The 56,725-nt window shown below is 72.7% G+C and carries 54 protein-coding genes (1 of these 54 cut by a window edge); 35 read left to right on the plus strand and 19 right to left on the minus strand.

The window, feature by feature from the left end:
• Positions 1-516 (minus strand): hypothetical protein, encoded by a 516-nt coding sequence (locus tag IE317_RS22850; RefSeq protein ID WP_229902861.1) that lies wholly within the window; start codon positions 514-516, stop codon positions 1-3.
• A 116-nt stretch (positions 517-632) separates the two neighbouring features.
• On the opposite strand from IE317_RS22850, the gene IE317_RS22855 reads away from it, so the two are divergent.
• The 3 genes from IE317_RS22855 to IE317_RS22865 all read left to right on the plus strand — a co-directional run bounded on the left by IE317_RS22855 (position 633) and on the right by IE317_RS22865 (position 2,613).
• Complete coding sequence (locus tag IE317_RS22855; protein WP_191313294.1) at positions 633-1,631, plus strand: SDR family oxidoreductase; 999 nt, start codon at positions 633-635, stop codon at positions 1,629-1,631.
• A gap of 29 nt (positions 1,632-1,660) precedes the next feature.
• The gene (locus IE317_RS22860; protein WP_191313296.1) at positions 1,661-2,269 is read left to right on the plus strand and encodes a DUF2231 domain-containing protein; all 609 of its coding nucleotides are present in this window, start codon (positions 1,661-1,663) and stop codon (positions 2,267-2,269) included.
• 179 nt (positions 2,270-2,448) lie between these two features.
• Positions 2,449-2,613 (plus strand): hypothetical protein, encoded by a 165-nt coding sequence (locus tag IE317_RS22865; RefSeq protein WP_191313298.1) that lies wholly within the window; start codon positions 2,449-2,451, stop codon positions 2,611-2,613.
• Here the strand turns inward: IE317_RS22865 and IE317_RS22870 are convergent.
• Positions 2,568-5,963 carry a TM0106 family RecB-like putative nuclease gene (locus IE317_RS22870; protein WP_191313300.1) on the minus strand — a complete coding sequence of 1,132 codons (3,396 nt, stop codon included), beginning with the start codon at positions 5,961-5,963 and terminating at the stop codon, positions 2,568-2,570. The genes IE317_RS22865 and IE317_RS22870 overlap by 46 nt on opposite strands.
• 166 nt (positions 5,964-6,129) lie before the next feature.
• Here IE317_RS22870 and IE317_RS22875 point away from each other — a divergent pair, with 166 nt between their 5' ends.
• The 7 genes from IE317_RS22875 to IE317_RS22905 all read left to right on the plus strand — a co-directional run bounded on the left by IE317_RS22875 (position 6,130) and on the right by IE317_RS22905 (position 14,225).
• Positions 6,130-8,721 (plus strand): alpha-glucuronidase family glycosyl hydrolase, encoded by a 2,592-nt coding sequence (locus IE317_RS22875; RefSeq protein WP_191313302.1) that lies wholly within the window; start codon positions 6,130-6,132, stop codon positions 8,719-8,721.
• A gap of 91 nt (positions 8,722-8,812) precedes the next feature.
• Complete coding sequence (locus IE317_RS22880) at positions 8,813-9,754, plus strand: acyl-ACP desaturase (RefSeq protein WP_191313304.1); 942 nt, start codon at positions 8,813-8,815, stop codon at positions 9,752-9,754.
• A 24-nt stretch (positions 9,755-9,778) separates the two neighbouring features.
• A complete protein-coding gene (locus IE317_RS22885) occupies positions 9,779-10,543 on the plus strand; it encodes an IclR family transcriptional regulator (RefSeq protein ID WP_191313307.1) in 765 nt (254 codons plus the stop codon).
• Between the two features lie 69 nt (positions 10,544-10,612).
• Complete coding sequence (locus tag IE317_RS22890; protein WP_191313309.1) at positions 10,613-11,644, plus strand: aromatic ring-hydroxylating dioxygenase subunit alpha; 1,032 nt, start codon at positions 10,613-10,615, stop codon at positions 11,642-11,644.
• A complete protein-coding gene (locus IE317_RS22895; RefSeq protein WP_191313489.1) occupies positions 11,641-11,802 on the plus strand; it encodes a hypothetical protein in 162 nt (53 codons plus the stop codon). The genes IE317_RS22890 and IE317_RS22895 overlap by 4 nt, the downstream gene beginning before the upstream one ends.
• Positions 11,799-12,716 (plus strand): PDR/VanB family oxidoreductase, encoded by a 918-nt coding sequence (locus IE317_RS22900; protein WP_191313311.1) that lies wholly within the window; start codon positions 11,799-11,801, stop codon positions 12,714-12,716. The genes IE317_RS22895 and IE317_RS22900 overlap by 4 nt, the downstream gene beginning before the upstream one ends.
• 51 nt (positions 12,717-12,767) lie before the next feature.
• The gene (locus IE317_RS22905) at positions 12,768-14,225 is read left to right on the plus strand and encodes a phospholipase D-like domain-containing protein (protein ID WP_191313313.1); all 1,458 of its coding nucleotides are present in this window, start codon (positions 12,768-12,770) and stop codon (positions 14,223-14,225) included.
• A 3-nt stretch (positions 14,226-14,228) separates the two neighbouring features.
• Here the strand turns inward: IE317_RS22905 and IE317_RS22910 are convergent, their stop codons facing one another.
• The 4 genes from IE317_RS22910 to IE317_RS22925 all read right to left on the minus strand — a co-directional run bounded on the left by IE317_RS22910 (position 14,229) and on the right by IE317_RS22925 (position 18,772).
• Positions 14,229-15,803 (minus strand): succinic semialdehyde dehydrogenase, encoded by a 1,575-nt coding sequence (locus tag IE317_RS22910; RefSeq protein WP_191313315.1) that lies wholly within the window; start codon positions 15,801-15,803, stop codon positions 14,229-14,231.
• Entirely contained in the window at positions 15,800-17,428 is a 1,629-nt protein-coding gene (locus tag IE317_RS22915; RefSeq protein ID WP_191313317.1) for a GMC family oxidoreductase, read from the minus strand. The genes IE317_RS22910 and IE317_RS22915 overlap by 4 nt, the downstream gene beginning before the upstream one ends.
• 91 nt (positions 17,429-17,519) lie before the next feature.
• A complete protein-coding gene (locus IE317_RS22920) occupies positions 17,520-17,978 on the minus strand; it encodes a dihydrofolate reductase (protein ID WP_191313319.1) in 459 nt (152 codons plus the stop codon).
• A complete protein-coding gene (locus IE317_RS22925) occupies positions 17,975-18,772 on the minus strand; it encodes a thymidylate synthase (protein WP_191313321.1) in 798 nt (265 codons plus the stop codon). Before IE317_RS22925 ends, IE317_RS22920 begins: the two co-directional genes overlap by 4 nt.
• 108 nt (positions 18,773-18,880) lie before the next feature.
• Here IE317_RS22925 and IE317_RS22930 point away from each other — a divergent pair, with 108 nt between their 5' ends.
• From IE317_RS22930 to IE317_RS22940, 3 genes are all read left to right on the plus strand, one after another.
• Complete coding sequence (locus IE317_RS22930) at positions 18,881-19,333, plus strand: Fur family transcriptional regulator (RefSeq protein ID WP_191313323.1); 453 nt, start codon at positions 18,881-18,883, stop codon at positions 19,331-19,333.
• Complete coding sequence (katG, locus tag IE317_RS22935) at positions 19,330-21,603, plus strand: catalase/peroxidase HPI (protein ID WP_191313325.1); 2,274 nt, start codon at positions 19,330-19,332, stop codon at positions 21,601-21,603. Before IE317_RS22930 ends, katG begins: the two co-directional genes overlap by 4 nt.
• A 140-nt stretch (positions 21,604-21,743) precedes the next feature.
• Entirely contained in the window at positions 21,744-22,511 is a 768-nt protein-coding gene (locus IE317_RS22940) for a polysaccharide lyase family 7 protein (RefSeq protein ID WP_229902863.1), read from the plus strand.
• 37 nt (positions 22,512-22,548) lie between these two features.
• On the opposite strand, the gene IE317_RS22945 is transcribed toward IE317_RS22940, so the two are convergent.
• A complete protein-coding gene (locus tag IE317_RS22945) occupies positions 22,549-23,571 on the minus strand; it encodes an LLM class flavin-dependent oxidoreductase (RefSeq protein WP_191313328.1) in 1,023 nt (340 codons plus the stop codon).
• A 129-nt stretch (positions 23,572-23,700) separates the two neighbouring features.
• On the opposite strand from IE317_RS22945, the gene IE317_RS22950 reads away from it, so the two are divergent.
• Together IE317_RS22950 and IE317_RS22955 are read left to right on the plus strand one after the other, a co-directional pair.
• Entirely contained in the window at positions 23,701-24,222 is a 522-nt protein-coding gene (locus tag IE317_RS22950) for a hypothetical protein (RefSeq protein WP_191313330.1), read from the plus strand.
• Between the two features lie 139 nt (positions 24,223-24,361).
• Positions 24,362-26,029 carry an alpha/beta fold hydrolase gene (locus IE317_RS22955; protein ID WP_191313478.1) on the plus strand — a complete coding sequence of 556 codons (1,668 nt, stop codon included), beginning with the start codon at positions 24,362-24,364 and terminating at the stop codon, positions 26,027-26,029.
• Here the strand turns inward: IE317_RS22955 and IE317_RS22960 are convergent.
• Positions 26,013-27,635 (minus strand): DUF6461 domain-containing protein, encoded by a 1,623-nt coding sequence (locus IE317_RS22960; RefSeq protein ID WP_191313332.1) that lies wholly within the window; start codon positions 27,633-27,635, stop codon positions 26,013-26,015. The two genes, IE317_RS22955 and IE317_RS22960, sit on opposite strands and share 17 nt — an antisense overlap.
• Positions 27,636-27,970: 335 nt before the next feature.
• On the opposite strand from IE317_RS22960, the gene IE317_RS22965 reads away from it, so the two are divergent.
• Positions 27,971-28,369, plus strand: a complete 399-nt coding sequence (locus IE317_RS22965; RefSeq protein ID WP_191313333.1) for a helix-turn-helix domain-containing protein — start codon at positions 27,971-27,973, stop codon at positions 28,367-28,369.
• A 424-nt stretch (positions 28,370-28,793) separates the two neighbouring features.
• Here IE317_RS22965 and IE317_RS22970 read toward each other — a convergent pair whose 3' ends face one another.
• Positions 28,794-31,820 (minus strand): AfsR/SARP family transcriptional regulator, encoded by a 3,027-nt coding sequence (locus IE317_RS22970; protein WP_191313336.1) that lies wholly within the window; start codon positions 31,818-31,820, stop codon positions 28,794-28,796.
• Positions 31,821-32,088: 268 nt separating this feature from the next.
• Here IE317_RS22970 and IE317_RS22975 point away from each other — a divergent pair, with 268 nt between their 5' ends.
• From IE317_RS22975 to IE317_RS23005, 7 genes are all read left to right on the plus strand, one after another.
• Positions 32,089-33,318: a hypothetical protein gene (locus tag IE317_RS22975; RefSeq protein ID WP_191313338.1), complete on the plus strand. Its 1,230-nt coding sequence runs from the start codon at positions 32,089-32,091 to the stop codon at positions 33,316-33,318.
• Positions 33,315-33,833, plus strand: a complete 519-nt coding sequence (locus IE317_RS22980; RefSeq protein WP_191313340.1) for a hypothetical protein — start codon at positions 33,315-33,317, stop codon at positions 33,831-33,833. The genes IE317_RS22975 and IE317_RS22980 overlap by 4 nt, the downstream gene beginning before the upstream one ends.
• A 294-nt stretch (positions 33,834-34,127) precedes the next feature.
• A complete protein-coding gene (locus IE317_RS22985) occupies positions 34,128-34,457 on the plus strand; it encodes a MerR family transcriptional regulator (protein ID WP_191313342.1) in 330 nt (109 codons plus the stop codon).
• Between the two features lie 206 nt (positions 34,458-34,663).
• Positions 34,664-36,097 (plus strand): cellulase family glycosylhydrolase, encoded by a 1,434-nt coding sequence (locus IE317_RS22990; RefSeq protein ID WP_229902865.1) that lies wholly within the window; start codon positions 34,664-34,666, stop codon positions 36,095-36,097.
• 111 nt (positions 36,098-36,208) lie between these two features.
• Entirely contained in the window at positions 36,209-36,583 is a 375-nt protein-coding gene (locus IE317_RS22995; protein ID WP_191313345.1) for an ArsR/SmtB family transcription factor, read from the plus strand.
• Entirely contained in the window at positions 36,580-37,068 is a 489-nt protein-coding gene (locus IE317_RS23000; RefSeq protein ID WP_191313347.1) for an SRPBCC family protein, read from the plus strand. The genes IE317_RS22995 and IE317_RS23000 overlap by 4 nt, the downstream gene beginning before the upstream one ends.
• A 1-nt stretch (position 37,069) precedes the next feature.
• Positions 37,070-37,636, plus strand: a complete 567-nt coding sequence (locus IE317_RS23005) for a TIGR03086 family metal-binding protein (RefSeq protein ID WP_191313349.1) — start codon at positions 37,070-37,072, stop codon at positions 37,634-37,636.
• A gap of 7 nt (positions 37,637-37,643) precedes the next feature.
• Here IE317_RS23005 and IE317_RS23010 read toward each other — a convergent pair whose 3' ends face one another.
• Positions 37,644-38,024, minus strand: coding sequence for a VOC family protein (locus IE317_RS23010; protein ID WP_191313351.1), 381 nt, complete (start codon positions 38,022-38,024; stop codon positions 37,644-37,646).
• A 122-nt stretch (positions 38,025-38,146) separates the two neighbouring features.
• Here IE317_RS23010 and IE317_RS44655 point away from each other — a divergent pair, with 122 nt between their 5' ends.
• Together IE317_RS44655 and IE317_RS44660 are read left to right on the plus strand one after the other, a co-directional pair.
• A complete protein-coding gene (locus IE317_RS44655; protein WP_229902866.1) occupies positions 38,147-38,752 on the plus strand; it encodes a hypothetical protein in 606 nt (201 codons plus the stop codon).
• Entirely contained in the window at positions 38,753-39,439 is a 687-nt protein-coding gene (locus IE317_RS44660) for a cellulose binding domain-containing protein (protein WP_229902867.1), read from the plus strand.
• 3 nt (positions 39,440-39,442) lie between these two features.
• On the opposite strand, the gene IE317_RS45600 is transcribed toward IE317_RS44660, so the two are convergent.
• From IE317_RS45600 to IE317_RS23025, 3 genes are read right to left on the minus strand one after another with little or no spacing between them, the layout of a single operon-like run.
• Positions 39,443-39,829 (minus strand): hypothetical protein, encoded by a 387-nt coding sequence (locus tag IE317_RS45600; RefSeq protein WP_415306542.1) that lies wholly within the window; start codon positions 39,827-39,829, stop codon positions 39,443-39,445.
• Positions 39,822-40,046 (minus strand): alpha/beta fold hydrolase, encoded by a 225-nt coding sequence (locus tag IE317_RS45605; protein WP_415306543.1) that lies wholly within the window; start codon positions 40,044-40,046, stop codon positions 39,822-39,824. Before IE317_RS45605 ends, IE317_RS45600 begins: the two co-directional genes overlap by 8 nt.
• A complete protein-coding gene (locus IE317_RS23025; RefSeq protein WP_191313353.1) occupies positions 40,046-40,414 on the minus strand; it encodes a DUF1330 domain-containing protein in 369 nt (122 codons plus the stop codon). The genes IE317_RS45605 and IE317_RS23025 overlap by 1 nt, the downstream gene beginning before the upstream one ends.
• A gap of 72 nt (positions 40,415-40,486) precedes the next feature.
• Between IE317_RS23025 and IE317_RS23030 the strand changes: the two genes are divergently transcribed.
• The 5 genes from IE317_RS23030 (at position 40,487) to IE317_RS23050 (ending at position 45,382) form a co-directional block, all read left to right on the plus strand.
• Positions 40,487-41,077 carry a TetR/AcrR family transcriptional regulator gene (locus IE317_RS23030; protein ID WP_191313355.1) on the plus strand — a complete coding sequence of 197 codons (591 nt, stop codon included), beginning with the start codon at positions 40,487-40,489 and terminating at the stop codon, positions 41,075-41,077.
• A gap of 32 nt (positions 41,078-41,109) precedes the next feature.
• Entirely contained in the window at positions 41,110-42,108 is a 999-nt protein-coding gene (locus IE317_RS23035; protein ID WP_191313357.1) for a LacI family DNA-binding transcriptional regulator, read from the plus strand.
• 141 nt (positions 42,109-42,249) lie between these two features.
• On the plus strand, positions 42,250-43,596 hold the full coding sequence (locus tag IE317_RS23040) for an ABC transporter substrate-binding protein (protein ID WP_191313366.1): 1,347 nt from the start codon (positions 42,250-42,252) through the stop codon (positions 43,594-43,596).
• Positions 43,597-43,604: 8 nt separating this feature from the next.
• Positions 43,605-44,549: a carbohydrate ABC transporter permease gene (locus tag IE317_RS23045; protein ID WP_191313368.1), complete on the plus strand. Its 945-nt coding sequence runs from the start codon at positions 43,605-43,607 to the stop codon at positions 44,547-44,549.
• Between the two features lie 17 nt (positions 44,550-44,566).
• The gene (locus tag IE317_RS23050; RefSeq protein ID WP_191313479.1) at positions 44,567-45,382 is read left to right on the plus strand and encodes a carbohydrate ABC transporter permease; all 816 of its coding nucleotides are present in this window, start codon (positions 44,567-44,569) and stop codon (positions 45,380-45,382) included.
• Between the two features lie 16 nt (positions 45,383-45,398).
• Here IE317_RS23050 and IE317_RS23055 read toward each other — a convergent pair whose 3' ends face one another.
• The 3 genes from IE317_RS23055 to IE317_RS23065 all read right to left on the minus strand — a co-directional run bounded on the left by IE317_RS23055 (position 45,399) and on the right by IE317_RS23065 (position 48,481).
• Positions 45,399-46,409 (minus strand): DUF5914 domain-containing protein, encoded by a 1,011-nt coding sequence (locus IE317_RS23055; protein WP_191313480.1) that lies wholly within the window; start codon positions 46,407-46,409, stop codon positions 45,399-45,401.
• Positions 46,410-46,515: 106 nt separating this feature from the next.
• Positions 46,516-47,406: a MerR family transcriptional regulator gene (locus IE317_RS23060; protein ID WP_191313370.1), complete on the minus strand. Its 891-nt coding sequence runs from the start codon at positions 47,404-47,406 to the stop codon at positions 46,516-46,518.
• A 202-nt stretch (positions 47,407-47,608) separates the two neighbouring features.
• Positions 47,609-48,481, minus strand: a complete 873-nt coding sequence (locus IE317_RS23065) for a YhjD/YihY/BrkB family envelope integrity protein (protein ID WP_229902868.1) — start codon at positions 48,479-48,481, stop codon at positions 47,609-47,611.
• Between the two features lie 33 nt (positions 48,482-48,514).
• On the opposite strand from IE317_RS23065, the gene IE317_RS23070 reads away from it, so the two are divergent.
• Positions 48,515-49,168 (plus strand): CDP-alcohol phosphatidyltransferase family protein, encoded by a 654-nt coding sequence (locus IE317_RS23070; protein WP_191313375.1) that lies wholly within the window; start codon positions 48,515-48,517, stop codon positions 49,166-49,168.
• Here the strand turns inward: IE317_RS23070 and IE317_RS23075 are convergent.
• The 3 genes from IE317_RS23075 to IE317_RS23085 all read right to left on the minus strand — a co-directional run bounded on the left by IE317_RS23075 (position 49,097) and on the right by IE317_RS23085 (position 52,699).
• Positions 49,097-50,749 carry a phytoene desaturase family protein gene (locus IE317_RS23075; protein WP_229902869.1) on the minus strand — a complete coding sequence of 551 codons (1,653 nt, stop codon included), beginning with the start codon at positions 50,747-50,749 and terminating at the stop codon, positions 49,097-49,099. The two genes, IE317_RS23070 and IE317_RS23075, sit on opposite strands and share 72 nt — an antisense overlap.
• An 85-nt stretch (positions 50,750-50,834) precedes the next feature.
• Positions 50,835-51,953, minus strand: coding sequence for a glycosyltransferase (locus IE317_RS23080; RefSeq protein WP_191313377.1), 1,119 nt, complete (start codon positions 51,951-51,953; stop codon positions 50,835-50,837).
• Positions 51,932-52,699, minus strand: coding sequence for a carotenoid biosynthesis protein (locus tag IE317_RS23085; protein WP_229902870.1), 768 nt, complete (start codon positions 52,697-52,699; stop codon positions 51,932-51,934). Before IE317_RS23085 ends, IE317_RS23080 begins: the two co-directional genes overlap by 22 nt.
• Before the next feature lie 443 nt (positions 52,700-53,142).
• On the opposite strand from IE317_RS23085, the gene IE317_RS23090 reads away from it, so the two are divergent.
• The 4 genes in view from IE317_RS23090 to IE317_RS23105 are tightly spaced (at most 1 nt apart) and all read left to right on the plus strand, a layout consistent with a single transcriptional unit that may run on beyond the window.
• Entirely contained in the window at positions 53,143-54,246 is a 1,104-nt protein-coding gene (locus IE317_RS23090) for a polyprenyl synthetase family protein (RefSeq protein WP_191313381.1), read from the plus strand.
• Positions 54,243-55,718 (plus strand): phytoene desaturase family protein, encoded by a 1,476-nt coding sequence (crtI, locus tag IE317_RS23095; RefSeq protein ID WP_191313383.1) that lies wholly within the window; start codon positions 54,243-54,245, stop codon positions 55,716-55,718. The genes IE317_RS23090 and crtI overlap by 4 nt, the downstream gene beginning before the upstream one ends.
• Positions 55,715-56,677: a phytoene/squalene synthase family protein gene (locus tag IE317_RS23100; RefSeq protein WP_191313385.1), complete on the plus strand. Its 963-nt coding sequence runs from the start codon at positions 55,715-55,717 to the stop codon at positions 56,675-56,677. Before crtI ends, IE317_RS23100 begins: the two co-directional genes overlap by 4 nt.
• Before the next feature lies 1 nt (position 56,678).
• Positions 56,679-56,725 carry the start of a lycopene cyclase domain-containing protein gene (locus tag IE317_RS23105; RefSeq protein ID WP_191313387.1) on the plus strand. The gene runs 307 nt beyond the window's last position, so the window shows 47 of its 354 coding nt (coding positions 1-47); the start codon lies at positions 56,679-56,681; the stop codon falls past the right edge of the window.

Below are 56,725 nucleotides of genomic sequence, written 5' to 3' on the forward strand. Positions count from 1 at the left end.
CTACACCGATGAGGCCAGGGCGCCCCGGGGGCCGCGCTCGACCCGGCTGGCCGCCGCGACCAGGCCCACCGCCAGCAGCACCGCGCCGGCGACCGCGAACCAGGGCGGCAGCCGGTCGCCGGTGCCGGCGGCCGGGCGGGCCGCGACCAGGAAGACGGCCAGGCCACCACAGGTGAGGACGGCCCCGATCCCGTCGAGGCGGGACGGCAGGCACCGGTCGCGCACCGACCGGATCGCCAGCGCGACGACCAGGCCGCCGGCGAGCACCGGCTGCACGATGGCGACCGGCGCCAGGGCCAGCGCGACCACCTGCAGCACGGTCCCCAGCACCGTCGCGCTCTGCCCCACCATCCACTTCGGGCGGGTCACGAGCAGGCGCAGTTCGACGCCCCGCGCGTGCGCGCTGCTCGAAGCGGCCTCGTGCTGCAGCACCGATCCGACGGCGAACAGGACGGCCGCGCCCGCGGCGACCGACGTCCCGGGGAGAAAGGCGGAGATTCCGGCAGGAAGGGACACCTGGAGCTGGTACCCGCGGCCGGCGCCGGTTATCCGTGCGGCCCGGGATCGGCGTTTGTGCGGCGGTCCCGGCGGTATCCGGGGCCTTCCGGGTCCCCGAACCACGAGGAGGCGTCATGCCCAGACCGGTGTCCGATCAGGTGGTCGTGCTGATGGGCGCGTCGAGCGGGATCGGGCGCGCCGCCGCGCTCGCCTTCGCCGCGCAAGGGGCGCGCGTCGTGTGCGCCGGCCGCACCGAGCGGGCTCTCGGCACGCTGGTCGAAGAGATCACGGCCGCGGGCGGGACGGCACTGGCCGTGCCCACCGACATCGCCGACCCGGACGCCGTCCGCGCGCTGGTCCGGACGGCCGAAACGCAGTTCGGGCGGATCGACACCTGGGTGAACCTGGCCGGTGTGTCGGTCTTCGGCCGCGTCGAGGACATCACCGACGAAGAGTTCGACCGCGTCCTGCGGGTGAACTTCCTCGGGCACGTCCACGGCGTGCGCGCGGTGCTGCCCGCCCTGCGCCGCGCGGGCGGCGGCTCGGTGATCGGCGTGGCGTCGGTCGAGGGCGTGCGGGCGGTGCCGCTGCACGCGCCCTACACCGCCAGCAAGTTCGCGCTGCGCGGCTTCTACGACTGCCTGCGCATCGAACTCGCGCAGGAGGGCGCGCCGATCGCCGTCACCACGATCCTCCCCGCAGCCATCGACACGCCGTTCTTCGAGCACGCGCGCAGCAAGCTCGGCGCGCTGCCGAAGCCCCCGCCGCCGGTGTACGCCCCGGAGACGGTCGCCGACGCCATCGTGTTCGCCTCGACGCACCCCCGCCGCGAGATCCCCGTCGGCGGGGCCTCGATCGGCTTCTTCCTCGGGCAGCGGCTGTCCCCGGCGATGACCGACGCCCTGCTTTCGCTGCGCCGGATCGGCTCGCGCAGCTTCCACAACACGCTGCCCGACAACGGAACCGACAACGTCGACTCCACTGTGGACGAACCGGGGCAGGTCCACGGCAGTCACCCCGGCAAGGTGCTCCGGCGCAGCGCGTTCACCAGGCTCATCGGCACGCTCCCCCGGCCGGGTGACTTGCTCACGGCGGCGGTCTCGCGACGCCACCGCGCGAGGGCCGAGGGTTGAGGGCCGCGCAACCGGGTAGCCACGGCGGTATGGATCCCACGCGCGATGGTCATGGCCGGTCGAAGCCCGCCTGGGCCCACCGGGTGCTGCAGAAAGCCGAAGACGCCGAGGCGCTCGACGGCCCGGCCACCGGGCTCGGGCGGGTGCTGAACGGCGAGAGCGGCGTGACGCGCCAGCTGCGCGGCCACGCGCTGGGGCACCCGCTGCACCCGATCGCGGTGACGGTGCCGATCGGCGCTTGGGTGTGCTCGGCGGTGTTCGACCTGCTCCCGGACGGCCGCGACACAGCACGCCGCCTGATCGCGACCGGCCTGCTGGCCGCCCCGGCGGCGGTGGTGCTCGGCCTGGCCGACTACGCGAACCTGGACGTGCGGCAACGCCGGGTCGGCCTGATCCACGCGGCCGCCAACGCGACGGCGACGGCGCTGTTCGGCGCGTCCTACCTGGCCCGCCGCAGTGGCCGCGGCGGACGGCTCCTGGCGGCGCTGGGCCTGGCGGCGACGAGTGCCGGCGGCGCGCTCGGCGGGCACCTGGCCTACGCGCAGGGTGCGGGGGTGTTCCGCTGGCAGACCCTGGACGACCTGGCCCCGGCCGAACTCGCGGGCGAGCACCCGGCCGCACCCCGGAACCCCGCCTGACCCCGACGGCCGGGATTTGCGCCCGGCACCTCGCTCCCCGGCCCGAACCTGCCGACCGGCCGAAACCCGCCCGAACCCGGCCACCGGACAGCCGCCGCCGACCCGGCCGCACCCCAGCGTCGAACCCGGCCTGACCGGCCCGACGCTTTGATCACCGGCGCCCGGGGTAACCGCCCCCCATGAGCGAATCCGAGAACCGCCCCCTGACCCCCGACGCGCCGGCCCCGCCCGGCACACCCGAACTCGACCTCGACGTGGAAATCCCCGAAGCCGACCGGGAGCGCAAGCAGCCCGGCTCTCAGGACGTCGACGAGGACGCCGGCGAGATCGAACCACCCAGCTGACCCGCCGGCCACGGCCGCGCCGCCGTCATCAGGCCGATCATGCCCGCGACCAGGCGCAGCTGGTCCACCGTCCGGATGTCCGCCTCGACGAGCCGGGGCGAGCACACCAGGACGGCGAGCGCCTGCGCCCGCGACAACGCCACGTTCAGCCGGTTGCGCGACAACAGGAAGTCGAGCCCGCGCGGCAGGTCGACCGCCGACGAGGACGTCATCGTCGCGATCACCACCGGGGCCTCCTGGCCCTGGAACCGGTCGACCGTCCCCACCCGGACGCCCGGGTAGCCCGCCTCCTCAAGGGCCCGGGTCACCGTGCGCGCCTGGAGGTTGTACGGCGCGACGACCAGAACGTCCTTGTCGCCCAGCGGCCGCGGCGCACCGTGGTCCGTCCACAGGCGACCGTGCACTTCGGACACCAGCCGCACGACCTCGACGGCTTCCTCCACCGATCGGGTCGTGTTGCCCTGGTGGTCCACCTCGCTCAGGTACAGCCCCGCGTCGACGCCTTCCAGCGCGCGGTCCGCGGCCGACGGGTGGGCGTGCAGCCGCCCGGCGTAGGACAGGTTCGACACCGGTTCGCACACCGCGGGGTGCATGCGCCGGGTCTCGTCGAGGAAGTAGCCCAGGGACGCCGGCATGATGTCGGCCTCGCCGATCAGGTGGCCCAGTGCCGAGGCCTCCGCTCCGGCCGGGTGCGTGCCCTGCACCACCTGGGGCAGCTGCTGCGGGTCGCCCAGCAGCAGGACGTTGCGCGCGCACATCGACACCGCGAGCGCGTCGGCCAGCGCGAACTGGCCGGCTTCGTCGATGATCAGCAGGTCGAACGGCTCCTCGCGGACCGCCGCGTTCGCGAACGTCCACGCCGTCCCGCCGACCAGGTGCCCCGCGTCGTGCTCCTCGCGCCACTTCACCAGCGCGGGGTTGCTCTTCGGCTGGTCCCACGGCGCGGCCGGGTCCGGCGTCTTCTTCGCGCGCTTGGCGCACGGCAGCTCCGGCGCGCTCTTCTTGGCCGCGCTCAGCACGTTCTCCACGGCCTTGTGGCTGGTCGAGGTGACCGCAACCGTCCGCCCCGCCCGCACCAGCCGGGCGATCAGCCGGCCGGCCAGGTAGGTCTTGCCCGCTCCCGGCGGCCCCTGCACGGCCAGCGCCGACCCGTCGAGCGCCTCGACCGCCTCGATCACGGTGGCCACCAGGTCCTCGCCCGGCGAGGGCAGCGACGCGCCGCCCCGCAGCCGTGGCGGGGTGCGCCGGAGCAGGTCGACGCCGGGGTGGCGCGGCAGCTCCGGGAGCGCGTCGACGACCAGGCGGGCGAGGTCGGCGACCGCCTCGTCCTTGGGTGACGGCCGCACCGGGCTGCCCGGCAGCACCGCGCTGGGCCGGTCGTTCGTGGTCGCGTCCGGCGGGCAGCTCTCCTCCAGGGTCAGCTCCACGGCCGACGCGGCGACGACCTTCGCCTCCCGGGCGGTGTCGCCGTAGCGCAGCCGCACGTCGTCGCCCGGGGCGAACGGGTGCGGCCGGTCGGGGTCGCACGCCAGCTGCAGCGTCCGCTTCGCGGTGCGTGCCCGCCCGGCCGGGGGCACCCACTCCCCCGCTTCCAGCGAGACCGGCACCGCGCAGGCGGTGTCGACCTCGAGATCCCCGAGCGGGGCAGCGAGCTGGCGGAAGTACTCCCACCAGGCCGGGTTCGTCTCACGCCGGTGGTAGCCGACGGACGCGGCCAGCAGCGCGCGGGCCCGCTCGTCGGCGGTGAAGTGGCCGGGGTCGTCCGGCAGGCCGTCCAGCAGCGGGTCGACCAGCGCCGCCAGCTGCGCGGCCCGTTCGGCGCGCCGCTCGGCGGCGACGTCCTCCTCGGCCGCCCGCAGCAGCGCGTCCTCGGCGGATTCCTCGGCCGGCTCCGGGACCTCGATGCCGGCGTCGGCGCGGACCCGGTGCAGGAATTCGAACAGCCGTTGCGCGGAGACGCAGTCGTCCTCGGTGTTCTCGCCGATGCGGCGCAGGACCTCGTCGGCGCGTTCCGGCTCGCCGGACTGCGCGAGCGCCAGGTACTCCTCGTAGGCCTCGACGTCGGACATCGCGGTCTTCCCGCGAGCGCCGGGCTGGTAGAGCGGCTCGAGGTGCCGGATCGAGTACGACCGCTGCGACACGCGCAGCGCCTTGCGCACGACCGCGTGCAGGTCCACGACCGCGCCGCTGCGCAGCAGGTGGTCGACGGTCTCCTCGCGGGTGCCGTGCACCGCCGCCAGCCGCTTGATCGCGGTGACCTCGTAGGGCGCGTAGTGGTAGACGTGCGAGCCCGGGTGCTCGGCGACGCGCGCCGCGGCGAAGTCGACGAACTCCTCGAACGCCCGCCGCTCCTGGGCGCGGCTGTGCGCCCAGAACGGCGTGAACTGCCGGTCGCCGAACGCGCCGAAGAGGTATTCCAGGCCTTCACCGGCGAGAGCGTGCGGGTCGCCGGCCAGGTCGACGAACACGTCACCCGGGGCCGGCGCGGGCAGGGCGGCCAGCTCGGCGGGGTCGACGACCTCGTAGGCGATCTCGCCGGTGGTGTCCTGCCGGACCTGTAGCGCGGCCTGGGCGCGCAGAGTGGCGAACGCCGTCGCGGAGAGGTCCCGTGGCCGGTCGTCCGGGCCGGCGGCGGCGAGCGCGTCGATCGAGCCGAGCCCGGCGGCGACCAGCTTGCGGCGCTGGTCGCCGCGCATCCCGGCGACCAGGGAGAGGTCCCGGTCGGCCTCCCGGGCCGACGCGCAGTGCTGCGCGAACCTGCAGCCGGCGCAGGCCGGGCGTTCGTCGGCCCACAGCGGGACCGGCAGCCGCGGCGGGCGGCTCGCCAGCCGGGTCCGCAGCCGGGCCACCAGCGGCCGGAAGTCCTCGACGCGCAGCGTCCGGGTGCCGCCGCCGGTCAGCCGCAGGTGCAGCTGCGGCCCGGCCGGCCACCCGGCGCGGTCCAGTGCGTCGGCGCACGCCGTCAGCCGGACCACCACGGCGGGCGTCGCCTGGCGGACCGGCTTCGCGTCGTGGACCTCGTAACGGCCGTCGCCGTCCCGGACCAGGAAGTCCGCCTGCGCCGAGAACTCGCCGTCGAGCAGGACGGCCCGGTGGATCACCGGTGTCCCGGCGCGCAACGCCTCCTCCGTCGCCTTCGCGGCGAGCGCGGTGTCCTCGACGTCGATCTCGGCGACCACGCGCCCGGCGGCGCGGAACCCGGCGAGCATCGCTGTCGTGTGTCCGCGCCGCGAATCCGGTTCGGCGGGTGCGGGCCGCGGCGCTCCCGGCAGGCCCGCGGCCAGTGCCTGGTTCAGGATGCTGCGGTGCTCGCAGTCGAGCAGGTCGGCGAGATCGGCTGGCGTGAGCATCGCCGCGAAGTCTGGCACGGCCGATCATCCGGGCCGGAACACGGCGTCCCGACACGCCGAAACTTTCGAGGATTCCCTGCTATATCGCCAATTCTTGACAGCGCGGCCGCACGCCCGGAATAGTGCGGGAACCGAACTAAATACTCGTGAACACGATGGGGGCACGGTGTCTTCCAGCGACGAGAACGAGCAGAGCCGGCTGCGCCGGCGTTCCTTCCTGATCGGCAGCGGAGCTGCCGTGGCCACCTCGGTGTTCGGTGCCGTTCCGGCGCGAGCGACCCCTCCGGGCGCCTTCCCCGCCGACTACGACGGCTCCGACCTGTGGCTGCGCTACGAGCGGGTCGCCGACCCCGGCCTCCTCGCCCGCTACCGGGCCGCACTCGGCGCGATCGTCGTGGAGAACGCCGGCCGGACCAAGGTCCACCGGCACACCGCCAACCTGAGCATGGCCCCCGGTTCCCGCGAGCACCTGGTGGAGAGCACCCTGGAGGCGGCGCGGGACGAGCTCGTCCGGGGCCTCGGCGGGCTGCTGGGGCGGCCCGTGCCGGTGCAGGGCGGGTTCCCCGACCGCGCGGTGATCGTCGGCACCCCGGACAGCTCACCGCTGGTCCGCATGCTCGTTCCCGCGCGCGACCTGGCGCCGCTGGGTGACGACGGCTACCTCGTCCGCTCGCTGTCCCGGGGCGGACACCGGTCGATCGTGATCGCCGGCAACACCGACCTCGCCGCGCTGTACGGGACATTCGCGTTCCTCCGGCGTCTCCAGGCGCAGCAACCCCTCACCGAACTGAAAGTTTCCTCGGTGCCCCGGATCAACCACCGGTACCTGAACTACTGGGAGACCGAGCGCCTCTACGCCGGGAACAACCCCGCGGGCACCGGCGGGCTGGACGGCGAGAACGGCGCGATCTTCGACTTCACCGCCACCGGCGCGTCCGCCGCGCTGAACCTGCCGGTGATCCTCGACCGGTACCTGGTGGCGGCACGGGCGATGGCCTCGGTCGGCATCAACGGCATCACGATCAACAACGTCAACGCCAACAGCTTCTACCTCACCCCGGCCGCCATCGAGCAGGAGGCCGCGCTGGCGGACGCGCTGCGCCCGTACGGGATCAAGCTGGCGGTGTCCATCAACTACGCGGCCCCGACGGACGCCCGGTTCGCACCCGACACCCTCACCCGGGAGGAACTCGATCCCTACAGCGCCAAGTTCCGGGACTGGTGGACGCGCCGGGCCCGGCAGCTGCAGGCCGCCATCCCCGACTTCCTGGGCTTCACCGTCAAGGCGAACTCCGAGGGCCAGCCGGGTCCTCAGGACCTGGGCTACGACCACGGTGACGGCGCCAACGGCATGGCGGCGGCGGTGGCGCCGCTCGGGATGCGGATCTTCTGGCGCACCTTCGTCTACAACGCCGACGTCGACGCCGACCGGCTCAAGCGCGCGTACCTGGAATTCGGCCCCATCGACGAGGAGCGCCAGCCCGACGGCACGATCGGCCGGTTCGCGAAGAACGTCTTCCTGCAGACCAAGAACGGCCCGCTCGACTACCAGGCCCGGGAGCCGGCCAACCCGCTCTTCGGCCGGATGGAGCACACCAACCAGGCCATCGAACTGCAGATCACCCAGGAGTACACCGGCCAGAACACGATGCTGTGCTACCTCGGCCCGCTGTGGGAGGAGGTGCTGAAGTCCGACACGTACGCCACCGACGCGCACGGCAAGCTGCTGGAGAAGCGCCTGGTCGGCCACGTCGTGGACGGCACCGCCCAGTGCCACCCGGACAGCGCCATCGTCGGCGTGGCCAACTTCGGCAACGCGGACAACCTGACCGGGCACCACTTCGCGCAGGCGAACCTGTACGCCTTCGGCAGGCTGGCGTGGGACTGGACCCTCGACGCCCGCGGCATCGCCGAAGACTGGGTCCGGCTGACGTGGAGCAACCGCGACTTCGTCGTCCGGACCATCGTGGCCATGATGATGGGCTCCCGGGAGGCGCTGGTCAGCTACCAGACTCCGCTCGGCGTCGCGCACCAGTTCCGGTCCAGCGACCACTACGGCCCCAACCCCGCCGAACGGCTCGCGCGGGACGACTGGAGCCCGGTCTACTACAACAAGGCCGACGCCGCCGGGCTGGGCTACGACCGCTCTCCCACCGGCAGCGGCTTCACCGCGCAGTACTTCCCGGTGCTCGCGGCCCGGTACGCCGACATCGACACCGTCCCCGAGAACCTGCTGATGTGGTTCCACCACGTGCCGTGGGACCGGCGGCTGCGCTCCGGCCGGATCTTCTGGGACGAACTGGTGTACCGCTACCAGACCGGCGTCCACTACGTGTCGTGGCTGCGCCGGGCCTGGGATGCCCTCGAACCGCACGTCGACGCCCGGCGCTTCGCCGAGGTCAAGGCCAAGCTCGCCGCCCACGAGGCCGACGCGGGCAGCTGGCGCGACACCTGCGTGCGGTACTGGCAGGGGTTCAACGGCCGGCCCATCCCGACCGACGGGCCGTTGTCGATCAAGATCATGGTCGGCGGCCGGACGTTCGGCGGCTTCGACGCCGGGGCGCCGTCGTCCACCGTTCCGGTCGCGGCCGGCTCGTCGCCGAAGATCACGAGGGTCGTGCCGGCCGATCCGGCCGCGAGGTGCGAAGTCCTTTCGCAGGCTCGCGGCGTTCCCGGGCAGGCTGTGGTGCGGGTCACCTCGATGAGCTTTTTCGGCCCCATCCTCAAGGATTACGTCTTCGAGCTGGTGCCCGGCTGAGGCACCCGGGAACCCGCGGGTGCCCGCGTCCGTTGTCGTTTCCTACGGCACCGTAAGTTACGGTCGCGTAGGTACGGAAGGACGTTGCCCGATGCCGGTCCCCGAAACCACCCGCCTGCTGCACGAACTGGAAGGCACGGTCGAAGAGAACCTCAACCGGCACCTCGCCGCCGCCCAGGACTGGATGCCGCACGAGTACGTCCCGTGGAGCCAGGGGCGCGACTTCGCCGACCTGGGCGGGGAGGCGTGGGATCCGGAGCAGTCCCGGGTGAGCCCGATCGCGCGGACGGCCCTCGAGGTCAACCTGCTCACCGAGGACAACCTGCCCAGCTACCACCGCGAGATCGAGCGCGCGTTCGGCCGCGACGGGGCCTGGGGCACCTGGGTACACCGGTGGACGGCCGAGGAGGGCCGCCACGGCATCTGCATCCGCGACTACCTGCTGGTCACCCGCGCCGTCGACCCGGTCGAGCTGGAACGGATGCGGATGGAGACCATGCAGGCGGGCTACGACACGGGTGACAAGCCGCTGCTCAACGTCTGCGCGTACGTCTCCTTCCAGGAGCTGGCGACCCGGCTCTCGCACCGCAACACCGGCCGCTACACCCAGGATCCCCTGGCCGAGAAGCTGCTGGCCCGGGTGTCCACGGACGAGAACCTGCACATGGTCTTCTACCGCAACCTCGTCAAGGCGGCGCTGGAGATCTCGCCGGACGCGATGATGCGCGCGATCACCGACGAGGTGCTGAACTTCGCGATGCCGGGCGCGGTGATCCCGAGCTTCCAGCGCAAGGCGGCGCTGATGGCCAAGGCCGGCATCTACGACCTGCGCATCCACCACGACGACGTCGTCCAGCCGCTGCTGCGGTACTGGAAGGTCTTCGACCTGACCGGCCTCGGCGCGGCCGGGGAAGCCGCGCGGGAAGAACTGGCGACGTTCGTCAAGGGGCTCGACACGCAGGCGTCCCGGTTCGAGGAACGCCGGGACGCCGCCGCGGCGCGCCGGGCCGCGCGGGGCATAGTGGACCTCTAGCCCGCGCATCCGCCGGAGGTCGCCGTGCCGCACCGAGGTCGCGTTCCCGGCGCCACCGGGCCGGTGCTGGGCCGCGCGCTGCGGGTACTGGAAGCTTTCTCGCCGGACCGGCCGGCGCTGCGGCTGACCGAGGTCGCGCGCCGGGCCGGGCTGCCGGCCGCGACGGCGCACCGGCTGCTGCGCGAGTTCTGCGACTGGGGCGCGCTGGAGCGTGACGAGGCCGGCGTCTACCGGGTCGGCCTGCGGCTGTGGGAGCTGGGCTCGCTCGCGCCGCGGGGCCTCGGCCTGCGGGAACTCGCCCTGCCGTTCCTCGAGGACCTCTCGCAGATCACCCGCGAGAACGTCCAGCTCGCCGTCCGCGAAGGCACCGAGGTCGTGTACATCGAGCGGATCGCGGGCTCCGGGGCGGTCCCGGTCCTCACCCGCGTCGGCGGCCGGTTCGCCCTGACCGCGACGGGCGTCGGGCTGGTCCTGCTCGCCCACGCGCCCTCGGCGGTGCAGGAGGAGGTGCTGGGCGGTCCGATCGAGCGGTACACGAGTTCGACGGTGACCGACCCGGACCGCCTGCGGCACATGCTCGCCGACGTCCGGACGCACGGGTTCTCCATCAGCGAGCGCCAGGTGACCCTGGACGCGCTCTCGGTCGGCGCACCGATCCACGACGCGCGGGGGCAGGTGGTCGCAGCGGTGTCACTCGTGGTCCGGTACGGCAGCGTGGCGCCGCACGCGCTCGCCCCGCTGGTGATGACCAGCGCCCGCGCGATTTCCCGAGCGCTTTCCATCTTATGAAATAGCCCTTCGTGGCACCCGGTTCGCTGCCCCACGCTGTGACCCGGCCCACCACGAAAGGACGACCCGATGAGCGCCATTCCCCGCGACCAGTGGTACGTCGCCGCCTACGGCTCCGAGATCGGCACCGAACTGTTCGGCCGCACCATCTGCGGGGAACCGATCCTGTTCTGGCGGACCCGGGACGGAAGCGTCACCGCGATGGCCGACCGGTGCGTGCACCGGCGCTTCCCGCTGTCGCAGGCGCCGTCCCGGCTGGTCGACGACCGGGTCGTCTGCGGCTACCACGGCTTCACCTACGGCGTGGACGGCAAGTGCGTGGCCGTGCCCGGGCAGACGCGGGTGCCGCGGACCGCGCGGCTGACGCGCTACCCGCTGGTGGAGCAGGACTCCTTCGTCTGGGTGTTCATCGGCGATCCGGCGAAGGCGGACGCGGCGCAGATCCCGCGGGCGCCCTGGCTCGACTCGCCGGGCTACACCACCGTCCGCGGGATGGAACCGCTCAAGGCGCGGTACTCGCTGCTGGTGGACAACCTGCTGGACCTGTCCCACGAGACCTACCTGCACGGCGGCTACATCGGCACCCCGGAGGTCGCCGAAACGCCGATCACCACCGAGGTCGACGAAGAGGCCGGCGTCGTCTACGTCTCGCGGCACATGGCCGACGCGGCGTGCCCGCCCTTCTACGCGAAGTCGACCGGCCTCGAAGGCCGCATCACGCGCTGGCAGGACATCGAGTACACGCCGCCGTGCCTGTACAAGCTGCACAGCCGCATCGCGCCGGTCGGGTCCGTGCCGAACCCGGACGGCAGCGACCCGGACGCCTTCCACGTCGAGGTCGTGTACGCGATCACGCCCGAGACCGAGCACTCGACGCACGACTTCTGGGCGGTGGCCCGCGACTTCGCGTTGGACGACGAAGGGGTTTCGGCGTTCCTCGCGGAGAACAACCGCACGGTCGTGCTGCAGGACGTCGAAGCCCTCGACGTCCTCGAGCGGGTCATCGCCACCGAACCGGACGGATACCAGGAGCTGTCGATCAACATCGACACCGGCGGCCTGGCGGCCCGCCGCATGCTGCAGCGGATGGCGGCATCGTGAACCGGCCGATGCTCGCGGGAGACCGCGTCTACCGCATCCACTGGGTGCTCGGCACCGACCGGCTGCGCGCGGTCTGCCACTGCGGCGCCGAGCGTGAGTTCGAAGACCCCGTGCAGCTGTGGGACTGGCTGCTCGCCCACCCCGAAGGACACCGATGACGTTCGAACTCGTGGTGGACCGCAAGGAAAAGCCGGCGGACGGCGTGGTCCGGCTGACGCTCCGCGCTCCCGGCAGCGGTTCGCTCCCGCCGTGGGAGCCGGGTGCGCACATCGACCTGCTCCTGCCCGGCTTCGTGCGGCAGTACTCGCTGTGCGGCGACCCCGCGGACAGGTCGGCGTACGTCGTGGCGGTGCTGCGCGAGCCCGAGGGCCGCGGCGGCTCCGCGTACGTGCACGACTCGCTGGCCGAGGGCGACCGGGTTCAGGCCGAGGGCCCGCGCAACCACTTTCCGCTGGTGGACGCCGAGCGGTACCTGTTCATCGCGGGCGGCATCGGCATCACGCCGATCCTGCCCATGCTCGACCAGGTGGCCCGCTCCGGCCGCGAATGGCAGCTGGTCTACGGCGGCCGGACGCGTGCGTCGATGGCGTTCGCCTCCGAGCTTTCCGTGCACGGCGACCGGGTGACGTTCCGCCCACAGGACGAACACGGCCTGCTGGACCTCCCGACGCTGCTGACGGCGGCCCGCCCGGGCACGGCGGTGTACTGCTGCGGCCCGGAGCCGCTGCTGGCGGCACTGGAGGCGCTCGGCCCGCAGGACCTGCACGTCGAGCGCTTCAAGCCGCTTCCGGAGCTTGGTGAGCGGGCGGCGTTCGAGGTCGAGCTGGCCGGGTCGGGGCGGGTGCTGCCGGTGCCGGCGGACCGGTCGATCCTCGAGGTGGTCGAGGAAGCCGGGGTGCCGGTGCTGTCGTCGTGCCGCGAGGGGACGTGCGGGACGTGCGAGACCGGCGTGCTGGGCGGTGAGCCGGACCACCGGGATTCGGTGCTGACGGCGGAGGAGCGGCTGGAGAACGAGGTGATGATGCTCTGTGTGTCACGGGCGTGCTCGCCGCGGCTCGTGCTCGACCTCTGACGCAGCGTCACTGCACGGCGAACCCGGCCGATCTGTAGTGATATGGGACAGGTGACGACGTTTCACTCCTTCGTGGACAAGGTGGACGAGCGGCTCGGTGACGGGCTCGAGCGTGTCCTGTGCGCCCACCACCAGCGGCGGCTGCGCCGGCTCGGCTGGGGTGACGTGCTGGGCCCGGGCGGCGCGGACGACCCGCTCGGCGGCCGGGCGCCCGTCCGGGACGGCAACCGCGTCGAGGTGCTGATCGACGGCGAGGAGTCGCTGCCCGCCGTGGCCGATGCCATCCGGCACGCGAAGTCGCACGTGCACCTGGCCAACTGGCACGCCAGCGCCGACTTCCGGCTGACGCGGGAGCCCGGGTCACCCACCCTGCGGGAACTGCTGGCCGAGGCCGCCGGGCGCGGGGTCGAGGTGCGGGTCCTGCTGTGGGCGGGGCCGCCCTTCCCGGCCTTCCAGCCGTCGCGGAAGCTCGCGCGGTCCGAACGGCGGAAGTTCACCGAAGGCACCGATGTGCGCTGCGTCCTCGACGCCCGTGAGCGGACGATGCACTGCCACCACGAGAAGCTGGTGATCGTCGACGACGCCGTCGCGTTCGTCGGCGGGGTGGACTTCACCGCGCTGGAAGGCGACCGGCACGACAGCCCGGACCACCCGCCGCGGACGATCGGGTGGCACGACCTGATGGCGCGGATCGAAGGGCCCGCCGTCGCCGACGTGGCCGTGCACTTCAAGCGGCGCTGGACGGAGGTGGCGGGCGAGGCCCTGCCCGAACCGGCGGTCCCGGACCCCGCCGGCAGCAGCCGGGTCCAGCTGCAGAAGACCGTCCCGAACAACACTTACGACTTCCTGCCCAAGGGCGAGTTCACCATCCTCGACGGCTACCTGCGCGCGCTGCGCTCGGCGCGGCGGCTGGTCTACCTGGAGAACCAGTTCCTGTGGTCGCCGGAGATCGCCGAGGTCCTGCTCGACAAGCTGCGGAATCCGCCGGCCGACGAGTTCCGCGTCGTCCTGCTGCTGCCGCGCAAGCCGAGCAACGGCTCGGACACCACCCGCGGCCAGCTGGGCTGCCTGCTCGACGCCGACGACGGCCACCACCGCCTCCTCGCGACGACGATCAGCGCCCACGACGGCGACGCCTCGGCGCCGGTGTACGTGCACGCCAAACTCGGCATCGTCGACGACGAGTGGCTGACCATCGGCTCGGCGAACCTCAACGAGCACTCGCTGTTCAACGACACCGAGGTCAACATCGCCACCGACGACCCGGAGGTCGCCCGCGGCACGCGGCTGCGGCTGTGGGCCGAACACCTCGGCCACCCGGTCTCGGAGCTGGAGAACCGGGAGCCGGCGGACATCGTCGACAACCTGTGGCGGCCGCTGGCCGAGGAGCAGGCCGAGCGGGAACGCCGCGGTGAGCAGCGCACCCACCGGCTGGTCCTGCTGCCGGGTGCCTCCCGCCGCGCGGCCCGGCTGCAGGGTCCGTTGCGCGGGCTGCTGGTCGACGGGTGAGCGCTACCGGATCCGCAGCTTCCGCATCAGCTTCAGCCCGGAGAGCATGTTTTCGACGTACTTCTCGTACCCTTGCCCCGGCCGCGGGCCCATCACCTGCTTCTTCAGCACGGCCAGGTTCTTCACGTCCGTGTACTTGAGCAGCCCCTGATCGCCGTGCCGGGCGCCGACGCCGGAGTTCTTCACCCCTCCGGACGGTGTGCCCTTCGCCGCGTACGCGGTCGCGAGGATGTCGTTGACGTTCACGTTGCCGGACTCGATGCGCGCCGCCACCGCGCGCGCCGCCGTGACGTCCGCGCTCCAGACCGAGGCGTTCAGGCCGTAGTCCGTGTCGTTGGCCAGCGCCACCGCTTCGTCGACCGTGCGGTACTTGTGCAGCGCCACCACCGGCCCGAAGGTTTCCGTGACGCCGCAGAGCATGTCCGTGGTGACGCCCTCGAGGATCGTCGGCTCGAAGAAGGCCGGGCCGAGGTCGGGCCGCGGCCGGCCGCCGCACAACACGGTGGCCCCCTTGGCGACCGCGTCGTCCACATGGGACTTGACCCGGCGCATGTGGTCGACCGAGACCAGGGAACCCATGTCGGGACCGAAGTCGTAAGCCGCGCGGACGTCGAGGGCCGAAGCCGCCGCCACGAACGCCGTCTTGAACTCCTCGTACCGGGACTCCGGCAGGTAGATCCGCTCGATGTGCATGCAGATCTGGCCCGTGTTGCCGAACGCCCCGAAGATCGCGCCCTGGACGGTTTCGGCGAGCGAAGCGTCCTCGAGCACGATCATCGGGTTCTTGCCGCCGAGCTCGAGGCAGCAGCCGATCAGGTTGCGGCCCGCGCGCTCGCCGATCACCCGGCCGGTCGCCGTCGAACCGGTGAACATGATGTAGTCGGCGTGGTCGATCAGCGTCGGGCCGACATCGGGCCCCTCGCCGCAGACCACCTGGAACAGCCCCTCCGGCAGGCCCGCCTGCTCCAGCAATCGGATGCCGTAAAGCGGTGAGAGCGCCGTCTTGTTGTCCGGCTTGAGCACGACCGCGTTGCCGGCCATCAGCGCCGGCACGGCGTCGGAAATCCCGGTGGCGAACGGGAAGTTCCACGGCGCGATGATCCCGACGACGCCCTTGGGCTGCCGGATCTCGGTCGAGGACGTCAGCAGCGGCACCGGGCCGGCGCGCTTGGCAGGCGCGAGCAACCGGGCCGCCCGCTTCAGGTAGTGGCTCATCACCATCGGCGGGTCGCAGGTCTCCTCGATCGCCATCCGCCGGTTCTTGCCGCTCTCCACCTGGATCAGGTCGGCGACGGTCCGCGCGTGCCCGACGAACAGCGCGTGCGCCCGCCGGAACACCGCCAGCCGCTCCTTCACCGGCGTGGCCGCCCACTTCAGCTGGGCTTCGCGCGCGACGGCGAACGCCCGCTCGATGTCTTCCGGCGTCGACTGCGGGAGCTCGACGAGCAGCTCGCCGGTGTAGACCTCGGTGAGCTTCCAGGTCGCTCCGGAGGACCCGGGCACCCGCGCCACGAGCTGCCGGAGGAACGCGTCGGTGATCGACGCCGGACGGGTGAGGGCGAGCGGCGTGACGGTCATGACCGGCTCCCGAGGACGAGCTGGGCGCCCATTTCCCCGATCATGATGCAGGGCGCGTTGGTGTTGCCGCCGGTGATCGACGGCATGATCGAGGCGTCGCAGACCCGCAGGCCCTCGACGCCGCGCACGCGCAGGTCGGGGCCGACGACGGCGAGCTCGTCGACGCCCATCCGGCAGGTGCCGACGCCGTGGTAGACCGACGTCGCGCGGTTGAGGATGGCGTCGCGCAGGGCTTGGCCCTTGAGGTCCTTGCCGGGGTGGATCTCTTCCTTGACCGCGCCCTTGAACGCCTTGGACGCGAAGATCTCGCGCACCATCTCCGAGCCTTCGCCGAGCAGCTCGAGGTCGGCCGGGTCGGAGAGGTACTGGAAGTCGATGTCCGGTGCCGCGGCGGGATCGGCCGAGGTGAGCCGCAGCGTGCCGCGGCTCTTCGGGTAGATGAGCGTGGTCAGCACGGTGAGCGCGGGGCGCTTGTCGACGTCGTGCCGGATCGGCGCGTCCTGGTTGGGCGACACGTAGGCCCACGGCAGGAGGTGCAGCTGGAGGTCCGGGATCGCCCCGGCCTGCGAGGTCCGCAGGAACGCGACCGCCTCGAAGACCGAGTTCGCGAGGAACGTGGTGCCGGGGCGCAGCAGCTCCCGGGCCAGTCCGCGGGCGAAGTACGGCGCCGTGCCCTTGTTCTTGCTGGTCGTCACGTGGAACGTCAGCGCGTGGAACATGTGGTCGTGCATGTTGTCGCCGACGGGCAGGTCGGCGACGACGTCGATGCCGTGTTCCTTGAGGTGCTCGGCGTGGCCGACGCCGGAGAGCATGAGCAGCTGCGCGGAGCCGATGACGCCGGCGGAGAGGATGACCTCCTTGCCGGCCCGGATGGTGCGCCGTCGCCCGCGGTCGAGGACCTCGACCCCGACGGCGCGGCCGTTCCGGATGAGCACCTTCTCGACCAGCACCCGGTCCTGGAGTTCCAGCGTCGGGGGCGCGAGGTGGTGGAGGTAGCCGCGCGAGGCGCTGTAGCGCAGGCCGTCGGCGGCGTTCTGCTGCATGCGGCTGACGCCCTCTTGGGACTCGGCGTTGTAGTCGTCGAGGATCTTGCAGCCGAGCGCGTCGGCGGTGGCGTCGACGAACTGCAGCGATGCCTCTTGGGGGTTCTTCGCGCGGGTGACCCGGATCGGCCCGCCCGCGCCGCGGAAGGCGTTCTCGCCGTCTTCGAAGTCCTCCATGCGCTTGTAGGCGGCGTTGACGCTGTCGGCGTCCCAGCCGGTGTTGCCCTCGGCGCCCCAGGAGTCGAAGTTGGCGCGGTTGCCGCGGACGTAGACCATGCCGTTGATGGAGCTGGAGCCGCCGACGACCCGCCCGCGCGGCACCGGCATCCGACGATCGAGAACGTGTTTCTGCGGAACGCCGTAGAAGCCCCAGTCGAGCGGTTTCTTGAGCTGCGGCACGGCGTGCATGGGTCCGACGAGCCCAGGTTTCTTCACCAACAGCTGCTCGTCGCTCTTGCCGGCTTCGAGGACGATCACGCTGGCCCCGGCCTGCGCGAGCCGTCCCGCGATCGCCGCGCCCGAGCTCCCCGACCCGACGACGACGTAGTCGGCCTCGTCGCCGCGCGCCGCCCTTTTCGCCATGTCCGCTCCTCGCTACGACCGGCTGGAACTGGAACGTGTTCTAGTTCCAGTCACCGTATAGCGCGATGGTCCACGTCGGCAAGTGCGGGCTTCAGCCCCAGGTGAGGAAGCGGTAGTGCAGGCCGGTCGAGGACTCCAGCCACTCCCCCACGGAGTCCGCCGGCCGCCCGACCTCGGGTGCGTACGTGTCGCCGTCGAAGGACTCCCGCAGCTCGGTGACGACGATCCGGTCCGCGAACGGCAGCGCCGCCCGGTACACCGCCGCCCCGCCGATCACCCACCGGTCACCGGACCCCGCGGCCAGCGCCGAAGGCAGGTCCGGGAACGTCTCGACCCCCTCCTGCGGGGTCGCCGACAGCACGAGGTTGCGCCGGCCCGGCAGTGGCCGGAACCGCGGCGGCAGCGACTCCCACGTGCGGCGCCCCATCAGCACCGCCCCGCCCGCGGTCACCGCGCGGAAGTGCTTGAGATCCTCCGGCAGGTGCCACGGCAGCTCGCCGTCGCGCCCGATGACGCCGTTCGCCGACTGGGCCCAGATCAGCCCGATCACACCGCCACCGGCGCCTTGATGCCCGGGTGCGGGTCGTAGCCGTCGAGCGCGAAGTGCTCGTAGGTGTAGTCGAACAGGCTGTCCGCCGGCTTCAGGTCGAGCGTGGGGAACGGCCGCGCGTCACGGGCGAGCTGCGTGCGGACCTGGTCGACGTGGTTGTCGTAGATGTGGCAGTCCCCGCCCGTCCAGATGAAGTCGCCGACGCCGAGGCCGACCTGCGCGGCGATCATGTGCGTCAGCAGGGCGTAGCCGGCGATGTTGAACGGCACGCCGAGGAACAGGTCCGCGCTGCGCTGGTACAGCTGGCAGGACAGCTCGCCGTCGGCGACGTAGAACTGGAAGAACGCGTGACACGGCGGCAACGCCATGCGCGGGATGTCGGCGACGTTCCACGCGGACACGACGATCCGCCGCGAGTCCGGGTTCTCACGCAGCGTGCGCAGGACCTCCGCGATCTGGTCGATGTGCCCGCCGTCCGGGGTCGGCCACGACCGCCACTGGACGCCGTAGACCGGCCCCAGGTCGCCGTCGGCCGCCGCCCACTCGTCCCAGATCGTGACGCCGTGCTCCCGCAGCCACGAGACGTTCGCGTCGCCGCGCAGGAACCACAGCAGCTCGTAGGCGATCGAGCGGAAGTGGACTTTCTTCGTGGTGATCAGGGGAAAGCCTTCGGACAGGCGGTAGCGCAGCTGGTGCCCGAAGATCGACCTCGTGCCGGTGCCGGTACGGTCGCCCTTGCGGGCGCCCGTGTCGAGGACGTGGCGGAGGAGGTCTTCGTACTGCGTGTCCGGCATGCCCGGGACTCTAACCGTGCCGCTGACTCAGCGTGAACCCCGGTTGCGCCACTCGACTAAGGGACCAAAACTTGACCCATTCCAGAAAAGGTCCTAGGGTCGGCGGCGATGTCAGACTTCGAAGCGCAGTTGCGGGCGGTCTCGCTGCGGGTCACCCGGCCCCGGCTGGCCGTGCTGGCCGCGCTGCGCGACCATCCCCACGTCGACACCGAAACGGTGATCGACCTGGTGCGCGCCGAGCAACCGACGGTCTCGCACCAGACGATCTACGACGTGCTGCGGGCGCTCACCGAAACCGGGCTGATCCGGCGGATCCAGCCGGCCGGGGCGAACGCCCGCTACGAGGCCCGGGTGGGTGACAACCACCACCACGTCGTGTGCCGTTCGTGCGGGGCGATAGCCGACGTCGACTGCGCCGTCGGCCACACCCCCTGTCTCACCGCTTCGGACGACCACGGTTTCGTGATCGACCAGGCGGAGGTCGTCTATTGGGGCACCTGCCCCGACTGCGCGGCCGAGCGTCTCCGCAATGATTCGCCGCTCCCGGAAGGAAGTAAATGAGCTCCACCCAGGACAACCCGTCCAGCGCGCAGGGCGTGGACAAGAAGGCGGCGGCCGGTTGCCCGGTCGCGCACGACTCGGTGACCTCGCACGGCAGCGAGAGCGAAAACCCGGCGATCGACTCGCCGAAGCCGAAGACGGGCGGACGTCCGCGCACCAACAAGGACTGGTGGCCCAACCAGCTCGACCTGTCCGTGCTGCACGCGCACTCCCCGAAGGGCAACCCGCTCGGCGAGAACTTCAGCTACGCCAAGGAGTTCGCGAAGCTGGACGTCGAGGCCCTCAAGCGCGACATCACCGAGGTGCTCACCACCTCGCAGGACTGGTGGCCCGCCGACTTCGGCCACTACGGCGGCCTGATGATCCGCATGAGCTGGCACGCCGCGGGCACCTACCGCATCCACGACGGCCGCGGCGGTGCCGGTGACGGCAACCAGCGCTTCGCCCCGCTCAACAGCTGGCCGGACAACGCGAACCTGGACAAGGCGCGCCGCCTGCTGTGGCCGGTGAAGCAGAAGTACGGCCAGAAGATCTCGTGGGCCGACCTGCTCGTGCTCGCCGGCAACGTCGCCCTCGAGTCGATGGGCTTCAAGACCTTCGGCTTCGGCTTCGGCCGCGTGGACGTCTGGGAGCCCGAAGAGATCATCTGGGGCCCGGAGGACGACTGGCTGGGTGACGAGCGCTACGTCAGCGACTCGGAGATGGCGCCCGAGGTCGGCGCGACCGAGATGGGCCTCATCTACGTCAACCCCGAAGGCCCCCGCGGCAGCGCGGACTTCGAGGCCGCGGCCCACTTCATCCGCGAAACCTTCGCCCGGATGGCGATGAACGACGAGGAGACCGTCGCCCTCATCGCCGGTGGCCACACCTTCGGCAAGACCCACGGCGCCGGCATCGCCGACGACCACGTGGGCCCCGAGCCGGAAGGCGCGAACCTCGAGGCCCAGGGCCTCGGCTGGCTGAGCACGCACGGCACCGGCAAGGGTCCGGACACGATCACCAGCGGCCTCGAGGTGACGTGGACGGACAAGCCGACCGAGTGGAGCAACCGCTTCTTCGAGATCCTCTTCGGCTACGAGTGGGAGCTCACCACCAGCCCCGGCGGCGCCAAGCAGTACGTCGCCAAGGACGCGCCGGAGATCATCCCGGACCCGTACGACCCGAACAAGAAGCACAAGCCGACGATGCTCACGACGGACCTGTCGCTGCGCTTCGACCCGGTCTACGGCCCGATCTCCCGCCGGTTCCTGGAGAACCCGGACGAGTTCGCGCTGGCCTTCGCCAAGGCCTGGTACAAGCTGCTGCACCGTGACATGGGCCCGGTCAGCCGCTTCCTCGGGCCGTGGGTCGCCGAGCCGCAGCTGTGGCAGGACCCGGTCCCGGCCGTCGAGGGCGAACTCGTCGGCGACGCCGACATCGCCGCCCTCAAGGCGAAGGTCCTGGAGTCCGGCCTTTCGGTCTCCGAGCTGGTTTCCACCGCGTGGGCGTCGGCCGCGAGCTTCCGCTCCACCGACAAGCGCGGTGGCGCCAACGGGGCCCGGATCCGCCTGGAGCCGCAGCGCAACTGGGAGGTCAACCAGCCCGAGCAGCTCGGCAAGGTGCTGGAGGTCCTCGAGGGCGTCCAGCGCGAGTTCAACGAGGCAGGCGGCGCGCAGATCTCGCTCGCCGACCTGATCGTGCTGGCCGGCTCGGCCGCCGTCGAGAAGGCGGCGCGCGACGCCGGCGTCGAGACGACCGTGCCGTTCCACCCGGGCCGCACCGACGCCTCGCAGGAGCAGACCGACGTCGACTCGTTCAAGGTGCTCGAGCCGCGTGCCGACGGGTTCCGCAACTACCTGCGCTCCGGCGAGAAGCTCCAGCCGGAGGTGCTGCTCGTCGAGCGCGCCTACATGCTGGGCCTGTCCGCGCCCGAGATGACCGTCCTCGTCGGCGGCCTGCGTTCCCTCGGGACCAACCACGGCGGTGCCGCGCACGGTGTCCTCACCGACCAGCCGGGCGTGCTCACCAACGACTTCTTCGCCAACCTGCTCGCGCCGGGCACCAAGTGGAAGGCGGCGGAGTCGGCGGAGAACGTCTACGAGATCCGCGACGTGACGACCGACGAGGTCAAGTGGACCGCCACCGCGGTCGACCTGGTCTTCGGCTCGAACTCGCAGCTGCGGGCGCTGGCCGAGGTCTACGCCAGCGACGACGCCCGTGAGAAGTTCGTGGCGGACTTCGTGGCAGCCTGGACGAAGGTCATGGAGCTGGACCGCTTCGACCTCGCCTGATCGGAGCATCGACGGGCCCGGCCGGTTTTCCGGCCGGGCCCGTTCGCGTGGGCGGCGATCTTGACATCGGGTGAGCGCCGACCTACCGTGAGTCCCACGCCGCCGGGTTGTCCAGACCATTTATCGTGAAGGGACACCCGATGATGCGTGTTCGTGCCCTGCTCGCCCTCCTGGCGATCCCGGCCCTGGCCGCGGCCACCGCCTCCCCCGCGCTCGCGGCGGACCCGTCCGTGGCCCCGGGCGGCAACTTCGACCTCTCGGTCTGGCAGCTGCAGGAACCGGTCGGCTCGCCGGGCAGCCCGACGACCATCTCCTCCTCCCGGCTCCAGGGAGCGAACGGCTTCCAGGACAGCTACTTCTACACCGACACCCGCGACGGTGCGATGACGTTCTGGGCGCCGGAAAAGGGCGTCACCACGCCGAACTCGAACTACGCGCGCTCGGAGCTGCGCGAGATGAACCGCGACGGCTCGGCCGCGAACTGGTCGCTGAGCGGGTCGCACAAGCTGAGCGCGACCCTGCGCGTGGTCTCGGTGACGTCGAACGTGTGCGTCGGCCAGGTGCACCTCGGCACCGGCGGCTCGTCGACGAAACCGCTGCTGGAGCTGTACTACCGGGCGAGCGGCGACATCGTGCTGGGCACCGAGAACTCCCCCGACGGCGGGCAGACGGCGCACACCGTCGGCCACGTCTCGCTCGGCAAGACGTGGACCTACACGATCGGCATCTCCGGCGGCAACACCATCGACCTCACGGTCAACGGGAGCACCACGCACTACGGCATCCCGTCGTCGTTCAACCCGTACAAGCAGTACTTCAAGGCCGGCTCGTACAACCAGTCCTCTTCGGACAGCACGACGAAGGGGGCCCGGGTCGCCTTCTACGGCCTGAAGGTCACCCACGGCTGACGAAGGGCGGCCCGGCCGCCACCGGGCCGCCGTCGCATCACCGCCAGCCCAGCTCCGGGGCCACGTGGGTGAGGATGTTCTCCAGCACGTGCGCGTTGTAGTCGACGCCGAGCTGGTTCGGGATGGTGAGCAGCAGCGTGTCCGCGGCCTGGATGGCCTCGTCCTCCTTGAGCTGCCGGACGAGCTCGTCGGGCTCGCCCGCGTAGGAGCGGCCGAAGATCGCGCGGGTGTTCTCGTCGATCATGCCGACCTGGTCGCGCGAGTGGCGGTCGCGGCCGAAGTACGCGCGGTCGGTGTCGTTCGTCAGCGCGAAGATGCTGCGGCTGACCGAAACCCGCGGCTCCCGCTCGTGGCCGGCCTCGGTCCACGCCTCGCGGTAGGCCTCGATCTGCTTGCGCTGCTGGACGTGCAGCGGCTCACCCGTCTCGTCGTCCTTGAGCGTCGAGCTCTGCAGGTTCATGCCCAGCTTCGCCGCCCACACGCCGGTGGCGTTCGAACCCGAGCCCCACCAGATGCGGTCGCGCAGGCCCTCGGAGTGCGGCTCGAGCCGCAGCAGGCCCGGCGGGTTGGCGAACATCGGGCGCGGGTTCGGCTGCGCGAAGCCTTCGCCGTCGAGCAGCTTGAGGAAGACTTCGGTGTGCTGCCGGGCCATGTCGGCGTCCGTCTCGCCCTCCCCGGGGGCGTACCCGAAGTAGCGCCAGCCGTCGATCACCTGCTCGGGGGATCCCCGGCTGATACCGAGCTGGAGCCGGCCGCCGGAGATCAGGTCGGCGGCGCCCGCGTCCTCAATCATGTACAGCGGGTTCTCGTAGCGCATGTCGATCACGCCGGTGCCGATCTCGATCTTCGACGTCCGCGCGCCGATCGCCGCGAGCAGCGGGAACGGGCTGGCCGCCTGCCGCGCGAAGTGGTGCACGCGGAAGTACGCGCCGTCCACGCCGAGCTCCTCGGCGGCGACCGCCAGGTCGATCGACTGGTGCAGGAAGTCGGCGGCCGACCTCGTCTCGGAGTGCGCGCTCGCCGACCAGTGGCCGAACGAAAGGAAGCCAATCTTCTTCACACCCGCTCAGACGTCCGGCGAACGGGATTGATTCCCCGGTGTGAGCGGACCGACGGGTCGCTCGTTCCGGTGAATCTCCGCCCGTCCGCGGCCCGGCCGGGTACTCCGCTGCAAACGAGGAGGAGACGCATGCCCGACAACGACCTCACCGGATTCCTCATCATCGGACTGGTGTTCGTGGTGGCCGACGGCCAGGTGCTCTACCGCGGCGGACGGCGCTACCTCAGCGGGCCGGAGGGCGGGGAGGGGACCGGCTCGCTGGCCTGGATGGTGGTGACCGTCTTCCACCTGGTTTCGTTCGGCGTGCTCGCGCTGCTCTCGGTCGTCGGGCCGCAGTGGTCGGGCTCGACGGCCGCGCTGGTCGGCCGGCTGGGTGTGTTCCTGCTGCTGATGGCCGTGGCCCACGTGCTGACGCTGGCCGTGCTCGCCCGCCGCCGTCAGGACCGGATCGTCGAGGAGCACTTCCAGGACCGCGACACCGAACGGCCGGTGACCGAGACCGCCTACGTCCGGCCGGCCACCGAGGTGGTCGTCGAGCCGGCCGCGACGGACCCCGCGTGGCGCCCTGCCGTCACCCCGGTGCCCGGCCAGGACGGCCCGCACCCGCGGGTGGCTCCCGATCTCGGCAACCACGGCCCGTACCGCACCTGACCTGCACCGCGGCGTTCACCGGATCGAAGGAATCCACCCCGCTTCGCCCTGCCGCCCCCCGCCGGGCGTGATTGGATCTTGCCCGGCCGGTGCGCAAGGAAGGAAAACTGCGGTGCGAACGTCCCGAGCTGGACTGGCGGTGGCGGTCTCGGTCCTGGTCGCGGCCACGGCGCCCGCTGCCGCGACCACGCCCGACCCGCTCGCGCCGTACCGGAGCCAGGAGGTCTCCTGGGGCACCTGCCCGTTCAAGCAGCGGAGCCAGCCCCACCCGGTGCAGTGCGCGCGGATCACCGTCCCGCGGGACTGGGCGGCCCCGTCGGCGGGCACCGACCTGCAGGTGGCGATCAGCCGCGCGGCCGCCACCGGCAGCAGGCAGGGCGCGATCCTGGTCAACCCCGGCGGGCCCGGCGGCCGGGGCACGTCGCTCGCGGGTGCGCTGGCCGGGCTGGAACCGACGGTCAACGAGCACTACGACATCATCGGGATGGACCCGCGCGGCACCGGCCAGGAAGGCGGCACCGACGAGGGGTACGTGTGCCGGGTGCCGCTGGGGCGGCTGCCCGCGGACGACGACCTCGACGCCCGCGACCGCTCGGCGGAAAGCATCGCGCTGCACCAGCGGACGCCGCGCGTGCTGGCCGAGGCCTGCCAGAGCGACGCGCTCGCGCCGTTCATCACCACCTGGCAGACCGCGCACGACATGGACCTGATCCGCTCGCTGCTGGGCGACGGGAAGCTGAACTACCTCGGCTTCTCCTACGGCACCTGGCTCGGCGCCAAGTACGCGTCGCTGTTCCCGGAGCGCGCCGGCCGGATGGTGCTCGACTCCAGCGTGAACTTCGAAGGCCGCCTCCAGGCCGCGTTCGAAGCGTTCCCGAAGATCGACCAGCGCCAGTTCGACCGCGTCTACGCGCCGTGGCTGGCGCGGCGGTTCCCCGACCAGCTCGGCAAGACGGCGGGCGAGGTCAAGGCCAAGTGGGAGAAGCTGCGGGCCTTCTTCAAGACCAAGGGCATCCCGCCGGACGATTTCGACTCGGTCTTCGTCGGCAACGGCAGCACCCGGCAGTGGATGACCGGAGCGCTGATCCTCACCAAGGGCGCGGCGGCGCTCGACGCGGCGGCCGCCACCCCGCCGCCCGCCGCGCTGCGCAGCGACCTCGACCGGGCGTCGCGGGCCGTCTTCGGCCGCCCGGCGGACCGGCTGACCGCCGACGACGTGGCGGCGGACCCGCCGGAGCCCGACTACGCCGACGTGCCCGGGACCCGGCTGGCCGTGGCGTGCGGCGACCAGCCGACGCGGACGGCGAGCTGGTACAAGCTGCTGAGCGACCTGCAGGGGCCGGCCTACCCGCTGTTCGGCTGGGCGTACGGCCTCAGCGAGGCGTGCGGCTTCTGGTCCGATCCGCCCCGCCAGCAGCTGCCGACGCTCTCGCCGGCCGCCGCGAAGAACATCCTGGTCGTCCAGGGCGAGTTCGACCCGCAGACCGGCTACGAGCAGGCGGAGGCGGCGGCGCGGGCGGCCGGGATCCCGATGATCTCGGTGGCGGATTCGCCGTTCCACGGCCAGTACGCGGTGAGCGGCAATTCCTGTGTGGACGATCTGGTGAACGGCTTCTTCCTCGGCGGGAAGCGGCCGGCGGCCACCATCTGCCCCGGCGTCCCGCTGCCCGGGGAGCACCAGGTGTACCCGGTGCCGGGCCCGGCGGGCGAGCCGTCGCGGGCGACGTCGCCCGCGCCGCGGGACGCCCGCTCGAGTGTCCGGGAACGGCTCCAGGACGACATCAGCGCGGTCAACCGGGGTCGCTGATCCGGTAGGCCACCCCGGCCCGGTCGATGTCCTCCAGGTCTTCCGGGTACAGCCCCCGTCCGGTGAACCGCTCGACGGCGACCAGGCCCTTCTCGGTGCTGTCGCGGTAGTTCTCCAGGTCGAGCCCGGCCAGCGCCGCGGCGACGTCCTCGTCCGCGGACGGCCGGCTCAGTCCCGGCTCGAACGAGGTGAGCACTTCGCCGCCGCGGGCGAGCGACAGCTGCTTCACCGCGTTGACGTTCCAGAACATGCTCGCCGCCCGGCCGGCCCGGGACGCGGCGGTGAGCACGGACGCGTGCGAGCCGAAGTAGCCGTTCTCCTCGATCGCCACCACGACGCCGTCGAGGTCCAAGACCGCCAGCCACGGGTCCGCGTACGCCTCGCGCAGCTCGTCCAGCGGCTCGGGCCGGGCGGGGTCCGCGCCGAACGCGCGGATGACGTCCGCCGCCGGGAGACCGGTGGCCACGGTGACGGTCGCCGCCACCGTCAGCCGGGACCGCCCGATCCAGCGGTAACGCGCCTCGGGCCGGTCCACGACCGGCGGCTCCGGCTCGCCGCGCAGGCGGTGGCCGAGGCGGTCCGCCCGGGCGTGCACCACGGGCGGCTCGGGCGGCGCCGCCCAGATCCAGAGGTCGTAGCTTTCGGTCTCGGGGTCGTCGCGGCCGTAGGCGTGCACGCGGACGCGGTAGTCGCCGGGCCACGGCGGCGTCGTCACGCCCCCGCCGACGCCGGCCGAGCCGTGCTCCGCGTGCCAGCTGAGGTCGACGACTTCTTCCCAGCCCAGGGTTTCCGCCGCGGCGGGCGGCTCGGCCAGCACCCGGACCCCCACCCGCACCGAGCCGTTCTCCGTGCCGGTGCGGACGACCACACCGCCGTCGGCGGCCTCCGCGAGACCGTTTCCGGCGAAGTCGCCGAAGACCGGGAAATCGCCTTCGGCCAAGGCGAAAACGTGCTCGCGGACGTCGACGAACGCGCCGCCGGACTGCGGCAGCCGGTACTCGGCACGCTGCTTCTCCCGGACGGCCGCTGCGTAGCCGTCCGGCATCGGCCTCGCGCGCAGCAGGCTTGCGGCCGTCCCGACGGCCATCCCGACGATGCCCGCGACGCCGGGGTGGCCGGTTTCGCGGGCGGCGATCGTCGCGATCACCAGCGCGGTCGCGAGGTGGTGGGCTCCGTGCTCGGCCGCGATCGCGGCTTCGTCGCCCTCGGCGGTGTCGCCGGCCGGGAAACCCGCGGCCAGCTCCGCCACCAGCTCGAAGAGACCGGGCCGGGTGTGCGCGAGCAAGCGGGTTTCCCGCAGGGCTTCGGCTTCGCCGCCGGAGGTGAGGAAGCCGAAGCTGCCGTCCGGCGGCGGCTTCAGCGCGCCCGCGACCGGCGGCGCCGGAACCTCCAGCCGGGCCACGGTCAGCTCCACGGCGCCGTGCACCCGCTCGACCACCCACGCCGGCAGGGCCCGGAGCGCGGCCGCCAGCGCGGGCTCGTCCGGGAACCGGTGCGGCTCGGGCTCGAACCGCAGCCGGCCCAGCACCGCGGCGGGCGCGTCCGGGATCACGGCACGGACGACGGGCACGGCGGCCGCCACGGCGGCGGCAAGATCCTCCCCCATGCGACCCACTGTGCCAGAAACCGGGGCGCCGCAACGTTCACCCGGGCGAGCTTTTGGTGTCACTTTTCCGGGACAGCGAAGATCGAGGAGCACCCCGCCCCGACGGACCCCGTCCCGAACCGGAAGGCCGCCCGTTCCCTCCCCGTCCCAGCCCGGTGACCCCGCGGTGACCCCGGCAAACGCAAACCTCGCTCGTACGGGCGAGCCGGTAGAACACGTCTGGCGGTGTACGCCTCCTCGTCCATCCCTTTGCCTGGAGGAACACCTCAGATCGCCCGGGACGGCTCCGGCCGCCCGGCGATACCGGATCAGCTGTTCGGGGCGGCGGTGATCTCGTGACCGAGGCCGGGGAAGAACACGAGCCGAACCGGCGGGCGCACCGGCTTCCCGCCGAAGTGCCGGCCGGGGAAGCGGCCGAACTGAAACGCCGGTACCTGGCCGGCGCCACGTTGAGCGCCCTGCTGGCGGACTTCGACGGCAGTTACCGGACGCTGCGCGCCGTTTTGCAGGAGCAGGGAGTCACCTTCCGGGCGCCGCAGCCGATGACGCCGCCCGCGCCGCCCGGATTGGTCGAGACCTATGCCAGTGGGAAGTCGATCATCGAAACGGGCCGCGCCTTCGGATTGGGCCGGGACATCACCAAACGCATGTTGCTCGACGCCGGCGTGGAACTTCGCGGACGGGGACGGCCACCGAGGTCGCCGTCCACCGGATCCGACTTCACCGATTTCTGAGCGGCCGAGGCGCCCGGCGGGGGATCCGGGCACCTGGGCTACTCAGTAGTAACGCCAGAAGAAGGGCAAGCACGCGATCACGAAGAAGGTGAACAGCGTGCCTTTCCAGACCAGCGGATGCGACAGAAGACGCTTCAACTCGACACCTCGGGGGGTGATGCGACTGCTCGTATCAGCAGCCGTTCTTTAATGGTGTCGAGCACAATAGCTTAACGCATCTGTCACTCAATGTGGGGGTACACCTATCGATCCAGTGACGACAGACCCACCTGAATGACGATTTCGTGGGCAACGCGAAACTGTTTCACACGTTCGAGTCGACTTTTCCCACGAATGTGGCGGGCCGTGATGCAGGGAGCCACCGCTCGTGATCATAGACCGCGGCCATTGGTGGGCCGTTACGCGCGGCTGCTACCCCGAACGATCACCAGTGGTCCGCAGCGATTCCGCGTCGAGAAGTCGACTCGAGCCGCTCGTCGCCCGAAGACGACAACCGCGGCGAGGGCATCGCCACCGTGTCACGCTCGCCGTCCCTCGCCTGCGGGACCACCGCCGAATCCAGCTCCGCCAGCACCGCCTCGATCCGCTCGGCCTGCCCGACGCGTTCCCGGTCGCGGAACAGCCGTGCGGCGCGCTCCCACAACCGGCGGGCGTCGTCGATGTTGCCGCGGTCCAAGAGGATTCTCGCCAGGGAATCCATGGCCCTCCCCCGTCCCGTCGCGTGCCCCGACCGTTCGGCGAGCTCCACCGCGCGGTGGGCGTGGCGCAGGGCCGCGCGGTCGTCGCCTTCGGCGTGGCGCAACCGCGCCAGGACGGTGTTCAGCTTCATCGCCGCCGGGAGGTGCTGGCTCTCGTCCATCAGGCGGGCCGCCCGAGCGCACTGGTCGCCCGCTTCGCCGTGCCGTCCCATCCGGGTCAGCAGGTCACCCAGGGCGATGTGGGTCCGGATGCGGCCAGGGCCGTCGGCGATGCGCTCCCGCAGCGCGAGGGCCTCCCGGTACAGCCCGAGCGCGTCGAGCTGGTGGCCGCCCTGCTCCAGCAACGCGTCCGCGAGCCGGTGCAGGGCCGCCGCGCACCGCTCGGGGTCGCCCAGCGCCCGCGCCGCCTCGAGCGTTTCGCGCAGCATCGTCACGGCCTGGTCCACCCGGCCGGCGTGCAGGTGCCGCCGTGCCATGTTCAGCATCACCGTCACCCGGCCGATCCCGATGCCGTGGGCGTCGACCAGCCGCAGCGCCGCCTGCAGGTACGGCTCGGCCTGGGCGTCCTGACCCATCAGCAGCAGGACCTGCCCGAGGTCGTTGAGGCTCGAGGCCTCCACGTACGCGTTGCCCACCCTGGCGGCCGTGGCCGCGGCGACCGTGAACCCGGCGATGATGTCGCCGAAGTGGCCGTGGAGGTCGAACACGTCGGCCGTGAGGGACGGCAGGGTGAAGGCGATCTCGGGCAGGCCCGCTTCCGCCGCGAGCCCGACCGCGGCCGTCAGGGTCGGGCGTTCGCGCAGGATCCACTGCCGGGCCGACGCCTGGGTGGTGAACCGCACCGGGGTGACGTCCGCACCGGTGCGCGGCAGCTCCAGCCGCTCCCGCCCCGGGTACACCGTCCGGTGCGCTTCGTAGGCGGTCAGCAGGTAGAACTCCAGCAGCCTCCGGCGCGCCGCCACGCCGTCGGCCAGCTGCCGCGCCAGCGACTCCGCGTACAGCTGCAGCAGATTGTGCACGCGGTAGCGGTCGAGATCGCCCGGCTGCTCGATGAGGTGCGCGGCCACCAGCACGGCCAGCGACTGCCGCACCTGCGACACCGGCCGCCCGTCCGCCGCGGCGATCGCGTCCGACGCCACCTCGGCGCCGGGGTGCAGCCCCAGCAGGGCGAACGTCCGCCGCTCGGCGGGCGGCAGGCCCTGGTAGGACAAGGTGAACGCCGAGCGCAGGCTGCGTCCGGGCCAGTCGCCGTCGTTGCCGACGTCCAGCAGCATGTCCGCGTCGCGCAAGGCTTCCGCCAGCGTCAGCAGCCGCATTCCGGTCCGGGCCGCGGCGCGGACCGCCACCAGGGTCAGCGCCAAGGCGTTGCCCTGGCACAGCCGCACCAGGGCGGCCATCCCGGCCGGGTCCTGGCGGGCGCGCGGCCCGATCCGCCGCTCCAGCAACGCCCGCGCCGCGTCCGCCGACAGCGGCGCCACCGTCACCACCGGACTCGGCCGGGCCGCGAGCAGGGCCGACAGCCGCTGCCGCGTCACCACCACGACCGTGCACTCCGCCAGCACCGGCAGCAACGGCTCGACCTGGTCGGTGCGGGCGACGTTGTCCAGCACCACGAGCAGGCGACGGCGCCGCAGCAACCGGGTCAGCCGCGCGGCCCGCGCCACCGGGGAGACGATTTCGTCGACCTTCACGTCGAGCAGTTCCAGCAGGAGCTCGACGACGTCGGCCGCCGACGCGCCCGCGACCTGGCCGTCCCCGCGCAGGTCCAGCAGCACCACGCCGTGCGGGTAGCGGTTCGCCGCCCGGTGGGCCCACTTCAGCGCGACCGTCGTCTTCCCGACGCCCGGCCCGCCGGTCAGCATGACCACGTCCGCGCGCGGCAGGCCGGCCGAGTCCACGGTGAACGCGTCGAGCTCGGCGAGGACGGCTTCGCGGCCCACCACGCCGTCGACGTCGGGCGGCAGGTGCCAGACCGCGGGCAGCCCCGGTTCTCCGTCACGCGGGTCTTCCCCGGCCGCGGGGATCGGAGCCGCAGGCGCGGGGAACGGTGCCGCGCCGGGTTTGATCACCTCGTTGTAGACGGCGAGCAGCTCGGCGGCCGCGTGCAGGTCGCCGCATTCCTGGAACTCGCGGCGGACGCGGCGGAAGTACTCGGTCGCCTCCAGCGCCCGCCCGGCGGCGACGAGGGCGCGGATCCGCAGCTTCACCAGGCTCAGTTCCAGCGGGTGGGTGAGGTCGAGCTCTTCGAGGCGGGCCACCGCGAGTTCCGTCTGCCCGAGCAGAAGCTGTTGCGCCGCAAGGAACGCGTTGGCCGGGACCCACTCGTTGCGCGCCCACCTCAGCCGCCACTCGCCGGCGGCCTCGGTCCGCAGGCCGGTCAGCGGCTCGTCACGCCGCAGGCGCACCGCGGCCGACGCCTCCACGTGCGCGCGGTCGTGCTGCCCGCGGTCGTGGAACTCCCGCGCGCGGGCCATCAGCGCACGGAACCGGTGGTAGTCGATCCGCCGGAGGTCGACGTCGAGCCGGCAGCCCGCCTTGCCGATGGTGATGTCCGCGTCCACGCCGTCGGCCTGGAACATCTGCCGCAGCCGGGCGCCGGCCTGGTGGAGCGCCCCCAGCGCGTCCCGCGGCGGGTTTTCGTGGTCCGCCCACACCCAGTCCACCAGGGTGTCCACCGCCACCAGCCGATCGGGATTCGCGAGCAGTGCCGCCAGCACCTGGCCCGGCCGGCCGCGGACGGGTTTCACATCCATATTCCCGTGCATAAGCAGAGCCGTTTGCCCGAGAATTCCGAACCCGATTTCCATCAGATCCCCTCCCCGCGGCGAGCCGTGACGCCGCCCCTCTCCGCCCACGGCATTTTCGCATTACCCACCGCGAACTACCAGGTCACGGCCGCAAGTGTCCGGAAATGACGATCTTCGTCGATCCATTGTCAAGATGGTGAACAGCAGGCCAAACCCGGTTTTCCGGCTCGCCGCGCAGTCTGGTGACAGTTTTCGGACAGCGAGGGAGAAACACATGACCGAGACGAGCTGGGTCCGCAGTCCCGTCGGGCGCGCCGACCGGCACTACGCCACGCGGTGCGGCACCAAATCCGTTCTGGTGCTGGTTCCGCACCCCGTCGCCGGCACCCGGTTGTTCGACCTGCTGCCGCTGCTCGAAGCCGACCACCGCGTCCAGGTCGTCTTCACCGACCCCGAAGCGGGCGACAACTGGCAGGCGGGACAAGCCTTCCTGCGCTCCCACGGCGGCGTCGTGCTGCCCTGGCCGCAGGCCCGGCGCAGCGAGTTCGACCTCGTGCTCGCCGGCAGCACCCGCGGTCTCGACGACCTCGCCGCGCCCACCCTGCTGGTCCCCCACGGCGGCGGGTTCGGCCAGTACCGGCCGTGGCGCCCGCCGGACACCGCCGTGCCGCGGCCGCGGCACCACGGCACCGGACTGGACCCCGACCAGCTGATGCGGAACGGCCGGCTTCGCGCCGACGCGCTCGCGCTGGTCCACGACCGCGAGCACGCCCTGCTGGCCCGCGAGTGCCCGCAGGCGCTGCCCGCCGCGGTGGTGACCGGTGACATCGCCCTCGACCGGCTCACCGCCAGCCTTCCCCACCGCGACCACTACCGGCGGGCGCTCGGGGCGGCCGACGGCCAGGAAGTCGTCGTGGTCACCTCCACCTGGTCGCCGCGCTCGGCGTTCGGCCGCCACCCCGGCCTGTTCGACGACGTCCTCGCCGAGCTGCCGGGTGACCGCTTCCGGGTGGTCGGGGCGCTGCACCCGAACATCTGGGCCCACCACGGCGCCTGGCAGGTCCGGTCCTGGCTGGCCGACGCCCTGCGTGCAGGGCTCGTGCTGATGCCGCCCGAAGAAGGCTGGCGGGCGGCGCTGGCCGCGGCCGACTACGTGATCGGCGACTACGGGTCGGTCACCGCCTACGCGGCGGCCGCGGGCGCCGCCGTCCTGCTCGAGAACACGCCGGGCCAGCCGCTCCTGGACGGCACGCCGACCGCGGTCCTGGCCCGCCGGACGCCCCGCCGCCGGCACGACCGGGCGTTGCCGCCGCAGCTGGCCGCCGCGCGGAAAGCCCGTGACCGCAACGGGCTTCCCGAGCTGATCCGCGGACTGCTCAGCTCGCGGCCCGGGGAAGCCGGGCGGCTGCTGCGACGCACGATGTACCGGCTGCTCGGCCTGCCCGAACCGGCCCGCGGCGTCCCCGCTTCGCCCGTCCCGCTCCCGGTCCCGGTGGCGGCATGAGCGGCCACGAACACCGGATCGCCGTGACCCGCACCCCGTGGCCACCGCTCACCTGCTGGCAGCACCGGCGCGGTACCGCGGTCAGCACCGGCCCGGACGGCGGCGTCCGGGCGAAACTGGCCGACCTCGTGGTGACGCCGCCCCGGCCGTGCCTGGCCGAGGGGTACGGGAGCCTGGCCGCCACCTTCGCCCGGTTGCCCGGGCTCACCGTCGCCGCGGTGCCCGTCGGCCACGGCGCCTGCCTGCTCGGCGACCGGTCCGGCGGCACCGCGCGCGCCGACGGCGTCCCGGCCGAACTCGCCGCCGTGGCCGTCCACCTCTGGCTGACCTCCGGGCGACGGCTCGACGCACTCGGGCCGGTGCGCGCCGACGGTTGCCCGGGTGGACCGGGAGAGCCGAGCTGCGAAGACCCCGCGGGCTGCCACGGCGATCTGGTGGCGGTGGCCGGACGTCAGCTGCTCCGTCTTGCGTTTGCGCGTCCGCAGGCGGCAGAAAATCTGCTGTGGCGAAGGTAGACATTCGGTGGCGGACGTGGGTAACATTCTTGGCGTACCGAGAAAGACACGAAAGGAAGGGAACGGGACCATCATGGGATCGCCCGCAGCGGCCCGGTAGCGCCGCGCGGGTGCCGTAGGCCCATCGAGTTCGGAGGTGGTGCTCGGTCACGGATGAGCGATCCCCGCGCCGACCGGCTTCGGGCCGGGCGCGGGAAGCCGGCGGTCACGCCGGCCGGCAATGGTGAAACCCAACCTTTCGAGGACCCCGGGCGCCGTCGACGGCGCCCGGGGTCCTTCTGATGTGGAGGTGGAATGGTCCCCGACGGGGAAAGACCGGCAGCGCCCGGAAATCTCGACGACGAGCACTACCCCGGCTACACGATGGGCCGCGCGGCGGACCTGCTGGGCACCACCCAGGGCTTCCTGCGCAGCCTGGGCGAAGCGGGCCTGATCACCCCTCAGCGGTCGGCCGGTGGCCACCGGCGGTACTCCCGGCACCAGCTGCGCCTGGCCGCGCGGGCCCGCGAGCTGGTCGACCAGGGAACGGCCGTGGACGCCGCCTGCCGGATCGCCATCCTCGAAGACGAGTTGCGTGAAGCCCGCCGGCTCAACCGGGCCCTCCAAGGGGAATCCGAAGCCTGAGATCGTCCCCAGCGGAGTGATCGAGCACGGTGGCCCGGCCGCCGGTGTCGCCGTGGCCCCACGTGCCTCCGGTGTGCACGTATGTCCCCGCCGCCGCTCATCGCCGTGGCCGCGGCGAGCGCGAGGCTCCCGGCCAAGACCTCGGGCCGCCGGTGACACCCGCCGGACATCAGCGGTGGAGCACTCTTGACGTCCCCCGGTGCTGGATGCTCTCATTCCTGGGAGCGCTCCCAGTCAGTCGAAACCTTCGAACACCGGATCTGAGGGAGTTCAATGAAGCGCTCCATCGCTGCGCTGGCGGTCGCCGGCGCGACGGTTCTCGGCGGCACGGCCGTGCTCGCCATGCCGCAGGCTTCGGCCGCCGCTCAAAAGGCGGCTTCCAGGCCGGGGTCAAGATCACCAACCTCGGCGACCCGATCACCGGCTGGTCGCTCCGGTTCACCTTCCCCGACAGCGGCCAGAAGGTCGCCCAGGGCTGGAACGCCACCTGGTCGCAGTCCGGGGCGACCGCGACCGCCGCCAACGTCGACTGGAACCGGACCCTCGCCACGGGTGCCGCCGCCGACCTCGGCTTCACCGGCACCACGACCGGCGCCAACCCGACACCGGCGTCGTTCACCCTGAACGGCGTCACCTGCACCGGGTCGACGACGACCACCACCACGCCGACCACGCCCACGACCCCCACCACGACCACCACGCCGTCCCCCGGCGGCACCCCGCTCGCCGCCAACGGGCAGCTGCACGTCTGCGGCGTCCACCTGTGCAACGAAGCGAACCGGGCGATCCAGCTGCGCGGCATGAGCACGCACGGCCTCCAGTGGTTCGACTCCTGCTACAACGACGCGTCCCTGGACGCCCTCGCGAACGACTGGCACGCCGACCTGCTCCGCATCGCCATGTACGTGCAGGAAAAGGGTTACGAGACGAACCCGGCGTGGTTCACCGACCGGGTCAACACCCTCGTCGGCGAGGCCGAGGAGCGCGGCATGTACGCGATCGTCGACTTCCACACCCTCACCCCGGGCGACCCGAACTACAACCTCGACCGCGCCAAGACGTTCTTCGCCGCGGTGGCCGCGCGCAACGCGGCCCGGAAGAACGTGATCTACGAGATCGCCAACGAACCCAACGGCGTCAGCTGGAGCTCCATCAAGTCCTACGCCGAGCAGGTCATCCCGGTGATCCGCGCCGCCGACCCGGACGCCGTCGTGATCGTCGGCACCCGCGGGTGGTCGTCGCTCGGCGTGTCCGACGGCTCCGACGAAACCGAGATCGTCAACAACCCCGTCAACGCCACGAACATCATGTACACGTTCCACTTCTACGCCGCCAGCCACAAGGACAACTACCGCGCCACGGTGAGCCGGGCGGCCGCGAAGCTGCCGCTGTTCGTCACGGAGTTCGGCACGGTGACCGCCACCGGCGGCGGCACGCTCGACCAGGCGAGCACCACGGCCTGGCTGGACCTGCTCGACCAGTTGCAGATCAGCTACGCGAACTGGACGTACTCCGACGCCGACGAAAGCAGCGCCGCACTGCAGCCGGGCACCTGCGCGGGCCGCGACTACGGCACCGGCCGGTTGACCGCGTCGGGCGCCCTGGTCCGGAGCCGGATCGCCACGCCGGACCACTTCTGAGCACCGGGCGGGGTTCCGCGCGCGGAACCCCGCCCCTTCTCAACCTTCAGGTTGACAATACGCGAGTCCCGCCCTACCGTCTTGCTCAACCGAAGAGTTGAGGAAGAACCGGTGGACGAAGACAGCGAGCGGCTCAACCGGGTGTTCGCGGCACTGGCCGACCCCACGCGGCGTGATCTGGTGGCCCGGCTGGCCGGCGCGGACGCGACCGTCGGCGAGCTGGCCGAGCCGTACGACATGAGCCTCCAGGCCGTCTCCAAGCACGTGAAGGTGCTGGAGGAGGCCGGTCTGGTGACCCGCAGCAAGGACGCCCAGCGCCGTCCGGTCCACCTGGATGCCGAGGTGTTCGACCTGATGACCAAGTGGATCGAGCGGTACCGGCGGCAGGCCGAGGAGCGCTACCGGCGCCTCGACGCGCTGCTGGGCCGCATGGCCGGCGAGGAAACCGGGCCCCGGGAAGCCCGCCCCCGAAAGGACGCGTCATGACCATGGCGAAGTACGAAACCGAGATCCTGGCCGACGAGAAGGTGCCGACCATCCGGCTCGTCCGGGAGTTCGACGCCCCGCCCGCGCAGGTGTTCCGCGCCCACGTCGACCCCGAGCTGTACGCGCAGTGGGTCGGGCCGCACTCGGTCACCACGAGGATCACGCGGTGGGACGCGCGCACGGGCGGCGAGTGGGCCTTCGCCAGCGACCGCGGGGGCGAGGAAATTGCCGCGTTCCACGGCAGCTTCCACGAAGTGCGCCCGGACGAGCGGATCGTGTGGACGTTCACCTACGACGGCGAGCCCGACAACGTCGCACTGGAAACCCTGACCCTGGAAGAACTCGACGGCGGCCGCACCCGGCTGCGGGTGCTGAGCGTGGTGGCGGACTTCGCCACCCGCGACGGCATGCTGTCCAGTGGCATGGCCACCGGGATCAACGAAGGCTACGCCAAGCTCGACGACCTGCTCGCGAAGGATGCCTGAAATGACCTCGACCCCCACGGGCCCCGCCCGGCAGCACGCCTCCGAAGCCGCCCGCTTCGCCGACCTGGTCGAGTCGGCCGCACCCGGCGACTGGGCGCGGCCGGCCCCGGTCGCGGGGTGGACGGCGCTCGACGTCGTGCGGCACCTGGTCGAGTGGCCGCGCGGCTTCCTCCGCGGCGCCGGGATCGACCTGCCGGCGCTGGACGTCGACGCCGACCCGGCCGGCGCCTGGAAGCACCACACCGCCGACATCCAGGCCATCCTCGACGACCCCGCCGGGCGCGTGCTCAGCAACCCGCACACCGGCGACCGGCCGGTGGACGAGGCGATCGACCAGTACTACACGGGCGACGTCTGGCTGCACTCCTGGGACCTCGCCAAGGCCCTCGGCCGCGAGCCCGACCTCGGCGAGGAACGCTGCGCCGAGGCGTTGACGGCGATGCGGCCGATGGAGCGGATGCTGCGCGACAGCGGCCAGTTCGGCCCGGCGGTGCCGGTGGACGACACCGCTCCGGCGCAGGACAGGCTGATGGGCTTCCTCGGCCGCGACCCGGCCTGGCGGGGCTGAGGTTCCGTTACGGCCAGACGCGGGCGAGCCGTTCGAACGTCTCCGGCTCGCTGTGCACGGGCACCACGCAGAGCAGGTGCCCGCCGGGCGCGCGCAGGGTGTGGCACTCCAGCCAGCGAGAGACCGGTTCCGCGCCCAGCGCGGTCAGGCGCGCGACCTCCGCCGTCACGTCGTCGGTTTCGATGTCGACGTGGTAGCGGGGTTCGCCGTCGATCGCCTGGACGTCGAGGAGCAAGCCGGGCAGTGCACCGTCCAGCGTGGTGAACTGCTCTTCACCCGCCACCGGGCGGGCCGGCGCCCCGAGCGCGGCCGACCAGAACGTCGCGGCCTGGCCGGCCTGGCCGGCGGGCGTGTCGATGAAGATCCCGAACAACCGGCTGCGGTGCATGCCGCGAGGTTACCGGCGATTGACAAACGGCGGGTGCGCGGAGGACTCTGGGAGCGCTTCCAGAGATCGCCGCCGGGGCCGCTTCCGCCTGCCGCGGCACCCGCAGGGCGGAAGGAGAGTCCATGGGATCCGCCTCCCGCCGGATGGCCGCGCGCCCGGGTGTGCTCGCGGTGATCGCCGCGCTCGTCGTGGGTGTTTCCGTGCTGTGGCCCTGGAAGTCGGGCGCCGCGCCGGCCGCGCCCATCACGGGCAACGCCACCCACTTCGACGCGCTCGGCGCCCCCTACGGTGGCTGCGGCCCGCCGCAGGACGTGCTCGACGCGCCGGACTTCGTCGCCCTCAACGTCTACAACACCCCCGGCGACTACAGCTTCTACCCGCGGCCGATCCCGCCTTCGCAGGCCGCGAAGATCGGCCTGTGGGACAACGGCCGCAACTGCGGGCGGTTCGTGCAGGTCACCATCGGCGACTACTGCACCGGCGTCAACGACGGCGCGCCGGGACAACCGTTCTGCCGCAACGGTTCCTGGGTGACCGACGGGTACGCCGGCGCCCAGCTGACCATGGTCGTCGCCGACAGCTGCGGCGACTCGAACGCCTGGTGCCGCGACGATCCCGGGCACCTGGACCTCTCGACCGCGTCGCTCAACCGGTTCGTGAAGAACGGCGTGCCGGTCGGCGACATGAACCCCGCGCACTGGAACAACCGGCGGGTCTCGTGGTCCTAGGTGCCCGCGCCGAACTACACCGGCGACCTGAAACTCGGCTTCCTCCAAGGCGCACAACGATATTGGACGGCCATCGCCGTGTCGCACCTGCCGAACGGCGTGCACGGCGTCGAATTCCTCGGCGCGGATGGCAGCTGGCAGCAGGCGCCGCCGGACAGCGACCTCGGGCAGGCCTTCCTCATCGGCCCGACCGCCACGGCGGGCACCGCGTACGCGATCCGGGTCCGCGACGCGAGTGACACGCTCGTCAACGACGGCCGCGTCTACCGCTTCACGTTGCCCGACCAATGCCTTTCCGGCTGCGCGGCCGCCTACACCGGGATCAGCTACACGACCGGGACCAGCACTCCCCCGACGACTCCCACCACGACGACCACCCCGGCCGGTGCGTCGTGCGCGGTGACCTCGGCGGTCACGTCCTCGTGGAACGGGGGCCACCAGCTCGAGTTCACCGTGAAGAACACCGGCTCGGTTCCGCTGACCGGCTGGACGACGGCGTTCTCGTTCGCGGGCGGCCAGCAGGTGACCAACTCCTGGAACGCCGCGGCGACCCAGACCGGCCGGCAGGTGCGGGCGGCCAACCAGGCCTACAACGGAACCCTGTCCGCCGGGGCGACGACGACGTGGGGTGCCGTCGTGACCGGCTCCGCCGAGCCCCTCGCCGAACTGGCCTGCACCGCCCGCTGAGCGTCAGCGGACCGTCGCCCAGAACCCGGTCAGCACCGCGGCGGCGCGACCCGGGTCGTGGGTCATCCACCAGTGATTCGCGCCCTCGAGAACAGCGACCCGGGCACCGGCGCGCGCGGCCGCCCGGCGGCGTTGTTCTTCGGTGCCGGCCACCTGGTCGGCCGTGGCCAGGATGGCGAGACCCGGCCGGGCCGCCGCCCGCTCCAGCGGCAAACCCAGCCCGGGCTCGTCCGCGGACCGGTACACGGCGAGCACCGCCCGGCCCATCGCCTCGTCCTGTCCCGCCGCGACGCCGGCCGCGACGGCCCGGCCCATCCCCCGCTCGACCAGCACCGCCGTGCGCGCCTCGGCCGTGCCGCCGAACCGCGCCGCGACGTCGGCCTCACCCACAGCCGGTGTCCGCCAGCGGCGGGCGAGTTCGTGCCGTTCGTAACTTGCCCACCAGCCAGTCGCGGTAGTCCGCGTGGGTCGCGCCGAACCCAGCGGGCAGGGGCGCCCCGAAGCCGGGTGGCGAAAGGCAGACCACGTCCGGGCGGGCGAGTTCCGCCAGCAGCGGGTCCCAGACCGCCGCGGTCTCCGGGTTGCCGTGGACGAACACCGTGGGCATCAGGCCCCTGCCGGCGTGGTCGGCTGCAGCACCGATTCGACCAGCGCCTCGGTGCGCAGGTGGGTGATCGCTTGGTACTCGGGGTCGCGGACCATGGCCGCGAAGGCCTGCCGGTCCGGGTAGCGGACGAGTACCACCATGTCCCACGCCTGGCCGTCTTCGGCGACGAGCGCCGGGCCGCCGGTACCGAGGTACTCCACTTGCAGGCCGTAGCGGGGGTTGAGCTCGCGGCGGAGGGCTTCGGCGTAGCGGTGGTAGCTCTCCCGGCCGCCGTCCGGGCGGAACCGCAGCAGGTTGAGCATCACGACCGGGCCGCCCGGGTCGTCGGCGAGCAGGGCGTCGAGGGCGTGCTCTTCGATTTCGATCATCAGGACCTCCTGGCGCCCACCCTACACATCCTTGTTGGGCAACACGCAAGTTAGTTTGCTAGACTCCGGATCATGCGCCGCACCCAGCAGGAACGCCGCGACCAGGCCGAAGCCGCGCTGCTGACGGCCGCCGCCGAACTCGTCGTCGAGCAGGGCGTGCGGTCACTGACCCTCGCCCGCGTCGGGGAACGCGCCGGGTACAGCCGTGGCATCGTCACCCACCACTTCGGCGGCAAGCAGGCGCTGGTCGAACGGCTCGCGCGGGCCACGCAGGCGGGGTTCGTCCCCGGCCTGGAAGACCGGCCACCCGGGCTCGATCGCCTGCTGCGGCTGATCGACGGCTACCTCGGCGAGCTCGGCCGGACCGGCGTGTTCAACCAGGCTTTCCTGCTGCTGTGGGCGGAATCCGCCACCCAGCCCGAGCTGGCTCCGATCTTCCGCGAGCGGGACGCCGCCTTCCGCGCCGACCTGCGCGAAGACGTCGAGGCCGGGATCGCGGACGGCAGCATCGAGGCGAGCGTCGCCCCCGGCGAGGTCGCGACCGCCGTCGTCGGGCAGCTGCGCGGGATCGCGCTGCAGCGGCTGCTCGATCCGGGCAGCGTCGACACCGAGGCACTGCGCCGGAGCGTCACCGGCCAGTGGCGCCGGGCGCTGACCCCTTAGGCTCGGCGTCTTACCCGGAGGGAGGTGACGGCGTGACCGAACGCGGGCGGCTGCCGCGCGTCAAGCGCGTGACGATCGAGGACGTGGCCCGGGAGGCCGGCGTCGGGCGGCAGACGGTTTCGCGGGCCCTGCGCGATCTGCCGGAGATCGCCCCGGACACCCGCGAGCGCGTGCTGGCGGCGGCGACCCGGCTCGGCTACCGGCCGAGCGCGCTGGCGAAGGGGATGCGCACCCAGCGGTCGGACGTCATCGCCCTGATCGTCTCCGACATCGCGAACCCGTTCTACCCGGCCGTGGCGCGCGGGGTGTACGACGCGGCGGAGGCCGCCGGCTGCAGCGTCGTGCTGTACAACACCGACGCCGACCCGGGCCGGGAACGCGACGCCGTCGAGGACGCGCTGGCCCGCTCGGCGCGCGGGGTCGTCGGCTTCTTCTACGGCATGCCCGACGACGTCCTGGCGGATTACGCGCGCTCGGTTCCGCTGGTGGTCGCCGACCGGGAGCTGCCGGCGGAGACGGCGGCTTCGGTGTGCAACGACTTCGCGACCGGCACCGCGGCGGCCGTCGAGCTGCTCGCGCGACGGCCGGACGCCTGCCTCGGCATGCTGGACAGCTCGGTCGGCGTCGCGGTCGACGAGCGGCGGCTGGCCTTCGTCACCGCCTGCGCGGCGCTGGGCTTCGGTGACGTGTCGGCGCGGATCGTCCAGGGACCGCCGACCATCCCGGGCGGCACGGAAGCCGCTCGGCAGCTGCTGTCGGAGTGGCCCGAGGTCAACGGCATCTTCGCGTTCAACGACCTGATGGGCATCGGGGCGGTCCAGGCGGTGCTCGCCCGCGGCGGCGCGGTGCCGCGGGACTGCGCGGTGGTCGGCTTCGACGACCTGGAGATGTCGGCGTACCTGAACCCGCCGCTCAGCACGGTCCGGATCGACAAGTACGACCACGGTCAGGCCCTGGTCCGCGCCCTGCTGGCGGACACCGCCGACCGCATCTCGCTGCCGGTTTCGCTGATCACCCGCGCGACCGCCTGAGGCGAATCCGTCGACAGCCGCCCTTGACGGGGTCACGCCGAGGTGCGCATACTCCCCGAGTGCGACGGCCGGGAACATTCCCGGGAACGTTCCCGAACTCCTGCGCCGAGCTGCAGCTGCCCCGCGAAAGGACCGAACGCAATGACGCGTACCCCTTCCCCGACGAAACGGCTCCGCCGGTGGGGCGCCGTCCTGGCCGCCGCCTCGCTCGCCCTGGCGGGCTGCGGCAGCGCCGACTCGGCCGCCCCCGCCGCGGCCGGCTGCGCGCCCTCGGGCGGCAAGGTCGAGCTGTCGTTCTGGTCCTGGCTGCCCGGCATCGACCAGGCCGTCGCCCTGTGGAACCAGGGGCACCCCGACATCCACGTCACCGTCGAGCAGACGCCGCAGGGCAACCAGGGCACCTACAACAAGATGTTCACCGCGCTGAAGGCGAACCAGGCGCCGGACCTCGGGCAGGTCGAGTTCGACTCGCTGCCCGGTTTCCGCGTCCAGCAGGGCCTGCGCGACATCTCGGCCTGCCCCGGCGTCGCGGACGCCAAGTCCAAGTTCGTGGACTGGACGTGGGCGCAGGCCTCGGTCGGCGGTGACGGCGTCTTCGCCATCCCGCAGGACACCGGCCCGATGGGCTTGTTCTACCGCAAGGACCTGTTCGAGAAGTACCAGGTGCCGGTGCCGACGACCTGGGACGAGTACGCGCAGGCCGCGAAGACCCTGCACGCCGCGGACCCGAACCTGACGATCACGCATTTCCCGCAGAAGGACGTCAACTGGTTCGCGGGCCTGGTGTGGCAGGCGGGCGGGCACTGGTTCACCCAGGACGGCCAGCAGTGGAAGGTGAACCTCACCGACCCCGCGTCCACCAAGGTCGCCGACTACTGGCAGAACCTGCTTTCGCAGGGCTTGGTTTCGAACTACCAGGGCTTCTCCGAATCCTGGAACAAGGCACTGGACTCCGGCCAGATCGCCACCTGGACCGGCGCCGTCTGGGGCGTCGGCACGATCGCCAAGGCCGCGCCGTCGACCGCCGGGAAGTGGGCCGTGGCGCCGCTGCCGCAGTGGACGAAGGGCGGGCAGCGCTCCGGCAACTGGGGTGGCTCGACGACCGCGGTGTTCGCCGGGACCAAGCACCCGGCCGAAGCGGCGCAGTTCGCCCTGTGGCTCAACACCGATCCGCAGGCCCTGGCCATCCTGACCGCCCAGGGCGGCATCTACCCGGCCACCGTCGCCGCCCAGGAGTCGGCGAAGGCGTCTCCCGAGAACACGCAGTTCTTCGGCGGCCAGGACGTCGACGCGGTGTTCCGCGAGGCGGGCAAGGGCGTGAGCCAGGACTTCACCTGGGGACCGTCGATGGAACAGACCTACGCCCACGTCCGCGACGGGTTCGGCGCCGCGCTCGCCGGAAACGGGACGCTCGGCAAGGCGCTCACCGAAGCCGGCGCGGCGACGATCACCGATCTGCAACGCCAGTCCATCCCCGTGGCGAAGTAGGGACGACGATGGTTGTCGCAGCGTCCCAGACCGTCGCCGGCGCCCCGCCCCGCCCCCGGGTGGCGCGCCGGCGGCGGGCGAGCGGCAGCGCCCGCGCGGCGTGGCTGCTGCTCACCCCGTTCCTGCTCGGGTTCGCGGTGTTCTACGTCGCCCCGATCGTGGTGGCCGTGGTGAAGAGCTTCTCCGCCGTCACCCGGACCTCGACCTACGGCCGTCCCGTCGAGGTGTTCGCCGGTCTGGGCAACTACACCGCGGCACTGGGCGACGCCGGGTTCGTCGGCTCGGTCGGCCGGGTGCTGCTGTTCGGGGTCATCCAGATCCCGGTCATGCTCGGCCTCGCGCTGGTGCTGGCGCTGGCCCTGGACTCGGCGGTCGTACGGTTCCGGCGGTTCTTCCGGCTGGCGTTCTTCCTGCCGTACGCGGTGCCGGGCGTGATCGCCGCGGTGATGTGGGGCTTCTTCTACGCCCCCAACCTCTCGCCGGTCAACCAGCTGCTCGACCCGGCCGGGATCCACCCGGACCTGTTGTCCGGCAACGTGATCCTGTACTCGATCGCGAACATCGTCACCTGGACGTTCACCGGCTACAACATGCTGATCCTCTATTCGTCGCTGCAGGCGATCCCGCCCCAGCTCTACGAAGCGGCCCGGCTCGACGGCGCGTCCGGCTGGACGATCGCGTGGCGGATCAAGGTGCCGGTCATCGCGCCGTCGCTGGTGCTGACCGGGGTGTTCTCCATCATCGGCACCTTCCAGCTGTTCACCGAGCCGCAGGTCATGGCGGGCGTTTCGAGCGCGGTCTCGTCGTCCTACACGCCGTCGATGGCCGCCTACGCCCAGATTTCCGCCCAGAACCACGGCCTCGGCGCCGCGATGAGCGTGCTCGTCACCCTGCTCATCGCGGTCCTGTCGTGGCTGTTCTTCCGGATCACCCGCGCGAGGGCCGCCCTGTGACCACCCGTTCTTCCGCCGTGGTGACCACGGCGATGTTCGTCGCCGCGGTGTACTTCCTGCTGCCGGTGGCCTGGCTGGCGATCTCCGCCACGAAGTCCGCGTCCGACCTGTCGACGACGTTCGGCCTCTGGTTCTCCGGCAACCACCTCGGCCAGAACCTGCACGACACCGTGACCTTCGGTGACGGCCTCTACCTGCGGTGGCTGGCCAACAGCGCGCTGTACTCGGTGGTGGGTGCCGCGGCGGCCACGCTGCTGTCGGCGATGGCGGGCTACGCACTGGCGAAGTTCACCTTCCGCGGGCGGGGGCTGACGTTCTCCGCGATCCTCGCCGGGGTCCTGGTCCCGCCGACTGCGCTCGCCGTGCCGCTGTTCCTGATGCTGGCGGGCGCCGGGATGACGAACACGGTGTGGTCGGTGCTGCTGCCGAGCACGATCAGCCCGTTCGGGGTCTACCTGGCCCGGGTCTACGCCGCGGCGTCGGTGCCGGACGAGCTCCTGGAAGCGGGCCGCATCGACGGCGCCGACGACGTGCGCATGTTCTACACCGTCAGCCTGCGCCTGATGGCCCCGGCGCTGATCACGATCTTCCTGTTCCAGTTCGTCGCGATCTGGAACAACTTCCTGCTGCCGCTGGTGATGCTGACCAGCGACCGGCTGTACCCGGTGACCCTCGGGCTCTACACCCTCAACACGCAGATCACGCGGGACCCGGACCTGAAGGCCATCGTGGTCACCGGCTCGCTGCTGTCGATCATCCCGCTGATCCTGGCTTTCCTGGCGCTGCAGCGCTTCTGGCGCACCGGGCTGGCGGCGGGCGCGGTCAAGGACTGAGGGCGGCCGCCTCCGGTCAGCGGCGCTCTTCGCGCAACGCGTACCTTCGCTCGGCATACGCGAGATCGTCGCGCCACAACCGTTCGGCCGCGCGCCGCATGAGCGGCCGCAGCACCGGCGCCAGGCCGGCCGCCTTCGCGAAACCGGGCCGGTCCGACGCGGCGATCGTCGCCTCGATCACGGCCGTGCGCGGGCGGCCGTCGGGACCGGGGCCGAGCGGGGTCGCGTGCGTTTCCACCACGCTGCCCGTGCCCTCACCGTCCACAATGGTCATCAGCACCGTGCGGGGGCCCGGGCAGGTGAACTCGGCGACCACCGGGACACCGATCTTCCCGGCCAGCCGGAACGTCACCTCGACGACGAACCGGTCGTCGGCCTCGGCGACGTCGACGCCCTGCGGCGCCGACAGCACGCGCAGCCGCGCGAACGAGTACGGGTGGAACCAGGCGCCGTGCCACGGGTCGAGGCGGTTGGCGACGACGTCTTCCGGCTCGCAGGTCCCGGTCAGCGTCGCCACGGCGTCGACCGTGGTCCCGGCCGGGCGGACCGGCACGATCGGCCGCTCGGTGGGCGGTTCGCCGCCGATCCGGTCCAGGCGGACCCAGGCGAGCACGCCGTCGTCGTGGGACGGCAGCGCCGTCCAGCCCGGACGGCCCGCGCCGACGCGCAGGCCGTGCCACCGGCAGACCAGCTCACCGCAGTGCACGCGCGCCTGCTCGAGGGGCGCGCCGAGATGGGGGCACGCGCCGGGGCCGACGAGCAGCGCGCCGTCCGGCCCGCGCCACGCGACCAGCTCGCGGCCGCCCACCCGCACCCCGAACGGCCGGTCGGCGCGGATTTCCCGGGCCGCGGCGAAGACGAACCAGTTGCCCGACGGGCGGGCGCCCGCCCGCTTGACCGCGGCCTCGATCAGCGCGGGACTGCAGTCGGCGTAAGTGGGCTCCTGGCGCGCCCACGCCGGCTCGCGGAACGGCTGCACCGGCCACCGCGCCGGCCAGCGCTCGATCACCTGCCGCTTGAGGTCCACCGGACGCGCTCCCGCCTGCCACCGCCGGCCGAGGAGGCCGGCACGCGAGTCATCCTCGGGCATGTGGAGCGATTGCGCAACGCTTTCGCGGGTGCCGGGCGCGGGTTCACGCCTTCAGGCGTTCGGTGGCCAGCTCGAGGGCGGCGGCCAGGTCGTTGACCCAGGGGACGTCCCGCTCGATCAGGTTCTCCCAGCCCGGGCCCGCCGTGGCGACGTCGAAGCCACGCCGCCGCAGCCGCCGGGCCAGCAGGTCGTCGGCGGTGCCGGCGGACATCGACCACAGGAACACGACGACCGGATCGAGCTTGGCCGCGACGGCGACCGTCGTCTCGGCGGGCACCATCTGCCCCAGGTGGACCGCCGGGATGCCGACCTCCACCATGGCGGCGCGCAGCACCTCCATCGGCAGGCTGTGCCGCTCCTGCGGGCAGCAGGCCAGCAGCACCACCCGGCCGGGCGGGGTGTTCGCGAAGCCGGCGCCGTAACGCTGCAGCGCCAGGGAGATCTCGCCGGTCAGCGCCCATTCGGCGTCGAAGCAGACGTCGCCGCGCAGCCAGCGGCCGCCGAGGTGGTGCAGCACCGGGACGAGCACCTCGGTCCACGCCGCGGCCGGGCCGAGCGCGTCCAGCGTTTCGTCGAGCAGCGCGGCCAGCGACGCGAATTCGAGGTCCTCCGCGGCGCGTTCCAGCTCTTCGGCCCGCTGTCCGGGGGAAATCTCGGGGACCGCCTCGCCGGCCGGGGAGAACGCCGCGGCGGCGGCTTCCCTGGCCCGCATGCCCCGGTCGATCAGCCGCTGCATGTACTGCAGCCGCCGGACGTCGGCGTCGGTGTACCGCCGGTGCCGCCCGTCGTCGCGCAGCGTGGGGCCGACCCCGTAGCGCGCGGCCCAGGTGCGCAGCGTCACCGGCGAGACGCCGAGCAGCTCGGCGACCTTTCCGGGCGTCCACGAGCCCCCGGCCCGGGGCTCGTCCCGGCCACTCACCGCGTCGACGTCCATCCGCACCACGTTCCCACACGCCAGGGACGTCCACCGGCGCGGTCACCACGCGGTGCCGCCCCGGCGGAACAGCCGCGACGGCTGTGTCCGCTTCAACGGATACGGCATCCGGCGCCCGTCCGGAACTCCCCGCACCCGGGAACCACCCACAGAGGAGCATTTTCGTGACCCGGATCACAGTTTATTCGGCGGGCGCGTTGTTTCACGGGGACCGGGTACCACCCCGGCTCGGTTCCGCATCGATCCCCGCCGCGCCCAGGCGGGTGCGTTCGGCGCTGAGGGTCAGCCGGTAGCCGAACAGGAGCAGCACGTGGAGCAGGTAGAGCCAGAGGATCAACGCCGACACCGCACCGACCGCCGCAAGGCCGCCGAACGGCACACTCCAGTCCAGCGGGATGGCCAGGAACAGGAGGAACCCGTGGAAGAACCCGGCGAGCACGGCCGCCACGGCGAACGCGCCCACCACCAGCGGCCCGCGGCGCACGCCGCGCGGGGCGCCGCCGGCGAACACGATCGCGGTGACCACGGCGATGATCAGCCAGTCGATGTGGAACGACAGCGTGATGCCCCAGAACGTCGCCCAGCCGCCGCGGGTGTAGTAACCGGCCACCGCGTCGGCGGTGGCCAGCGGGGCGATCGCCAGGGTCGGGCCGAGCACGAGGACGGGCACGAACATCAGCCGTCCCCGCCAGCCGACGAGGGCCCCGGCGGGCTGCCCGGCGACCTGGACGAGGCCGCGCAGCAGGCCTTCGCCGTAGAAGGTGGCCGGGAGCAGGGTGACGAGCAGCGCGGTCCACGGCGTGCCGAGCGCGGCCGTGGCGAGGGCTTCGAGCGCCGCTCCCGGCCCGTGTCCGGGCGGCAGCGCGTCCGCCCAGCGGGCGACGCCGTGCCGGACGAACTCGGGCGACCCGAGGACCGCGGCACCCCGCAGGGCGACGAGCACCAGCGGGACGACGGCCGGCACGGAGAAGAACGTGACACCGGCGGCCCACAGAGACAAGTCGCGGCCGCGGAGTTCCCGGGCGGCGTCCCGCAGGACGACGCGCGCCCGGCGGGCCACCTCCCGGGCGCTCACGACGGCCCTCCGGAGCTCGAGGAGGACGACGGGGTGGCCGGCTGGTCGCGGGCGCACGCGCACGACGCGTCGGGCAGCGCGCTCGCCGTCGGCTGGCTGCGGGCGATCCACCTGCTGGCCCGTCCGGTGCTGGGCGTGCCGCCCGACGTGCTCACCGGGTGCGGAGTGCTCAGCGCGCTGGCCGCCGTCTGGGCCGCTTCGCCGGCCGGTGACGCGCGGTGGCTCGCGGTCGCGGCGATCGTGGCGACCGGGGTGTTCGACGGCCTGGACGGCGCGGTGGCGCTGCGCACCGGCCGCGCCCGCCCGCTCGGCGCGGTGCTCGACGCGGCCGCGGACCGCCTGACGGAACTGTGTTTCGTGGCGGTGCTGCTCGTGCTGGGGGCGCCGGCGGGGTGGTGCGCGGCGATGGCGGTGGTGCTCCTGCTGCACGAGTACGTCCGGGCCCGGGCGCAGGCGGCGGGCCTGCGCGGCCCGGGCGCGATCACCGTGGCGGAGCGCCCGACGCGGCTGATCGTGCCGGCGGTGGCGGTGACCGGGGCGGCACTGGCTCCGGCCGGGACACCGTGGACGGGCTGGCCGTGGGGCACGACCTGCGTGGTGCTGGGGACGGGGTTGTCACTCATCGGCTTGGCCCAGCTCTGGGTGGGTGTCGTGCGGGCGTTCGGGCGGGGCGGGGAGCGCGGCTGACGTCGGTGCAGTGAATGACTCGTTCACTGCACCGGACGTCAGGAATGAGTCATTCACGGCGTCCGTGCCCGGTGCCGTACCCGGCTGGTCCCGGCGGCGCGGGGGCGGCCCGACCAGCCGCGCCACGATCTCCGCCGACATCGCCACCAGCGGCAGCCCGCCCCCGGGGTGCGCCGACCCGCTCGCGAGGTACAACCCCGGCACCGGCGTCGCGTTCGCCGGGCGCAGCAGGGCCGCGCGCGGGCCGTTCGACGAGGAACCGTAGATCGCGCCGCCGGGCGCGCCCGCGTCGCGCGCCAAGTCCGCCGGCGTGCGGATTTCGCGCCACAGCAGCCGGTTCCGCACGTCCAGCCCGCGGGCCGCGAGGAGCTCGAGCACCCGGTCCGCGTAGTCCTCCGCCAACCCCGGCGCCGTCCAGTCGACCCCGGACGGCGGGTCGTGGCGCGGGGTGTTGACCAGCACGAACCAGGCCTCGCAGCCCGGCGGGTGCAACTGCGGGTCGTCGGGCGCGCAAACGTAGACCGCCGGGTCGCCGACCGGGCGCGGCGCGCGGCCGAAGATCGCGTCGAATTCGGCGTCGTAGCGGGCCGGGAAGAGCACGCGGTGGTGGCTGGGGTCGGGCGTCGTGCCGCGCAAGGCGAGCAGCAGGACGAACCCGGCCAGCGACGGCTGTGTCCGCCGCAGCGCCCGCCGCGGCCGTCGGGTGCGGGGGTCGTCGAGCAGGTCGCCGTAGACGTGGGCCGCGTCGGCGTTGGCCACGACGGCCGACGCGGCGAGCCGCTCGCCGTCCGCCAGCCGGACGCCGCGGACACCCGCCGGTCCGGTCTCGATCGCGGTGACCTCGGCGCCCGTCCGGACCTCGGCGCCGAGGGCGGCGAGCCGGTCCACCAGCGCATCCGCGAGCCGGCGCAGGCCACCGCGGACGTGCCAGGCGCCGAACTCCTGCTCCACGAACGGGACGACGCTCAGCACGGCGGGCAGCCGCCGCGGGTCCGAGCCGGTGTAGGTGGCGTAGCGGTCCAGCAGCATCCGGGCGCGCGGATCACTCAGCCGGCGGCGCCCGATCCCGCGAAGGGTGCGCCACGGCGCGATCGCCATCAGGTCCCGGACTCCGCCGGCGTGCCTGAGCAGGTCCCGGGTCCCGTGCAGCGGACGGCGCAGCACGGGTTCGCCGACCAGGCCCCAGAGCCGCTCCGCGTCGCGCATCAGCGCGCGCCACTCCGCGCCGGCACCGCCGCCGAAGGCTGCTTCGAGCGCTTCGGGCACCGCCGAGCGCTCGTGCGGGACGGCCAGTTCGGTGCCGTCGGCGAACCGGTAGCGGCAGGCCGGGTCGACCGGCACGATGTCGACGAGCTCGTCGAGGTCCGCGCCGGTGGCGGCGAAGAGTTCGCGGTAGACGGAAGGCAGGGTGAGCAGCGAGGGCCCGGTGTCGAAGGTGAAGCCGTCCCGGGTGTAGGTGCCGAGCTTGCCCCCGCACGACGCCGACCGTTCCAGCACGGTGACCGGGTGCCCGGCCGCGGCGAGCCGGGCCGCGGACGCGAGGCCGCCCATGCCGCCACCCACCACGATGACCCGGCTCATGCGGATGCTCCGGGCTGGATCTGGTGGCGCTTGGCTGTCGCCGCCGGACCGCCGGCCAGACCACCTCCACCCGCCGTCACGGCACTCACGCCGCACCCCCGCCCGGCACCGAACGGCCCTTCCACGTCAACCGCCCGGTGGCTCGCGCCCACCAGGACCGGCTGATCAGGGCCGTCAACGCGAGCACCGATGCCGGGTGCGCCAAGCTGTCCGGCCACACCCGCCCGCCGGTTCGCCGGGCCGCCACCACGCGTCCGGCGACCCCGGCCGCGTACCCGGCCAGGCCGGCGCGCGAACCGCCCAGTGCCGCCACGGCCGGGAGCACCCACACGATCAAGAACACCGCGGCGATCGCCGCCGCCGCAGGGGGCGGACCGGTCGCCGACCAGAGGGATTTCGTGTAGCCGTCGCGCAGCTGGGGCCACGTCTCGTACATCCGGCACTCCGCGATCCGGCTGCCGTCGGCGACCACCCCGCGGCCGCCCGCGCGCTTCACCGCGCGCATCAGGGCGATGTCGTCCAGCACCTCGCCCGCGACCGCCGCGAAACCACCGCACTTGCGCAGCATCGCGGCGTCGATGACGAAGAACTGGCCGTTCGCCGCGGCCAGCGAGGGCCGCGGCGACCTTTCGGCGAGCCGCAGCGGCAGCAGCACGAGCCACGACCACTGCAGCAGCGGCTGCACCAGCCGGGCGCCGAACCCCTCGGCGTGCTGGCGCGGGAACGGCGACACCGCGTCCAGATCCGCCTCGCGCAGCAGGGAAACCGCGGCCGCGACGGCGTCGGGCGCCAGCACGACGTCCGCGTCGACGCAGACCAGCACGCTCCCCCGCGCCCGCTGGGCGAGCTGGTGGCACGCGTGCGGTTTGCCCAGCGTTCCCGGCGGCGGCTCGACACCGGTCAGCAGCGTGACCCGTGACCCGGCGATCCGGCGGACGACCTCCGCCGTCCCGTCACCGGAACAGTCGTCCAGCACCAGGATTTCGGCGTCGTCGAGACCGCGCTGCGCGAGCAGGGACCGCAGCGCCGGGGCGACGCGGCCGGCCTCGTCGCGCAGCGGCAGCAGGATCGACACGGCTTCGCGGCATCGGGCCGGTCCCTCGCGCGGCGCCCGGACGATCCGGGCGTTGTACGCCGCGTGCGCGGCCGCGGCGATCGCCGCCACCGCCGCGGCGCGCACGATCACGCGGACACGCGAGCCCATCGGAATCCCCTCCCCAGCCGGATCGCGAAGGGTACGGCCACCGCGCCCATGAGCACGCCGCCGGCGACGGCCACCCACGGCCGTCCGAAGAACGCGAAGTGCGCCCACACCGACGAAAACCACGTCCACAGGTACAGCGACGGCGCCGGACCGGCGGCCGGGCCCGGGATCGGGTCCGGCGGCCGCGGCACCCAGCGGTGCAGCGCCGCCTGGATGAGGACGGCGACCAGCAGCCAGCCCGCGAAGTTCGTCAGCGGGATGCCGTGCACCAGCGGTAACGACGGCTCGGGCGAGGCCCACGTCCAGTACCCCTCGTCCACCATCTGCGGATCGAGGAAGACGTCCCAGGCCGCCAGCGCGCACGCCGCCACCGCCACCACCCCGGCCGGCTTCACGGCCAGCGCGCGCCCGGCCAGCAAGGCCGGCCACGCCATCATCAGCCAGGCGAGCGGGACGATGCCCGGCACGCCGGCGACGGGCCAGCCCAGCACGCCGGTGTACTCGTACCGCCCGAACGGAAATCCCGTGTGCAGGCCGGTCACCTCGGCCAGCAGCCCGCCGCCGCCCGCGACGGCGGCCAGCGTGACGGCCGCGCGGGCGCCGCAGCGGAACCAGGCGTCGGCGAGGGAGGCCGCCGCGAAGCACAACACCGTGAGCACTGTCAGCGGCGTGCGGCCGCCGGGTTCGGTCACCGAGTAGAGGATCTGGCAGAGCACCGCCGCCGCGGCGCAGAGCCAGGCGGTCACTGCGGGCGGGGCGAAGGGGAGACGGGTGAATGCGGCAGTCCGCGAAACCATCACGCAGGCAGAATAGACCGGCCGCGAAAGCCACGCCGTCCTCGGTCTCGATTTTTCCGAACACTGCGAAAACCGGAGTTTAAGCCGACCGAAAAGGGGCATGCGCAGGCATGAATAACACCCGGCGGCGCCCGGGTGTGGGCAGGCGCCGCCGGGTGGGGGGCCCGCGCCCGAGGGGTGGGACAGCGGGCCCGCCGGGACGGCGTGTGGCATCGCCACCCGGCCACGGGGAGGTCACTTCCGATGCACCATCGATCCAGACCGCTCGAGACACGACGAGCGAACCCGAGGGTCCTACGGAGCTGACCAGCGTGCACCGCGTTCAAGTAGACAAGCTACACCACATGTGAAACGGTTGCGAATCGAATAGGCTGACAGTGGGAGGGCGCCGGATGACCGCGACCATGACGACGGGGGTGGCCGCTCGGCCACCTCACGCGCCCTCCGAGCGGCTGGACGCGCTGGGCCGCCGCTGCCTCGCCGAGGCCCACGGATTCGTGAACGCGCGGGCGCGGGAGCACTTTTCCGGACGCAGCGAAGGAGCGCTCGCGGAAACCGCGGTCCCGGATTTCGTGGCGGGCGGAAAATGTCTCCGCCCGCTTTTCGCGTACGTGGGGTGGCGGTGCGGGCAACCGGAATCCGACGCCGCGATCCGCGCGGCCGCCGCGCTCGAACTGCTGCACTGCTTCGCCCTCGTCCAGGACGACGTGATGGACGGCTCGACACTGCGCCGGGGCCGCACCGCGCTGCACACCCGGTTCGCCCGCTGGCACGAGGAGCAGGGCTGGGCGGGCTCGGCGCCGCGGTTCGGCGAGTCCGCCGCGATCCTGTTCGGCGACCTCTTCCTCGTCTGGTCCGAGCAGATGCTGCGCGAAAGCGGGCTGGCGGCCGACCAGCTGGCGCGGGGCTGGCCGCACTACGACGCGATGCGGGCCGAACTGGCCGTCGGCCAGCTCGCCGACCTGGTGAACGACGCGCGGGCGCTGCCCAGCTGGGACACCCTGCTCGACGTCCTGCGCCGCAAGTCCGGCAACTACACGGTCCGGCGGCCGCTGGAGTTCGGCGCCGCACTGGCCGGCTGCGGCCCGGAGCTGCTGGCCGGGCTGGGCGAGTTCGGCGGGCTGGTGGGCGAGGCGTTCCAGCTCCGCGACGACCTGCTGGGCGTGTTCGGCGACCCGGCCGTCACGGGCAAGCCGGCCGGGCAGGACCTGCGCGAACGCAAGGCCTCCAGCGTGGTCGTGCTCGCCGCGGCGATGGCCGACCGGCGACGGCAGGCCGAGTTCGCCGAACTGATCGAGCTCGACACCGTGGACGACGAGGCGGTCGCGCGCTGGCGGGAACTCATCGAGGCCACCGGAGCGCGCGACCGCATGGGCGAGCTGATCCGCGAACGCGCGGACAAAGCACTGGCGGCGATCGACCCGGCGGTGGTCCCGCACCACGCCGGCGAGCTGCTCGCGGCGCTGGCGGCCCGGTGCACGGAGCGCGACCGATGAAGACCGTGCCCGGACCGGTGAATCGCGTCGTCGTCGTGGGCGCCGGGCTGGCCGGCCTGGCCGCCGCCCTGCACCTTGCCGGACGAGGGCGGGAAGTCACCGTCGTGGAGCGTGATCCCGGCCCCGGCGGCCGTGCCGGGCGCGTCGAGCGGCCCGGCTACCTGCTCGACACCGGCCCCACCGTGCTGACCATGCCGTCGATCCTGAGCGACACCTTCGCCGCCGTCGGGGCCGAGCTCGCCGCCGAGCTGCCGCTGACCCGGCTCGATCCCGCCTACGTCGCCCGGTTCGCCGACGGCAGCACGCTGCCCGTGCACACCGACGCGGCCGCGATGACCGATGCGGTCCGCCACTTCGCCGGGCCGGCCGAAGCCGCGGGCTACACCCGGCTGCGCGCGTGGCTGACCCGGCTCTACCAGGCCGAGTTCGGCCGGTTCATCGACGCGAACATCGACTCCCCGCTCGGCATGCTCGGGCCCGAGCTGGCCCGGCTGGTCGCCCTCGGCGGCTTCCGGCGGCTCGACGGCCAGGTCGGCCGGTTCCTCAAGGACGAGCGGCTCAAGCGCGTGTTCACCTTCCAGGCCCTCTACGCGGGCGAATCGCCGATGCGCGCGCTGGCCCTGTACGCCGTGATCTCCTACATGGACACCGTCGGCGGGGTGTACTTCCCGCCCGGCGGCATCGCGGCCCTGCCGCGGGCGCTCGCCCGCGTCGCGGCCGACGCCGGGGTCAAGTTCGAGTACGGCGACGCCGTCAGCGAACTCGAACGGGCCGGGTCCCGCGTCACCGCCGTCCGCACCGCCGCCGGGGTCCGCCATCCCTGTGACGCCGTCGTGCTCACCACCGAACTGCCCGAGAGCTACCGCCTGCTCGGACGGCAGCCGAGGCGGCCGGTGCCGCTGCGGGCCGCGCCGTCCGCGCTGGTCGTGCACGCCGGCGGTCCCGCGACGGACGCCGAAGTCGCGCACCACACCATCTCCTTCGGGCACGGGTGGCGGTCGACCTTCGACGAGCTCATCACCCAGGGCAGGCGGATGAGCGACCCGTCGCTGCTGATCACCCGGCCGACCGCGACCGATCCCGGGCTCGCCCCGCCCGGGCGCCAGCTCTACTCCGTCCTCGCCCCGGTGCCCAACCTCGACCGCGGCCCCGCCGACTGGGCCGCCGACACCGGCGCCTACGCCGAAGAAGTCCTCGACGTGGCCCGGGCCCGGCTGCTCCCCGGCTTCACCCCGGACTTCACCCACGTCATCGGCCCGGCCGAGTGGGCCGCCCGCGGCCTGGTCGCCGGGACGCCGTTCAGCTACGCCCACTCCTTCGGGCAGACCGGGCCGTTCCGGCCGCGGAACCTGCCCCGCGGGACGGACAACGTCGTCCTGGCCGGCGGCGCCACCGTGCCCGGCGTGGGCGTGCCGACCGTGCTCGTCTCCGGCAGACTGGCTGCCGACCGGCTCACCGGAGGGACCCGATGACCCGACGCGAACTCGACGCCGCCGGCATCCGCGAACCGGGCCTGCGCGCGGCCTACACCTGGTGCCGCGAGCTCAACGCCCGGCACGGCCGCACCTACTTCCTCGCGACGCGGTTGCTGACCCCGGCGCAGCGGCCGGCGATCCACGCGCTCTACGGCTTCGCGCGGTGGCTCGACGACATCGTCGACGAACCGGACGCCGACGCCACCCCCGAAACGCTCGACACGCGCCTGCACGAGGTCGAGAAGCGCTTCCTCACCGACCTCGACGCCGGCTGGAGCGACGACCCGCTGCTGACCGCGGTGATCGACACGGCCGCCCGGTACACCCTCGCCAAGGCGTACTTCGAGGCGTTCTTCACGTCGATGCGGATGGACCTCACCGTCGACAGCTACGCCACCCGCGAGGAGCTCGACACCTACGTGCACGGCTCGGCCGAGGTGATCGGCCTCCAGGTGCTGCCGGTGCTCGGCACGGTCGCCCCGCGCGAGGAGGCCGAGCCTCGGGCCGCCGCGCTCGGGAAAGCCTTCCAGCTCACCAACTTCCTGCGTGACGTCGCCGAGGACCTGGACCGCGGCCGCGTCTACCTGCCGTCCGACGAACTCGCCGCGCACGGCGTCGACCGCGACCGGCTCGAGTGGTGCGCCAAGGAAGGCCGGGCCGACCAGCCGGTCCGGGCGGCGATCCGCAACCAGATCGCCGTCACCCGCGACGTCTACGCCGAGGCCGCACCGGGCATCGCCATGCTGCACCCGGTCTCGCGCCCGTGCGTGGCCACCGCGGCGCGGTTGTACGGCGGCATCCTCGACCGGATCGAGGACGCCGGCCACGACGTCTTCGCCGGGCGCGCGGCGGTGTCCCGCGGGCAGCGGCTCGCGGTGGCGTGCGGGGCGGTCGCGCGGACGCAGTGGGCCCGGCGGCGGCACCCGGCGCCGTCGCTGCCGATGGCGGTGGGCTGACGTGGGCAAGGCCGAATACCTCGTCGTGCTGGCCGCGTGCGTCCTGGT

The sequence above is a fragment of the Amycolatopsis bullii genome, from assembly GCF_014654205.1.
Taxonomy (GTDB): Bacteria; Actinomycetota; Actinomycetes; order Mycobacteriales; family Pseudonocardiaceae; genus Amycolatopsis; species Amycolatopsis plumensis.

Bases quoted from the DNA above. Each gene is read 5' to 3' on its own strand.
- IE317_RS22865 (WP_191313298.1), top strand. From the start codon at position 2,449: ATGAGCGAATCCGAGAACCGCCCCCTGACCCCCGACGCGCCGGCCCCG.
- IE317_RS23025 (WP_191313353.1), bottom strand. From the start codon at position 40,414: ATGATCGAAATCGAAGAGCACGCCCTCGACGCCCTGCTCGCCGACGAC.
- IE317_RS23080 (WP_191313377.1), bottom strand. From the start codon at position 51,953: ATGGGCTCGCGTGTCCGCGTGATCGTGCGCGCCGCGGCGGTGGCGGCG.
- IE317_RS23090 (WP_191313381.1), top strand. From the start codon at position 53,143: ATGACCGCGACCATGACGACGGGGGTGGCCGCTCGGCCACCTCACGCG.
- IE317_RS22975 (WP_191313338.1), top strand. From the start codon at position 32,089: ATGACCGAGACGAGCTGGGTCCGCAGTCCCGTCGGGCGCGCCGACCGG.
- IE317_RS23045 (WP_191313368.1), top strand. From the start codon at position 43,605: ATGGTTGTCGCAGCGTCCCAGACCGTCGCCGGCGCCCCGCCCCGCCCC.
- IE317_RS22890 (WP_191313309.1), top strand. From the start codon at position 10,613: ATGAGCGCCATTCCCCGCGACCAGTGGTACGTCGCCGCCTACGGCTCC.
- IE317_RS22910 (WP_191313315.1), bottom strand. From the start codon at position 15,803: ATGACCGTCACGCCGCTCGCCCTCACCCGTCCGGCGTCGATCACCGAC.
- crtI (WP_191313383.1), top strand. From the start codon at position 54,243: ATGAAGACCGTGCCCGGACCGGTGAATCGCGTCGTCGTCGTGGGCGCC.
- IE317_RS23030 (WP_191313355.1), top strand. From the start codon at position 40,487: ATGCGCCGCACCCAGCAGGAACGCCGCGACCAGGCCGAAGCCGCGCTG.
- IE317_RS22950 (WP_191313330.1), top strand. From the start codon at position 23,701: ATGCCCGACAACGACCTCACCGGATTCCTCATCATCGGACTGGTGTTC.
- IE317_RS22900 (WP_191313311.1), top strand. From the start codon at position 11,799: ATGACGTTCGAACTCGTGGTGGACCGCAAGGAAAAGCCGGCGGACGGC.
- IE317_RS22915 (WP_191313317.1), bottom strand. From the start codon at position 17,428: ATGGCGAAAAGGGCGGCGCGCGGCGACGAGGCCGACTACGTCGTCGTC.
- IE317_RS22970 (WP_191313336.1), bottom strand. From the start codon at position 31,820: ATGGATGTGAAACCCGTCCGCGGCCGGCCGGGCCAGGTGCTGGCGGCA.
- IE317_RS44655 (WP_229902866.1), top strand. From the start codon at position 38,147: ATGGGATCCGCCTCCCGCCGGATGGCCGCGCGCCCGGGTGTGCTCGCG.
- IE317_RS22985 (WP_191313342.1), top strand. From the start codon at position 34,128: ATGGTCCCCGACGGGGAAAGACCGGCAGCGCCCGGAAATCTCGACGAC.
- IE317_RS22860 (WP_191313296.1), top strand. From the start codon at position 1,661: ATGGATCCCACGCGCGATGGTCATGGCCGGTCGAAGCCCGCCTGGGCC.
- IE317_RS22880 (WP_191313304.1), top strand. From the start codon at position 8,813: ATGCCGGTCCCCGAAACCACCCGCCTGCTGCACGAACTGGAAGGCACG.
- IE317_RS23040 (WP_191313366.1), top strand. From the start codon at position 42,250: ATGACGCGTACCCCTTCCCCGACGAAACGGCTCCGCCGGTGGGGCGCC.
- IE317_RS22990 (WP_229902865.1), top strand. From the start codon at position 34,664: ATGCTCTCATTCCTGGGAGCGCTCCCAGTCAGTCGAAACCTTCGAACA.
- IE317_RS23060 (WP_191313370.1), bottom strand. From the start codon at position 47,406: ATGGACGTCGACGCGGTGAGTGGCCGGGACGAGCCCCGGGCCGGGGGC.
- IE317_RS22940 (WP_229902863.1), top strand. From the start codon at position 21,744: ATGATGCGTGTTCGTGCCCTGCTCGCCCTCCTGGCGATCCCGGCCCTG.
- IE317_RS45605 (WP_415306543.1), bottom strand. From the start codon at position 40,046: ATGCCCACGGTGTTCGTCCACGGCAACCCGGAGACCGCGGCGGTCTGG.
- IE317_RS22980 (WP_191313340.1), top strand. From the start codon at position 33,315: ATGAGCGGCCACGAACACCGGATCGCCGTGACCCGCACCCCGTGGCCA.
- IE317_RS22960 (WP_191313332.1), bottom strand. From the start codon at position 27,635: ATGGGGGAGGATCTTGCCGCCGCCGTGGCGGCCGCCGTGCCCGTCGTC.
- IE317_RS22855 (WP_191313294.1), top strand. From the start codon at position 633: ATGCCCAGACCGGTGTCCGATCAGGTGGTCGTGCTGATGGGCGCGTCG.
- IE317_RS23005 (WP_191313349.1), top strand. From the start codon at position 37,070: ATGACCTCGACCCCCACGGGCCCCGCCCGGCAGCACGCCTCCGAAGCC.
- IE317_RS23100 (WP_191313385.1), top strand. From the start codon at position 55,715: ATGACCCGACGCGAACTCGACGCCGCCGGCATCCGCGAACCGGGCCTG.
- katG (WP_191313325.1), top strand. From the start codon at position 19,330: ATGAGCTCCACCCAGGACAACCCGTCCAGCGCGCAGGGCGTGGACAAG.
- IE317_RS22925 (WP_191313321.1), bottom strand. From the start codon at position 18,772: ATGCCGGACACGCAGTACGAAGACCTCCTCCGCCACGTCCTCGACACG.
- IE317_RS22930 (WP_191313323.1), top strand. From the start codon at position 18,881: ATGTCAGACTTCGAAGCGCAGTTGCGGGCGGTCTCGCTGCGGGTCACC.
- IE317_RS23000 (WP_191313347.1), top strand. From the start codon at position 36,580: ATGACCATGGCGAAGTACGAAACCGAGATCCTGGCCGACGAGAAGGTG.
- IE317_RS23010 (WP_191313351.1), bottom strand. From the start codon at position 38,024: ATGCACCGCAGCCGGTTGTTCGGGATCTTCATCGACACGCCCGCCGGC.
- IE317_RS22870 (WP_191313300.1), bottom strand. From the start codon at position 5,963: ATGCTCACGCCAGCCGATCTCGCCGACCTGCTCGACTGCGAGCACCGC.
- IE317_RS23075 (WP_229902869.1), bottom strand. From the start codon at position 50,749: ATGAGCCGGGTCATCGTGGTGGGTGGCGGCATGGGCGGCCTCGCGTCC.